The organism is Bacillus sp. RE35 (assembly GCF_052146655.1).
GTDB lineage: Bacteria > Bacillota > Bacilli > Bacillales > Bacillaceae_G > Bacillus_A > Bacillus_A cereus.
Genome location: NZ_CP197377.1, coordinates 1,610,470 through 1,666,892, shown reverse-complemented (window position 1 = coordinate 1,666,892; position 56,423 = coordinate 1,610,470). Strand labels below are relative to the sequence as shown.

Here is a 56,423-nt window from a genome sequence, read left to right as displayed (position 1 = left end):
AATATAAATATAAATTTGCTATATTTAATCACCATACAAACAAACCACTTACAGCAATCAATTATGCAAATCAAGCTAAAGAGATTTTCTCAAAATATCCACGTTATGAAATTAAAATAGCTCTATGCGAAAACATTTTAGGCTCATGTTCTGTTTATTTAAAACAATTCGAACAAGCCGAAGAGAACTATAATTCAGCAATCAATATTTTACAAAAGCTGAAAGACGATACACTAATCTTAAAAGTTCGAAATAACTTAGGTTGGCTCTACTCTTCTCAAAATCTATCAACCCTTGCTATTAGACATCTTACAATAGTTACAAACAAATTACCTAAACACCTAAAAGCCAATTTTCTACAAGCCAAAGAACATTTTAGTTTAAATGAAAAAGAACTTGCAAACGATTGGGTTCAAAAAGGCTTAGAAATTTGTAATGAATTAAATAATCAAGAATATAAACACCATTTCACTATCTTAAAAACACAACACACTGGTATTCTAGACGACTTAGAAAACGCAATCATTGCAGGCACTACATATTTTAACAGTAAAGAATTATACGATTATGTACAAGAATATTACGAATTATTAGCAGTAGAATTTCATAAAGTGAATAAAATAGAGAAATCTCAAAAATATTTTTTCAAAACTTACGAAGCAAAACAAAAATTATTAACTAAGGAGGCACTAAGATAATGAAAAAGATTAGTTTAGCTATTTTAACCTTTACATGCATACTTGCTTTTGGATTTAATAATTTTACTGAAAGTCAACAAGCAAAACAACTTCCAAAATGGGATACAGATAAACAAGAAACACATGCAGACCTATAGAAACCTAAAAACCCCTAATAAAGGGGTTTTTAGATTTCTACAATATAATGATTTAGCATATGATGAAGAAATATGCTTATAAAAGATAGCCATACAGATACTCTCTGTACATGGCTATCTTTTATTTTTTCGGCACCAACAAAATCCCTAAACTAATAATACAAAAGCTCATTATTTGCTCTGCTGATAGACCAAACAGAACCGAATTTTGTTCACTAACAAGCGAAATAATAATATGAGCAAACCCCTCAACAATTAGAAAAATACTTATATTCTTTCCATTTCCGAGCCTTTCATTTTTCATCCATAACAAGCCCATTATACAAAGAGCAAGGCTGATCTCATATACGAAAATAGGGTGATATAAAAGTTTAGATTCATATATTTTCATTCCCCATGGTAGTGTCGTTTGTGCACCTACTTCATGATGGAATAGAAAATAAAAGATAATACTCACACACAGACCAAAAGGCAATGCATCAAGTAAAATACGAAGCGAAAATTGCTCCTTTTTACTTTTCCAAACAATGTATACACTCGCAATTACGCATCCTACTACAATATGTTGCATACTTCCAATAGCTAATATTGCTTGCACTGGTGCCCCAAAAGCCCATACAGGATTTAAAATTGCTGGTGCAAACTTCCATACAAATACGATGATAAGAAAAGCATTCGTTACGGCATCCATCATTTTTTCATATGATACATTTTGATACTTCATCTTTCGTTTCATCAACATAAAACCAAATAGACTTCCAATTATAAGAGATATGGGTTGTAACCTCACAATCCACTCCATCGTCACCAAATCTCCTTTTAATTCTCAATCAATTTCTTAAATTTCTTTTCTAATTGATCTGGTGGTAATACACCTCGTACATGATCTACTATAATTCCATCTTTATTAACAAAAAATGTCGTCGGTAAAGAGAATACTTTATAATCTAGTCCAGCTATTCCGTCCATATCTAGTAGAACAGGAAACTCAAAACCATAACGATTAGCAAATGCGCTTGCTTCTTGTACTGGGTCACTAACAGTTGCATTCACCGCAAAAATTTCAACATCCTTTTTATATTTATCATACATATGAACTAAGTCAGGTGCCTCCATTTCACACGGCCCACACCATGATGCCCAAAAATTAATAATATACGGTTTTCCCTTTGCATCATTTAACGACTGTAACTTTCCGTCTAATCCTTTTAATGTGATGCTAGGTGCTTTAAAACCGACTTGTGGTAATACTTCTTTCTCCTGTAACTCTGCTTGCTTTGCTTTTCTTTCCTTTTCTTCTTTCTTTGAATTATAAAAGTTAACCCCCGCCCAAGCGAGAGCACCTACTAGTATAATAGCAATTAGTTTCTTCACTTTTCTTCCTCCTCATTTTTAAAAACCTGTAAATCCACCGAATAGACGAATAAAGAATGCTGTAATTTTCGTCATTTGATTTGTATACAATAAAATACCTGTTACAATCATCATTCCACCGCCAATTTTCATCATGACATTGGCATATGTAACAATCCATTTTACCTTCCCAATAAAGAATGCCATCACGAAAAATGGAACCGCAAACCCAAGAGTATACGCTGTAATATAAAGAAGCGCCCCTTCAGGATTCGTCGCGCCAAGCATGAGTACAGCTGAAAATATCGGTCCAACACATGGCGTCCAACCTGCTGCATATGTCATACCGACTAAAATCGAGCGAATATATCCAGTCGATTTACTTCTATACTGCACCTTTTTCTCTGCCATAAGCCACTTAGGCTGAAACAAGCCCGTCATAAATAGCCCCATTAAAACAATAAAAATCCCACCAATTTGTTGAATCAATTTTTGGTTAGATGAAAATGTTATTCCAATCCAGCTTACCGATAAACCTAACGCGTAAAATATAACCGAAAATCCGATCATAAAAAATACTGTATGTATAATCGCTGATTTTTGCATAATCCCACGATTTTCTTTTAAATCTTGGATAGACACACCTGTAATATAAGATAAATAAGATGGATATAGCGGTAAAGAGCACGGTGATATAAATGACAATACTCCCGCCCCAGCCACAAGCCAAATTGTTAAATCTGCTGCATTCATTTTATTCCCCCTTAAACACTACGATGAGTAGTGTTTATTCTTAAAAAAAGAGGCTATATGCACTCTCCGACAATAAGTACAACCGACATACAGAATAAACCTACTGTTACATATACCGAATTCGTATGTAACGGAATAGTAAGCTTAACAACCTTTTCATTTAACACTTGCTCGATTCGTAAATTTATTGCTGTTTTTGCAAATGAAGCTGTAACACATCGATTTTCCATTGTCTTTATTTTAATTAATTTTAATAACGCGCTACCTAACTCAAATGAAGATTCCATTTTTTGCATCGCATATTTATCAGCAGCTAGCTCCTGATACGTATGATATCGCTGTAACAACCCTTTTAATATCGGTATGTACATCATTCCTTCTGCTAATAGCGTAAAACAAAATAATTTTAGCGGATCCCAATTCTTTTGATGATATTCTTCATGGAAAATAATCGCATCAATTTCTTCATCTGAAAATGTTTGAAGCAACCCTTCCGACATGACAACTTTCGGACGAAATAGCCCAATTGTAAATGCCGCAACTTCCGTAGTCGGCAATATATATATTTGTTTTCTTTTTCGGACGAAAGGGATAAGTACTTTTTGTAATTTTTTACTATAGAAAAATTGTCGCCAAATTCTTTTGCACACGATTAATACAGTAAGTAGTAATAATCCAGCGATTATAATACGAATCAGCGATAATTCTTTCATATGTTTTTCTAACTGGAACAAACAAAAATTTGAAAGAAGGAACATCTTATTTTGAAACAGAAATGGATATGTAACGTAATACACTAACATACTGAAAAAGAGGATACTAACAATTACTGCTAACAATACGATTTTACGCATTTGCCATTTCATTTCATTAATCCTCTCTTTTTAACTGACTCAATTTGTCTTCTAACTTTTTTATTAAAGTCGGATCAGCCTGCTCTAACTCATCTAACATATGATTTACAACTAAATCTCCAAATTCCCCCATCAATTCCTGTGTCATTTTCTTCGTTTGATTGGATAAGAATTCTTCTTTTGTTTGTACAGCACGATATATACCACTTCTTTTCACAGTCTGTTTTTCTAAGTGTAATTTCTCTACTAACCTGTTCATAACTGTCATAACAGTGTTAAAATTCACAGGTGATTCTTCACTTAATTTCTGCTGCACTTCTTTAATAGTAATACCATCGCTAGACCAAACAATCTCCATAATTTTCGCTTCAAGCGGTCCAAAGAAATGATTTAACCCGTGCTCATTTAACTTATAGTTTTGAGTAAACATTGTACAACTCCTTTCACACTACGAATTGTAGTATAAATTAAATGAAAGGTCAAACGTAAATGATATATGAAAATTAACTACCCATAAATACATAGGCTATTCCATTCATTTTAAACCTAATTTTTCTCCAAATGTATCAAAAAGATACTGCTCTAATATTTGTACACTAAACTTCTCATTACGTCCAAGTGCAAATAATTCCCGATCTTTCGCTACGATAGTATCTAACGGAATAGCTACATTATCCACTATTTTTGTAATTTCAATTATATTACTTTTTACATTTACTTCTGTTTTAAATTCAACGTTTTCTAACACTATATGTGAACGTCTTCCTGATGCAAAAAAAGTAAAATTAGGATTTTTAACAACGCCAATTTCAGTCTCTAACGCATATAAATAGTGAAAAATTACATCTCTGTGTCCATCTTTTATTATTTTTTCATCCTTCTCATCGTCTAAGTATTCTTTCAGCTTCGTTGTAAATTCAAATCGAAAATCCACTTTTTTCACTCTCCTTCTTTGTATTTCATATTAAATAAATATATTGAAATAATTTTAACATATTGTAATACAACTTCCTATTAAAAGTAAAAACTGTTTTAAAAAATCGCTATTATTTCCGATACCCTTTTAAAATATAAGTATAAATTCAATATGAATCAATGCGTCATTATATCTATTTAAACATATTTTTTCCATATTTTGAAACATTAGTATGAAATATTATATATCAATGTATGGTTTCTAATGCATTGGTATATATAGTCAGTAGTTTCTTTACTATTCCGATATACTTAAGCTACATTTTCTAATTATTGATTACATTACGGAAGGAATGTAACTCTCTTCTATCGAATTTTTATATAACAAAAATAATTAGGTGGTGCTTTACTATGAAATTAGCTGTCATTGGTGGCGGTGATTTACAAGATTCAAATCACTTGCCTATTAATGAACGCCTTATAGAATTAACAAATAAACAGTACCCAAAAATATTGTTTATTCCAACGGCTAGTCATGATGATGAAAGCTATATAAAATTATTTTTAGACACTTTTGAAAAACAATTACATTGTGAAGTACAAATTTTACGTACTACAACAGATTCACCTTCAAAGTATGAAATAGACGAGATGATTCATTCAGCCGATTTAATTTATTTAGGTGGCGGGAACTATATTCACATGCTTACGCAATGGAAAGAACATAGACTCGATGAAAAATTATTATTGGCTCTGCAGCAAGGAACACTTATTGCTGGTTATAGCGCTGGTGCTATGTGTTGGTTCACGTCTAGTATCCGATCAGATTATGAAGGTTCTGGTTATATAGAGAGTAACGGATGGGGTATTGTTAATAAAAGATTTTGTCCACATTATAATCAATTAAACAGAATGAACGCCTTCCATTCCTTTTTACAAAATCATCAAGGGAATATAGAAGGAATTGCACTGGAGGATAATTGCGCTTTATATATTACAGAGGAATCCTTTGAGATTATCGGTGAACCGGAAAGAGCGTGGGAGTTTTATATGAGTGATAAAACACTCATTAGACAACATTTTGATATAACTTTAAAAAGCTATTTATAAACCTGAACTTACGAAAAAATGTCCCTAAGTCTAATAACTTAGGGACATTTTTCTATTTAACTAACTAATCGTGTAATTCGTTTCTTTTGCCATGAAAGCTTATAATATGCATACTGTAATATTAAGCTGACAATAAATGCTGCTGGATACCCGATCCAAATGCCTTCTATTCCAAGACTTGTATGGTAAGAAAGATAATATGCTACGGGTACTTCTACAAGCCAAATTGAAACAACTCCAATAACAGTTGGCCAAAGTACTGTACCGCTCGCTCGCATTGTCGCACTAATAATTTGTGCATGACCGAAAATTAAATAACTCCATAATGTAATCATAACTAAGCTATGAGCAATTTCAATTGTAGTTTGACTCGTTAAAAATAGTGATAAAATGTCTCTTGAGAATACGTAAATAAGAGATATTAACACACCACCGATGACGTAGTTCATAATAATTCCGGCCTTCACAACTTTCTGTAATCGATCAAATTGATTCGCACCAATCGATTGTGCCGCAAAAATGGAAACTGTAATACCAAGGCTAACTGCTGGCATTTGTACATAACTTGCAACTTGATTCACAACGCCGTAAGCAGCTGTTGCATCCGAACCGTAACGATTTACAAATGCGATTACGGCAATTTCAGATAATGAAACTAATATCATATTAATACTCGCTGGAATACCGAGCCTTAGTAATAGCTTTAATAACTCCCCATCCATTCGAAGGTATTTTCTAACCGTTCCATCTAGTTGTAATGGGTGATTTTTCTTCTTTAAATACACAAGCATGACAATAAACGTAATAACTGTAGATATAACAGATGCATAGGCCGCTCCATACACATCTAATTTCGGAGCTCCTAACCATCCAAAAATAAGAATCGGTAATAAGATCATATTTAGCGCTGTACTTACAATTAAAAAGTAAAATGGCGTTTTAGAATCTCCTGTACCTCTCATAAATGTTGTATATGCGAAATATAAAAATAATACTGGCATCGATATAAATAAAATCCGTGCATAATGTACACTTATTTCAATAATATTTTCTGGCGTTCCCATTAGACGCATAATATCCATCGCAAAAATACTGCCTATTATCGCCAATACAACTCCAATAATAAAGGTAAACGTCAACGTCGTACCAACGATAGCTTTTAAACGATCTTCGTTTTTAGCACCAAACGCCTGACCAATTAAAATAGAGCTTCCTGAACCGATACCAATTACAAATGAAACGAGCAAGAAAAATAATGGGAAGAATGCTGATATAGCCGCTAAATCATTAACTCCAAGCCATCTTCCTACTACTACCATACCAAATAATTGTCCAACTGATTGTAGTACATTACTTAATAATAACGGTACTAAAAACATCGACATCGATTTCCAAATCGGTTTACTCTCACTTTCCAACTTATGTGACTCCGCACCTTCTTTATTGTTATCTGCAGGTGGTTTCAAATTTCATTTCTCCTTTTATTAAACATCTATTTTCAATCTCTATCTCTTTGTATAGTTGTTATAATACTGTGCTTCTATTCATTTTCTTTTCGTATGATTATAACTTCACCCAATATTGACTTCCATCGGCTGTTCGATCTAAAAATCCATATTCGATTAAATATCTTCTTAAAGTTACAAAATCAGGGTATACATTTTCTATCACTGTATTTACTTCTTTTTCAGTATACTTTTTATTACTATCAAACTTCTTCACTAAATGGCGCAATATAATTAATTTACGCTTTTGTTTCTTCGGAAATTTAGAGAGAGGTCCATCTAATCCTTCTGTAAAATGAGCTTTTAATACTTCATCATTTTCTTCTTCCGTAATATTGTATCGATCATCCACCATCGTTGCTGTTCTATGAATTGGCACAAATTTCGTTTGTACTTTTGATTTTTCTTCTGATAATTCCATTAGCGCTAAAAATACTTTTGCTTGCTTCATTTTCTCTCGCAGTGTAAATCGATGATTACGAATTGTTGATGTACTTCCGCCATCCATCTCTTTTACAATTTCTTTATCATTCAGTCCCATATGGAAAAACTGAACCATTTTCTTTTGTAAATCCGTTAAACCAGTAAATTTCTTATCCATATTTAACAAATAATCAAACATAGACGTATGCTCATTTTGAATATGCAATTGGACGAACTTCTCTGCTTCATACAAAATTTGGTTATCTTGATAAATAACACCTTTAATAAATGTTTCACCACAAGCTAAGCAAATGTACTCCTCTTTTTCTTCATCAAACACATACCCTTTCTTTAATTCCTCTATTGACGCATCCCAAAACTTCTCTGAAATATCGCCCATACTAAACACTCCTTCAAAATGTTTATTTAAAACCAAACAAATCAATATATCGTTTATTATCACTTCATCATCTTATCACAACACAAACAAATATTTCAACGTTTCGTTTGCCCATTTTATAAACTTTTATAAAAACATCTAACAAAAGGGTTTAATACAACGAAAAGCGAATATGTTTATACAAATTCATTTTATAGGATGTGAAATAGAACATAAATATTCTTTAAGACCCTTAGTTTACCGTTAAACAAATTGCACAGAATACATATGCGATTAGTGAATATGGAACTGGTATTCACTCATTCCAAAACTTCAGTATTCAATTTTAACTACAAAAAAGATGTTTTCGTATAAGAAAACATCCTTTACTTTTTATATATTCTATTTACAGTCTCTACTAAAACCTTACTTGCTTGTACAAATGTATGCTTTCGATTTCTATCTTCAACAAATTTATTAGCACAACTACTCATAATGATCATACAACTAATTATGACTAACGCTATCTTTCTATTCTTGTAAGTCACTTTATGCCACTCCACTATTACAAAACTTCTTTTGAATTTATCCCATCAAGAAATTTTACATGAATAATAAAACGCGCGAATATGCAATTCTGCATATTCACACGTTTTATCACAATGTTATGATTTAATTTAGTTAAAGAACAAGTATACCGAGGTGACTAACTTGAAATTTAAAGCGAAAAAAAATCCATTCCACGTCATTTTCATTACATTATTTATAATTATTTTTTTCGTTTCGTTATTCTTCCAAAATGAAAATTCTATTTTTTTCACTCTCATGATGCTATTAAATATCGTGAATCTTTCTTCATTCTATTTCTCTCACTACAACATAACGGAATCATCTCTTGTTGTAAAACACGGTTTCATTTTTCATACTGAAATTCCATTTGAAGATATTCGTCACGTTAAATACTCTGGTAAAAAACTTCATTCAAAAAAATGGACTAGACAACAATTAGAAATCCATTACAATTTATTTGACTCAGTGACCACTTTCGTACCACTAGAAGAAGAAAAATTCATTTCACTCTTAAAAGAGAACTGCCCACAGATGAAAGTAATGAATACGCCTGCTAACAAATAATATATTTTGAAGCTTGTAGTATTGCAAGTAGATGAAACATAAAAATGAACATCAAAAAAGCCAAGATTCTATACTAAGAACCTTGGCTTTCTCTATTACTCTTTTGGAGCAATCATTTTCTTTGGATCTACAATTTCATCAAATTGCTCTTCTGTTAGTAGCCCAGATTGCAATGCTGCTTCTTTTAAAGTTAACCCTTCTTTATGAGCATGCTTCGCAATTTTCGCTGCATTTTCATATCCGATATGTGGGTTTAGCGCTGTTACAAGCATTAGTGAACGATTCACATTTTCATTAATTACTTCTTCATCTGCTTCAATACCAACTGCACAATTGTCATTAAACGAAACAATTGCATCCGCTAATAAGTGAGCTGATTGTAAGAAGTTATAAGCAATAACAGGTTTAAATACATTTAACTCAAAGTTACCTTGGCTCGCAGCAAATCCGATTGTTGCATCATTCCCCATCACTTGCGCTACAACCATCGTTAATGCTTCACTTTGCGTTGGATTTACTTTCCCTGGCATAATAGAGCTTCCCGGTTCATTTGCTGGAATAATAATTTCTCCAAGACCACTACGTGGACCACTTGCAAGCCAACGTACATCGTTAGCGATTTTCATTAAATCCGCAGCTAATGCTTTTAATGCACCGTGAGTATATACAACTTCATCATGGCTCGTTAATGCATGGAACTTATTTGGTGCAGAAACAAATTGTTTACCTGTAAATTGACTAATTTCCTCTGATACCATCTCACCAAATTTAGGATGAGCATTGATACCTGTTCCAACCGCAGTTCCACCAATTGCTAACTCTTTCATATATGTATTGCTCTCTGCAATCATACGCTCTGTTTTTTCAAGCATACGGTGCCATCCGCTAATTTCTTGCCCTAAAGTTAACGGCGTTGCATCTTGTAAATGTGTACGACCAATTTTTATAATATGTTCAAATGCAGTTACTTTTTCTGCTAAAGTTTCTTTTAATTTCGTAATTGCTGGTAATACGTGATTTTCTACTGCGATTACACAAGCTACATGAAGCGCCGTTGGAAATGTATCATTTGAACTTTGTGACATGTTCACATCATCATTCGGATGAATATGTACGTCAGATCCCTTCTCTTTCAAAATTTGATTCCCACGATTTGCAATTACTTCATTCACATTCATGTTTGACTGTGTACCACTACCTGTTTGCCATACGACAAGCGGAAAATGTTCATTCCATTTCCCTGCAATCACTTCATCCGCAGCTTCTACAATTGCTTCTGCTTTTTCTTCTGATAGCTTTCCTAATTTTTGATTGCTAAGCGCTGCACTCTTCTTTAAAATTGCAAATGCTTTTACAATTTCAAGTGGCATTTGCTCTGTTCCAATTGGAAAGTTTTCTTTACTACGTTGTGTTTGTGCTGCCCATAATTTATCAGCTGGAACTTTTATTTCTCCTAATGTATCTCTTTCAATTCTGTACTCCATGTTTTCATCCCCTTGAAAATATAATACCTACATCTCTTATAATAACAGACTTTCTCTTAAATGATAAGAATTCTCACTCTTATATATAGATATTCTATATTTATTTTAAAAAATTCCTCTTGACCTAAACTTAAGTTTAGGCTGTATCCTTTCCATTGTAACCTACTATAACACTACTGGAGGAATTCAATATGAAAAAATATGCTTTTATAACAGGTGCAAATAAAGGAATTGGATATGAACTTGTTCGTCAATTAGCAGAAAAAGATTATCACGTATTTTTAGGTGCTCGTAATGAACAACTTGGACAACAAGCCGTAGAATCTTTAAATGTTTCAAACGTTTCCTATATTCAAGTAGATATTTCAAATTCACAATCCATTCAAGAAGCAATAAAGAAAATTTACGAAATGACTGACCACTTACATTTATTAATTAATAACGCAGGCATAGCGCTAGACTTCAATACACTACCTAGTGAATTAAATATTGAAACTTTACGCCAAGGATTTGAAGTTAATTTTTTTGGAACTTTCCAAATGATGCAAGCCTTTTTACCATTATTAAAGAATTCAAGCAACAGTAAAATCATAAATGTAACAACTGACATGGCCTCACTAACAATGTTTGCTAATGGTGAAACACATCCAATTAATACACTAGGATATAATTCTTCCAAAACAGCTATTAATGCTTTAACATTAGCTTTTAGTAAAGAATTTGCCACTAACGGTCCAGAAGTATTTGGGGTAACTCCTGGTTTTACAACTACGGATCTTAATGGAAATTCCCCTGGTGGCCATACAACCACTGAAAGTGCTAAAATTATTATTAAATATGCATTAAGTGAAACAAACTATAATGGTAAAATACTTAACAAAGATGGCATTATACCTTGGTAATAAAAGGATGAATGATATGTATTATACAATTGGGCAAGTCGCCAAAATGCAACATTTAACTATTTCTCAAATACGTTATTACGATAAACAAGGACTGTTTCCTTTTCTGCAAAGAAACGAAAAAGGAGATCGAGTTTTTGATGAAGAAGCACTGAAATATTTAGAAATGATTTTGTGTTTAAAAAACACCAGTATGCCAATTCAAAAAATAAAACAATTTATCGACTGGTCTATGGAAGGAGAATCTACCATCCTTCAAAGGTTAGCATTAATGAAACAACAGGAGACCAATGTCTTACAGCTCATGCAAGACACTGAAAAAAACTTAAAAAAGATACAACAAAAAATTGCTAAATATGAGAATGAAATAACTTCAGCAAATGCTATTAAAAAATAAAAAAATCACCTTCTACATATTGTAGAAGGTGATTTTTATTTTATGATGCTTGCTTTCCTTTATCTGCATCATCTACATACCAGATGAATTTGCCTGTATATCCGTAAATAACTGCTAAAATTAACGATACGAAGCTTAACCACATAAACGGAACGTATGAGAACGTTGCTACACCTAAAATACCCGCCATAAAAATACCATTATCAGACCATGGAACCATACCTGAAGTTAACGTTCCACCTACTTCTGAGTTACGCGCTAATACACGACGGTCTATTTTTAATTTATCATAGCTATCTTCCATAATTTTTGGTGTTAAAATTAGTGATACATACATCGCACAACCAAATATATTAGCTAAGAATGCCACGATTAATGTAGACAATGTTACATTACCTGCAGAATTTAATTTCTTCTCAAATTTTGATACGATTACTTTTAAAACACCTAGTTTTTCAAGTAATCCACCAAATCCTAAACCGAAAATAATAACGGCTACTGAGCCAAGCATGCCGTTAATTCCACCACGGTTTAATAACTTGTCAACAAACTCAACACCAGATTGAATTGAGAATCCGTTATAAGCTGTTCCAATCGCCTCTCCAAAGTTCATCCCTTGGAAAAGAGTTGCCCAAATTGCACCAATTAAAGCTCCCATTGCAATTGTTGGCATAGACGGTTTCTTCATCGCTAATAGAACGATAACAATGACCGCCGGAACAAGCATCCATATTTTAATATCAAATTGCTTTAATAAAGCTTCTTTTAAAAATTCTACTCGATTCAAATCTACATTATCGCCGCCATACATCCAACCAGCTACAGTAAACATAATACTAGTAATAATATAAGCCGGAACATCTAATACGAGCATAGCTCGAACGTGAGCAATAACATCTACTTTCGCCATAGAAGCTGCAAGAACTGTGCTATCAGAAAGTGGTGATAATTTGTCGCCGAAATAAGCTCCTGAAAGAACTGCACCAGCAACAAGCGGAAGTGGTAAACCAAGTCCTTCACCAATCGCCATCATAGCAATACCTGCTGTTCCCACTGTTCCCCAAGACGTTCCTGTTGCGATAGAAGTTATAGAACAAATAATTAATGTTGCTAATAGGAATATGCTAGGGTGAATAAATTCTAATCCATAATAGATTAATGTTGGTACTACCCCACCAGCAATCCACGTTCCAATTAAAGCACCTACTGCAACTAAAATCAGTATTGCTTCTAATCCGTTAGAAATCCCTTTCGTAATTGCATCTTGCAATTCTTGATAACGAAATCCTAATCTTAATCCAAGCGCAATTACTAAAAACCATGAAATAAATAGCGCTAATTGAATTGGGAGATCAAAAATCGTTTGGAAGGAAAAGACAACAGCAAGAAATAGTAATAAAAGAACTATGATTTCTAGCATCGATGGTAATCTTACACTTTTCATTTTTTTCTCTCCTTACAAGTCGATAACATGACGTATGTCGTCTTACATGTATGTAATATACAATTAGCGAAGACAAAACAAAATTTTCATATTATTTCGATTTATTTTTCCAGTATAATATATTCACAACCCTTTCTATTGTAAAAGTAGATTACGTTTTTCGCAATGAAAAATATAAAAAATGTTGTATTTTTATTTATCCCGATATTTTCGGCCAATAAGACCTCCGCCTTAAAATTCAGTAAGTGCAAAGCACTTAGGTAAGAAATTAACTACTGTAAAATTCCGAATCGATATGAACATATTAAAGCTTCACTTTATTTACAAGGAACAATCCCATACTAACTTTTTTAATATTTGCTGCAACAAAACTTTTTACAACTATCTTAACTTTTTAATTCACACCATTATTTTCTACGCAAAAAATAGGGCACACATCCTTAAAATGATGTATGCCCTATCTTTATTTATACATATTTTGTATTTCTTCTTTATTTTTAAGTATTTCCTCAAACTTATCACTACAACCCTTCGGAAATAACACTCCCAGTCCATATGAATGCGCAAATTGAAAATGAGGGCACTTCGCTTTTACCTCATCCCAAAACTTATACACGCCGAAATCACCACTTCTAACTTCAATATCATGAAATAATACAATACCGTTTTTCGCGACTTTCGGTAGCCATGTATTATAATCGTGAGAAACAGCTTCATACGTATGATAGCCATCAATATGCAAAAGATTTATCGTTTCATCTTGAAACCGGTCTACAGCATCATCAAAAGTAGATCGAATTAAATTTCCTATATTAAGGTAGTTATCGCTCACTACTTTTTCTACTATTTGAAAAACCCCTTCTCCATATGGACCTGTATGCCCATCTCCAGCCCAAGTATCTACTGCAAAGCATTTAGTCGATAACCCTCCATCTTTTACTCCTTGACAAAAACTGAAGAAAGAAGCACCTAGATGTGTACCTAACTCAACTAAAGTTTCCGGTTTTTCAAATCGTACTAAGTCATATGCAAAATCTAAATGTCCACTCCACGCAGATTGTGACCGAATAATAGGACTAAATGTTTCAAATTCAAATGATGGTTTATGAGTAACCCAGTTCATCGCATAACTCCTTCTGCACATATTTTTAACAAACCAAATTACTCTTATCTTTATTTTTTTATTGCCATGATTATGATTCTATTTCATGAAAATATGAAGAATTTATTCTTTTCTATTGAGGTAAAGCATCATATACATATGGGTCAGTTGGCTTATTAATTTTCTCGATTTTGTTTACTTTTACAAGTGGAAAGACTGTTCCTTTATATGTCGTTTCATCTAATAATCCTGTTATTTTCACCCATGTTTCTTCTGGAATTTTTTCAATATTTTTCCCGGTAACAATCATCCCCCAGACTGATGCATCCGCAATACAACAAGTTATACCATATCGAGCCACTACTGCTTTATTACCCGTCACATCTTTATCCTTATATATAAACCCTAAGAATGTAATTTCTTTCCCTTTAAACCAATTGACATTTTGACCAATTACATTCATTGTTTGAACATAATCCTTATCCTTTACTTGTAGTTTACGCTGTCCTAACATACTTTTTACTACTTGCTCTTCCGTTTTATAAGTCGTTGCTAAATTTGATGTTTCTTCTGGATCAACTGATACTTCTCGCCCATCAAACTTAACCTGTTTCCCCTCTTTTTCGTTCCTTTCTAGACTTCTCGACTGTACACTTTGATTCATACCCCTTTTTCCTGCTAAACTTCCATCAATTGTTACACTTCCAAAGAGAAAAGCACTAACTATCGGAACGACAAATAAAACATATACAAAGAAACTTTTTATCCCTGATTTTGATGTTGTATGATGTTTACAACAATTACAATCATGCTGTTTTTCTCTTCCATCTCTCCAAACTTGTACAATACCAAAAATTAAAATTACTACAAAAGCTATATACGTAAATTTGATCATTTTTGGAGCGATAAAATTATAAATATTCCCTGTTACAAGTAGTTTAAATAAGAGCATTGCTAAACCAATTAAAATAATGCCACGAATATAGCAATGATATGCTTTCTGCTCCTCTTTCCCCATTCTTTCTCACCTCCTATAACATTATGATTTGCAGGATGGTATACACAGATATAATGACAATTCCTATCAAAAAGAATACAAATCTCTTTTGAAAATATGCAAATAGCATTAACGTATTTTTCATATCAAGCATAGGCCCAAACACAAGAAATGCGAGAAGTGCCTTTACCGAGAAAACATGTCCAAAAGATGCCGCTATAAAAGCATCGGCTGCAGAGCAAATTGATAAAACATAACCAAATCCCATCATAATAAAGGGGGCAATTACTTCGTTATGTGCTACTGCATCCAGTACATTCCGATCAAAAAACGTTTGAAATACACTTGCTAAAAAAGCACCAATCAATAAATACTTACCAGTATCAAAAAACTCATCTACAATGTGATTCATAACATCTTTCCAACTCTTTTTATTGCTTGTTTGAACTGAAACCTCTACATCTTTTAAAACATTTCTTTCGCGATAGCAATAATACACAATTAGACCTATGAATAGAGCAACTAAAATTGTTATCCCAAAGCGTGCATATACAACGTAATCATTTTTTGGAAACGCATATACAGTAGATAAAAGAACAACTGGATTCATAATGGGTGCACTCAGTAAAATAACAATGCCTACATGAAGTGGTAACCCCTTTTGAATGAGCCTTCTTACAATTGGTATAATGACACATTCACACATTGGAAAAAGAACTCCCACAAATACTGCCGGAATCATTGCAACAATCGGAGATTTCGGCAGTACTTTTTGAATCATATCTTCCGTCACAAACACTTGAATACATGAAGAAACAATTACCCCTAATAAAATAAAGGGTATTGCTTCAAAAATGATACTTAAAAATACTGTATTCACATTCAACCATTCCTGTGGCATATTTTTGTGCAAATTTGCTAGACTTGTAAAATCTACAAAAAATAATAAAAAGAGAAACATAGCGATAAGAGCTATGCCTACTAATTCTTTTGAAACTCTATTAAAGACCAAGCTTCTCGCCTCCATTTTATTTATATGTAAACATGTGCTTGTCCAAATGCTCCATACTACAGCACAAATTTTATAGTCTATTTCTATTCTTAAATCGTAATCATTATGATTTATTCTTGCTTTTTCTTTTCCTATCGTTTAACATAAAACGTAATCATTACGATTTAAAGGAGAGATCATTTCATGAAAAAAGTACCTATCACTGTATTAAGTGGTTTTTTAGGATCTGGAAAAACTACCTTACTACATCACATTTTGACTAATAAGAATAACTTAAAAGTAGCTGTTATCGTTAATGATATGAGCGAAGTAAACATTGATGCATCTCTTATAAAAAAGGGTGGTTTTTCACGTACGGAGGAAAAACTAGTAAAAATTCAAAATGGCTGTATTTGTTGTACACTACGAGAAGATTTAATGATAGAAGTGAATCGTCTTGTGGAAAATGGTGATATTGACTATATTATTATTGAATCTTCTGGTATAAGTGAGCCTATTCCAGTTGCTCAAACGTTTACTTATACAGACGAAGTTCTTAACATTGATTTAACGAAAAATTGTCGCCTCGATACGATGGTTACAGTTGTAGATGCAAACAGATTTTGGGATGATTTTGCAGATGGAGAAAGTTTATTAGACCGAAAACAAGCAATCGATGAGAATGATACCCGGGAAGTTATTGATTTATTAATAGATCAAATTGAGTTTGCAAACGTAATTATTCTTAATAAGATAGATTTGCTAGAAAAAGAAGATGTGATAGAGCTTCATCATTTACTAAAAAAATTAAATCCTAATGCAAAAGTTCTTGAATCTTCGTTTAGCAAAGTACCATTACAAGAAATTTTAAACACAAATCTATTTAATTATGAAGAAGCCAGTCAATCGGCCGGCTGGATACAAGAATTAAATAGTGACTATCATACACCGGAAACGGAAGAATACAGTATCAATTCCTTTGTTTACCGCCGCAAATATCCTTTCCATCCCGAGCGCCTTATGAATTGGCTAGAAAAATGGCCTTTAGATGTTGTAAGAGCGAAAGGATTCTTCTGGCTGGCATCTCGTAATAATATGATAGGGCTTCTATCTCAAGCAGGTTCCTCTATTACAATTCAAGGAGCCGGTGAATGGATAGCCGCATTACCTGAAACTGAAAGAAATCAAATGATTGCAGAAGAACCAGAAGTATTAAAAAACTGGGACGAGCGATATGGAGATCGAATAACTGAGCTCGTATTTATCGGTATTGATATGAATCGTTCTGTGATTGAACAATCATTAGATGATTGTCTATTAACAGAAAAGGAAATGGGACAAAAGTGGAATACATTTATTGATCCTATTCCGGCTTTTACTTATACTTCATAATAATTAATAAAAGGCTTCAGTAGAATGAAGCCTTTTTACTTTATAGCACTCTTATTTAATAGGTTTGCTTTAATTATGAATACAATTGTACCTAAAACAATTAATATAGCATATACGATACCAACTACATTACCTATTTTTTCTAAGCCAAGCGGTAATATTATAGTAGCAACTCCAACTATATAAGAAAATGCTCCTGAAAGCTTCGCTAATTTATTTTTATCTCCAACAAACGTTTCTTCTTGATATCCTGCTAACAAAAACAACCTCTTTTTCACATGTATTTGATACCCTAAAAAAATGATAAGTAACCCAACAAATAAACAAACTAAAAATCCAGCTAACATATACTCCCCCTCCTCTACAATATTTTACTATACATAAAAAAAATAAAATTAGAAATTTCAGTTTATTAACGAGTTATTCTGTGATATATTGCATATTGTATTCAATTTATATTTTTAGAAAGGAGAATTTTAAATCATATGGATTCAAATCGATTAAAAGGAATTATAATGGTCATAATCGGTGCTTGTTTATGGGGCTTGTCTGGTACAGCTGCACAACAGCTTTTTCAATATGACAATGTTTCAACCGAATGGTTAGTTACGATCCGCTTACTTATATCTGGAATTATTTTGCTCATTATTTCCTCATTCGGAACGAGAAAAAAAGAGATATTTGGCATTTGGAAACAAAAATCTGATGCTATTAAAATGATTTTGTTTGGTCTATTCGGTATGCTTGCTGTACAGTATACGTATTTCGCTTCAATTAAAGAGGGAAATGCTGCCGTGGCAACATTATTACAATATTTAGCTCCTATATTCATCACTGTATACTTACTTTTCAAATGGAACGTTCGTCCATCAAAAATTGATTTCATTTCAATTACCCTTTCATTAGTAGGCACTTTTCTCTTACTAACAAACGGGTCTGTTCATAACTTGGCTGTTTCTACACCAGCTATTATTTGGGGTATTTTATCTGGATTATCTCTCGCTTTTTATAGTTTATATTCAAAGGAATTGTTAGAAAAATGGTCTTCCTCCGTTATCGTTGGATGGGGCATGATTATTGGGGGTATTGGTGTAACGATTGTACACTTTATTTCTACAAACGAATTCATTTTATTATCAACTATGAAATATGTAAAACTAAGTACCCTACCGCTCATCATATTTGTCGTCATTTTCGGGACACTTATTGCCTTTTATTTATACTTAGACAGCATACGATACCTGACTCCGAAAGAAACAACATTATTTGGTTGCACAGAACCACTCGCAGCTATTATTTCTTCTGTACTTATATTGCACGTGCCATTTCAATCTTTTCAGTTATTAGGCGCTTTTTGTGTCATTGTAATGGTGCTCATCTTAAGCCAAAAACCGGATGAAGGGAAACAAAAATTAAAGCTTGTTCATGCAAAAAAGGAAAATATACAATGAAAGGATTGAATTCACTATGCCTGTCCCTCAAAATTATAAAAAACCAGGAAGAATTTCAGCAAAATCACTCGTTTTAAATCAACTACAAAATTGGATTATTGAAGGTGTACTGAAGCCCAATGAAAAAATTAATGATGGGGAATTGGCTGAGGCACTAGGAGTAAGCAGAACACCTGTAAGGGAAGCACTTCAAATATTAGAGCTTTCTGGATTAGTGGAAATGGTACCAGGGCAAAAAACGAAAATTGCTCCTATTAAGTTAGACGACGTATCTATCATTTATGAAACGATGGCTGGTCTTCACTCTATTATAGGAAAGCAAGCTCTTCAAAACATTACAGACGCTGATATTCAAATACTTTCTGAAATAAATGATCATTTTCAGCACTCTATAGAGAAAAAAAACGCAAAACAAGCTTTAAAATTAGATATACAATTCCACAATACAATTTCTTCTATTGCTAAAAACCAATATATTGAACCCTTTCTAGAAAATATGCAACTTCACGTTTTACGTCTTGAATATTTGTTTTTCCAAAACTTTGTTCCAGCAAGTCAATCTATTGAAGAACATCACTCTATCATTCAAGCATTACAGAAGCAGGACGAAAAACAAATGGAACAAATAATGACCCAAAACTGGCTCCGTCCCATGAAAGAAATACAAAAAATAATTTCTACGAAATAAAAAGAGAGCTGGTTACACAAAATCGTAACCAGCTCTCCTTTTACTAATCTATATAGCTACGCCTGAATATTTGCATAATCTTCCATATCTTCGTACTCTTTTTCCAATTCCTCTAAAGACAGCTCGTATAATTGTCGGTCGCGAATCTTAAACACACCTGCTCCAATTAACTCATCAATTAAATGCCTCTTACGATTTTCAACAGCAAAACGGAGTTGACTACTCATCTTTTAAAAAACTCCTTTCTACGATCATTGAAAATGATAATCTTTATCAATTACCACTTTTGATTATAAAAGATGACTCTTTATAAGTAAAGTAATTTCATGAAATATTTACCTTGCAAAGTATTTGTGGCCACATTATATATATGTATGCCGTGCGAAAAATGTTATGACACTTTTTCTTATCCTTTTTCTTTCATACTTTGCAAGTTGTCTCATCGTGATGAAATTCACCATCTATTTCTACTTGAATGGTGACATGTTCTACATGAAACTTCTCCTTTAATACATACGTAGCCTCTTTTAATACACTTTGCGTTTCATTCCCTTTAATAATCAAGTGGCAAGTTAATACTTGAAAATCCGATGTGACAGACCATATGTGCAAATCATGAACTTCTTTGACAATCGGAATATTTAATAATGTACTTTTTACCTCTTCAACATTTATGTGCTGTGGTGCACCTTCCATTAATATATGAACCGTATCACGTGTTACACGCCATCCACTAATAATGACTAAAATAGACACAAGAATACTAGCAATCGCATCTGCAGCAGTCCATCCGAAAAATTTAATAAGTAACGCAGCAATAATCGCTCCGACGGAACCCAATAGATCGCCTAGTACGTGCAGGAAAGCACTTCTTAAATTCAAATTACCTTTCACATCTCCGCCTCTCATTAATATCCAAGCTGATAAAATATTAATAAGCAGACCAAGGACTGCAATAATGAGCATCCCATTACTAGCAATCTCAACTGGTTCTTTAAAACGACGGATTGCTTCAATAAAAATGTATACCGAAATGACAATAAGAACGACACCGTTACATAATGCTGCTAACATTTCGACTCGCTTATACCCGTATGTTTTCGCAGTTGTTGCTGTTTTTTCTCCGAGTTTAAACGCAAGTAAACTTAAAGCTAAAGATACTGCATCACTTAGCATATGCCCCGCGTCAGATAGTAGTGCTAAGCTATTTGTTACAAATCCCCCAACAACTTCTGCAATCATAAAACTTGTTGTTAGTAGGAAGGCAATTAGTAACGCCTTTTTATTTTTTGAATGACCATGATCATGCGAATGTCCCATACTTATACTCCTTTAAGTACAATATCTGTATGTTAGTATGAAACAAACTCCCCGTGTTTATCCCGAATCGACTGATTGTAAACGCCCGCTTCCTCTGTATACACACTTCGCTATTTTTTAAACAATCCCTTTTTCTCAAATAAAACAAGACTACTTCTTTTTTATTTTCATATTGTTTACTAATGAAAGAATTTTTAAGGAGGTTACTTAAATGAAACGTTTATTTCTCTGTATGGAACGTGAACTTGTTGTAGTGAAAGAACACAATGATAACTATGAAACGACTTATCACTTACAAAATATGCAACCTACCTGTATCGCTGTTGATCCATTTCAAAAGAATCGTGTATATTGCGGAACATTTGGACGAGGTCTATGGTTAAGTGACGATAGTGGGGATTCATGGAGACCAATTGGAGATTCTTATCGTTACTTTGATTTCCCTAAAGAAGATGGTATTTTGCACTCCTCTATCACTTCCATAACAATAAGCTCAAATGAACAAGTTAACGGATATGGGGTCGTTTATGTCGGCACAGAACCGAGCGCTTTATTTCGCTCTGAAAATGGTGGTGAAACGTGGACTGAACTTAAAAATATGAAATCATTATTATCTTCTTATACATGGGCTTTCCCGCCTAGACCTTTTACCCATCACGTACGCTGGATTACAGTTGATCCAAACAACCCTAATACAATACACGTTTCAATCGAAGCTGGTGCTGTTATTCAAAGTAATGATAAAGGGCATACATGGATTGATAAAAAATTCGGTGCTCCTATCGATGCTCATCAATTACTTATGCACCCTGAAGCACCAAATCGCCTTTATGCATCATGTGGTGACGGATTTATGGGCGGACCTGATCGTGCTTATCTTGAGAGTTATAACAATGGAAACAGCTGGATCTCATGTAGTGCAGGACTTGAACATCATTATTTATACAGCATGGCTATTGATCCAGCTGATTGTGATACGATTCTCGTTTCTGCCGCGCCAAGTGCTGATCTCGCTCATCATCGTATCCCTTATGAGTCTTATATTTATCGAAAAACGAAAGATACTCCTTTCCAGCAAGTACAACAAGGACTACCATCTGCAATCGGTACAGTCATTTCGATGTTTGCTACAAACGAAGCCGAACCACATACGTTTTACACGTTAAATAACAATGGCGTCTTTCAATCCAATGATAGCGGCGAATCGTGGGAACAACTAAACATTCCGTGGAAAGATGAGTATAAAACGCAGCATCCGCATGCACTATTCGTCACTAGTTCTTAACGAAAAAAGACTGCCTAAATGATTTTAGGCAGTCTCTCTTTTATTTCTTTAAATCAATGACAATATCATCTAACACAATATCTTTGCTCTTCGCTTCTTTTTTCGGCACTTCTATTTTCTTCTCTTTCCCATTCACATACTCTACTCCACCATGATTTTCAGGTGTATGTACTCGCAAGTGCACGCGAGGTGTAACGATAAGCTTTGTTGCATTTTCGTTTAGTTTTTGGAAGGTGGCACTCCAATGGATATTGTAAGGATCGTTGCCACTTCCCCCATTTCCTTCACCCGAATAAATATTCCCTAAATCATCCTTAACCGTCAATTCAACATCTACACTATCCCATTCTTTCCTCGCGCCCTTAGAAACCTCTTGATTGTAATAAAGAATAAATGAAACTGGCGATATTGCGACCTTTTCCATATTTGCTTTTATACCTTCTTTTTCCGAACTCCCACCAATTGTTCTCTCTTTACTATCCACTGATTTTACAGTTAACGCGAAATTCCAATTACCTTGTATTGATTTTTTCCTATCTGGCATCTCTATTCTCTCTATATTCCATCTAAAGTTTACTTTGTCCTTTTTATTGCTATCATGATGCGTCGTTGTTACCATACCTACATACTTTTTTTCAGTAACTTTAGTCATTTTACCACTGCCTGAACTACCATGAGCGTCCATTATATCCAATCCACCTAATATGATAGGATCCTCCCCTAAGTCCTGCTCACTTTCCAGTGAATACGTTATAGATAATGTTCTGCCATCAGAAATTACATCATTAATTGTAACCTTAACCCCATTACTCTCTTTTGTCATATTCAACTCAGTCGAAAATTCCTTATAATTTTCATATAACCCCGTTCTACCATTATCTAAAAATCGGAATATGTCACCTACAATTGGCAATCCCCCGGCATATGTAGGAAAACCGATACCAAGAGTTGCAACCGATAACCCTACTAAAATTGATGCAGCAGCGACACCCTTCTTCCAACTTTTCATCTTTTTCTTCGTACGTATCGATTGTTTTACATTTCGTTTTACTTTTTCCTTTTCAATTTCAGAAGCCTCAATTTCTTCTAGTTCTTTTTCATCTATATCAATATCATTTAATAGTTCATAAATGTCTTTCATATTGCACTACCTCCAAAACTAATATTCGTAGCATTTTGTTGTAGTTTCTTTTTCCCCCGGTACACTCGATTATCAATTGCTGCCCGAGTTAATCCTAACTTGTCACCTATTTCCTCTGTCTTCATACCAAGTAAATATTTCATAATGAACACCTTTTGATCTAGCGGTTCTAATTGATTAATGAGCTTCAATAATTCTTCCCTATCTTCCATAACGATTAATTCGTCTTCTGCTGATTTTTCTGTACTGATATGAAACTCATCTGAAATGATTTCTACTGTTTTAGTCGATTTCCGGTAATAATCAATTGCTTTAAACTTCGCAATCGCTGCAATCCACTTTTTAAAATCACTCGGCTCTCCATGGAATTTATTTGCGTTATTCCAAATGGAAAGAAATATATCGTTTATACATTCCTCTATGAGTCCATCATTTTGAATGGGAAGTAGAACTTTATGTGTGATCCCCTTTATGAGTGGTAAGTATGTATCGACAACGAATTCTAACGCGTCTTCTTTTTGCCGCTGTAATCTTTTTATAAACTTTTTCTCATTTGATTTCATGTAGCGATTCCCCTTATTGTTTTGTAAAAGCTTTTACACCCTATATAACGTCTGAGAAATTTTTTTCTCTCATCTTTTTTATTTTTTGGAATACTTTCCCTTAACCATTGTCTCACATAACTATGCGTTCAAAGAAAATTTTCTCAAGTCTGTAATTTAATTCATGTAGTACACTATTTATATAGTCACTTTTTAACTTGGTGTACATTTTATTTCATTAATCTACTATTTTAATTTAGGAGATGAGATGTGTATGTGTGGAATTACAGGTTGGGTAGATTGGAAAGAAGACCTTTCAAATCAACATGTTATTTTAAAAAAGATGGCAAATAGTATTCAGCATCGTGGTCCGGATGCTGAAGGATTTTGGTTTTCACCTCATGCGGCCTTTGCACACCGGCGTTTAATTGTAATTGATCCAGAAGGCGGGACACAGCCTAAGACATTTCGTGCTGGTGATTATACGTATGCTCTTACTTATAATGGAGAAATTTATAATTTCCGTGAACTGAGAGAGCAGCTTCAAAAATGTGGGCATGCATTTGAAACCCATTCAGATACAGAAGTATTACTACATGCTTATTTAGAATGGAAAGAAGACTGCGTACGACATTTAAACGGAATTTTCGCTTTTGCCTTATGGGATGATCAGAAGCAACAATTGTTTTTAGCACGAGATCATTTAGGTGTAAAACCACTCTTTTTTACAGAAAGAAATGGCAGTATTATTTTCGGCTCTGAAATTAAAGCATTATTAGCGCATCCATCTGTCCCTGCTGAAATTGATGCGAATGGAATAAATGAAATATTTGGATTAGGCTTATTTCGCACTCCAGGATGTGGCGTCTTTAAACATATTCAAGAAGTACGTGCTGGACATTCTATAACATTTACACGTCATAAAAAAGTAGTTACGAAGTATTGGAATTTAGAAAGTAAGTTCCATACAGACTCTATAGAAGATACATCTTCGCATATTTTATCTATTTTACAAGATACAGTAAAAAGACAATTAATTGCCGATGTTCCTCTCGTTTGTATGTTATCAGGCGGATTAGACTCTAGCGGTATTACTGCACTTGCGGGTAAAGAATTTGCTGCTGAAAATAAAACACTTCATACGTATTCTGTTGACTTTGTAAATAGCGCAAAAGATTTCGAACTGACATTTGCTCGCACTGGTTTAGACGCTCCTTGGGTAAAACGCGTTTCTGAACATGTCGGGACAGCGCATCATGATATTATTGTGAATGCTGAAGAATTAGCAAATCACTTATTCGTTCCCCTTCATGCAAAAGATTTACCGAGTGCTGGTGAAATGGAAACTTCACTATATTTACTATTTTGCGAAATGAAAAAAGATGCGACCGTAGCTTTATCCGGCGAATCGGCTGATGAAGTATTCGGTGGATATCCTTGGTTTCATCAAGAAGAACTACTATATGTAGATAAGTTTCCTTGGCTAACAAATTGGAAAAATACATCTCCTCTTCTACTAAATGAAGTAAGCAACCAATGTAATTTAGAAGACTATATTGATACACGATTCCAAGAGGCGATACTTGAAGTACCTACCCTTGAAGGCGAAAGTAAAAAATTCGCGAAACAACGTCAAATGTTTTATTTATTTTTAACAAGATTCCTTCCTTTCTTACTTGACCGTAAAGATCGCATGAGTATGGCTGTTGGATTTGAAGTTCGTGTACCGTTTTGTGATTATAGATTAGTTGAATATTTATGGAATGTTCCTTTCAACATAAAAAGTATTGATAATATTGAAAAAGGCATTTTACGTAGAGCACTACAACCAGCTTTACCTGACGATGTACGCAATAGAAGAAAAAGCGCTTATCCAACTTCACAAGATCCACTCTACTTACAAACAATCCGTAATTTAACACTTGATATGTGTAACAATAAAAACAATCCTATTTTCTCACTTATTAACCATTCCATCTTACTTTCAATTGCTGATCAAAGTAATAAAGAGATTAACAATTTTGAGGCAAGAAGTGCCATGGAGTATATGCTACAAGTAAATGAATGGTTAAAAACATATCACATCCATATTGCTTAACAAAAAGGAGTTCAAGGATAAAAACCTTGAACTCCTTTTATATTAATTAGCACATTGTTTATTATCAGTATCAATAGACCATCCAATAATCGTGGCACAGTCTCTACCTTTCCACTGCAGTACATTTGTTAATACGGGCTCAATCTGCAAGCTATTTCCGTCGTGCAATATTTCTACTAAAGATTGATCATCATCAAATCTTCGTTTGTCACACTCTAAAATACCGTCCGTTGCCATTACAATGTGATTCATTCCTTTTTCTAATCCTCTTACACCTGACGTAAAGCAAGGTGTATTTGCTGCAAAAATATTTTTCCTGCCAATATATTCGTAATTCTTCCGTTTATTTAATCGTCCTTTTCCATTTTTCGTTTTCTCAGAATGGAATAAATACGCGAAACAATCACCAACTGATAACCAATATAAAAATTCGCCTTTTCGTAAACAAATTAAGCAAGCGAGTTCCTCATCATCTTGATCACACTTTTTAATAAATAACTCATCTGTAAATAACGCTAATAAGTACATATGTGTATGATGGAAAGCTAAATGTATTGGATATGAGAATAACTCTTTTAGTTTTTCTTTTCTTTCCGAAATCGCTTCTATTATATAATCTATATTTTTTGTTTTGTGATGTGTATCAAAAATCATAACAAATTCAAATTGTAATTCAGGATCCCACCAAGCCAGCACCGCATCTCCTCGTTCATATGCATCACTCTCTTGATTTCCCCCATATACGCCGACTGAAAGAGGACCACATTTTTCAACATGTATTTCATCTACATACATCTGTTCATGACTAATCCATTTGAATGTATTCACAGCTATCATCCTCTCTCTTGCTAAATGTATACCTTTACACATAGATTACCTTATATTTCAATAAAAATAAACTTTTTCAACATTTTTTATCCAAATAAAAGGGTTTTATTTCTAAAATGACGAATATATCTTACTATACGATATAAAAAGGAGATTTATTATTATGAACAACATTAATCAACATTGGGAGAGCATTTATTATCACTTACGATACGAATACGAGGACAACCTTTCCCACCAAGCAATTCGTATTTTACAAATCGTTTCTCGTGAGAAAGATATAACAATTGGAAAAGTCGCTACTGAGCTTAGTCTTTCTCATAACACAGCGTCTGAACACATAAAGCGCCTTATTCAAAAGGGTTTCATCGTTAAAGAGAGAAATAAAAAAGATGAAAGAGTGGTAAACCTTACATTAACAATTGAAGGAATTGAAGGATTAGAAAAACATACTTTACTAGATAAAGAAAAGATAAAAATATTAGAATCACAGTTATCAAAAGAAGAACAACAATTAATTGAAAAAGCATTTTCGTTATTAGCGAAGGAGGCAAAATATGCATTTCCTCGTTAAAGTAATCGTTTCGGCACTTATTATTGGCATTATCACTGAAGTCGCTAAACATTACAGTACGATAGGTGGCTTTATTGCTGCCCTTCCTCTCGTGAGTTTACTTAGTTTATTTTGGATTTCATTCGAAGGCGGAAATAAACAAGAATTGAGTCAATTTGCTTTAGGGGTATTATATGGATTCCCCGCATCAGCACTACTATTATTTATTGTCTATATTGGTTTAAAAAATTCATTTACACTTAGTACATCTGTCCTACTTGGTATAGGTGTTTGGTGTATCGTTTTTGCTTGTCAAAAATTATTTCAAGCTTAGGAGGAATTAACATTCATAAATTTGTAGAAATAATGGGGCAAAATATAGAAGTACATATAAAAGGAGATGGTAAACAAACTGTAGTCATTCAAACCGGAATGACTTGCTCATTTTATGATTGGTTTCCTATTATAGAAAAGCTTTCAGAGCACTTTACAGTTGTTTCATACCATCGCCCAGGTTACGGAAAAAGTGATTTAGGCAATCAGCCGCGTACAATAAGGCACGTTACAAAAGAGCTACATATGTTACTAAACAAACTAGCTATTCAAGAACCATTTATTCTAATCGGTCATTCCTATGGAGGATTATGTGCACAACATTTTGCGATGTTACATGAAGATAAGCTGCAAGCACTTATTTTAGTTGATTCTACTTCGATGAACTTACACCGTTTAGATGAACTTCATTTACCAATTTCTGATCAAACTGATTCTGATGATGTTTGGTTTCAAAAATATAATATATATTCCAAAATGGATGTAGACACACTTTATAATGAACTAAAACCTATTCTCACCGATCAATCAAAACAGCAAATTGAATTCTCTACCTCGCCTTCATTATATAAAGCGACAGCTTCTGAACTATCGGAGTGGAAAAACTGTGCTCTCTTACTAAAAGAGCTATGTAAAACATTAGAAATACCATTAATCGTTATCGGTAGAGATCCTCAATATTCTATTACTCAATTGACTAATGGTGGCATGCCAAAAGAGGAAGCAACACAACTTGAAGCAATGTGGCAAGAACTAATTCACGAACAATTACACCTCTCAACTAACAGCCAATATATTCTTGCCGAACATGCTAGTCACGGTATAGAAAATGATCGACCAGATATTATTATTGAGGCGATTCATTTCTTACAAATAAAAAAAGGAAGCAACTAAAGCTGCTTCCTTACTTATCTATTCATAATCTTCTTCATCATCGATTTCTTCGTAATATGAACTTCCATTACTTACATATATAGGGCCATTCGCAACATCAATACGTAGTACCCACGCCCATGGCACAGCTAAACGTTTATGTATCGCTCGCCAAAAGCTCATTGATTTTCTTTCGTACTCCTGGAACTCCTGAAGTAACTCTTTGTAGGAGGAACCGTCTAACTGAATATTTGCTTCTAACAAACGAGAATGGGCATAGTACTGTAACTCTAGTTCAGCAGCAATTTCCATTTCTTCTTCCGTTGCCATACCAATGATTGTTCCATCTTCTGGTGCAATTTCATATACGTTTTGAACTTCAATAAGCCCTTCTTTCTCTTTCTCAAACATGTAAACAGCCTCCTTTAACATATATTTTTTATGTTACAAAGTCATACTTCTACAATAACTTCTCTCTTTCCTCTTTTTTTGATAAACTTTTACAAAATATTTAACCGATGACCTGTTTTCTCTATTCTTTCAGCAGAAATGAAACGATTTTTATCAAAATTTAATTTATACACATCAGGCATATGAAGTGTTTTCCAAAACTCAAAATCATATTTCGAATTAAAATAATTCATGAGTAATACCATAATATTTCCATGCGTACCTATTACAATATTCTTACCTTCATATTGTTTTAATATATTTTGCATACATATTACAGCGCGCCTTTGTGCGATATCATTCGATTCTCCGCCTTCGTATGCAAAACTCCAATCTTCCCACACATTCTGCATAGCATCATTAAAATTTGATACTGGCTCTGTGCTCAATAATCTTTCACGCAAATCTTCTTCTGTTTGTATTGATAATTTATATGTATTCGCAATTCCTTGTACAGTTTGGATTGCTCTTTTGTACGGACTAGAAATAACAACATCAATATGTTTATCTTTTAATAAATGTGTTACATTCTCTGCATCACAGTGCCCTTTTTCAGATAAAGGTCGTTCCCGTTCTTCTTTTGTATATGTAGAATGGGCATGGCGAACGAAATATATTGTTGTCATTTTTCAACCTCCTTTCTTATTTTCAATTTATATTCAATAATAAGATTGGAAAATCCTGTATTACAAAAGAGCACTTTTCATAAGTGCCCCTTTGTTTACATAATAAAATTATTTCATTGTAATTTATTTCTGAATTCCTCACTTATGACAATATCTCGAATAAAGTAATCCATATTACTTAGAAGCTTTTCAAATGCTTTTTCACTCAAATTGTTCATCATAAAGACAATCTCAATCTTATTCCCTTTTTTATCAGTACCATAGAAACTATTTGTTAATACAAATGCAGTAGAACCACCTTTCTGTCCAGCAAATTCGAACATACCCTCTCCTACGGTTCCTTTAAATATATTCTCAATCTCACCTTGCATTTGTGGTGTAAAATAATTTCTGCTATTTATCTTTTCCAGTAAACTCATGTAATCCTTCGCATTTGCACCTATAAACCGATCTGACCAAATACGCTGAAAGTCCATATCGGCTTTTAAAGATATCTCGCGTTTTGTCCATTCTTTCTCGTCTTTCATCCATTCATGTATTTGCCATACATGCTTAACATATTCATCATTAGACATATTACGTAGCTTGTCCAATGCTTTATTTTGAGGAATATGCAGTTCTTTTTCAACATAGCCCCTCATATATAATGCCCCTGTATACGTTGGATAAAATTCATCGTGACTATTTAAGCCTAACTCTTTCAAACTTTCATTTATCCGCGCTGCTCCAAGCTTGTCTAATAAATATGATGCATTCGCATTCGAACTATAATGGATCATTCCTTTCACTACTTCTTCTAAAGAAGTTTGACCACCCTTCACTAACTCTTTAACTTTTACATCATCTAGCCATGCAGGGTGTGCACCACCATCAGTATTTTTCACATAGTATTTTTCTAATTCTTTCAATGAAATTTGCTCGTCTTTTCTTATTTTCCCTTCAGCTACTTGCTTAGCATATTCAATTGCTATAATGATTTTCGACATACTTGCTAGCGGTAGTTTTTCTTTTTCATTTATTGATGTCAATGTTTCACCATTTCTTTTAACAATTAAAGAAGTTGTTTTATCATCCTTATGTTCTTTTATGTAATTTAGCACATAATTAGAGTCTTCTTTGGAATTGACATATTCCTTCACTGAAAAGAAAGCTATACAGCCTACTATAGTAATTCCAGCTATAATTCCAACAACTTTTAATCCCCTCATGATACTCCCCCTAAAATAAACATATTATATATTATACTAAATAATTTTCCCTTTTTAAGTAATAATTAGATTATTTATACAAAAATACATCTTTTCTTAAACAACAAAAAAACATGCCTTCATTAGGAAAGCATGCTTTGTGATATCCTTCACATTTTTTGGTTAAAAAATAAATGTTTACTTACCATGATGTAACATTAAATCACTAAGTTCTTCTTCAATGTGATTTAATTTCGCAACGCCTTCTTTCCATTTATGAATATAACGTGAAACCCCAACAAAAAACAAAACAATAATTGTGGAAAGAATAATACCATATACGATTGCTACAGTACTCATAGTTACACTTCCTTATAATTAGTAATGTGGTTATTAGTTATATTTTTATTATAAACCTTTTTCTTTTAAAATACTTCGATTTCAACTTTTTGTAACAAAATTGATTTTTCTAACATTTCGTTCGTGAAAATGGCATATTTTTCACAAATTATACAAAATTTCACCATATGTACTATTACCATATGAGTTATATTATTAAATAGAATAAAGGGGATGATTACTATGACGACTTGGTTTATTGTAATGTTAGTTGTATTTGGAGCATTTAAAATTATCGTTTCTAGCCTTCCTAACACTGTTATTGAATCCATTATTAGCAAGTACGAAACACATCCAAAACTTGAAGAAGAGAATGTGACTATTACAATTCACGGAAATAACGTAGAAGGCGAACAGAAATCAAAAATTATTCATGATTTTAACGAAGGTTTATTTTTAGATCGCTATTATGCACCACCCCATAATGAAGGCACTCCTTTAATTATCCATACAAAACGTGGTAAAAAAGATTTCACATTTTATATTTACAGTCATGAAGAGCATGTTGATGTTGTAAAACAATATAAAAAGAAGGTAGTTGCTTATAGTTTACGCTCTAAAAATCTTCAAAATAGTGATATGTTCGTGTCAGCTGATTTAGCTTAATACTCATATATAAAAAGGAATCCATGGCATATGGATTCCTTTTTACTATTTACTGAAAAATAAGCTCTGTCTTCAAACTATCTTTCGGTAACAACCAGCCTTTTTTCTCTAAACTCGCCATTAATAATTCCCTTTGTTTTGTCGCAATACTTTCTTCATTTGTTTTAAATGACACTTCTATTACGAAGTCATCTTCTAATTTTCCTGTATTACTTAATGGCCAAATTTCAATATTTGCTTTTATGTTTTCAAACTCTCCTGTATATCGTTTCATTAATACAGGACCGTAAATACGGGAATTCTTTAACATCTCTTCTCCCCAATTTGTATACAACCATTTGTTCATTTTCCCTGGTAATTTTTCTATTAACATGTTTTGAGCAGCTTGTTTATTTGGTAAATCAAGTATTCCATATCCTTTAGCACTGTAACTTTTCTTATTTGAAATGCTTAATGTTTTCTTCTCAAATCCCCAATCTATTTCCGCCTCATAACTATCCGTATTACTATCGAATCCTTCTTTTTTAGCTACTTCTAGTGCATCTTGAATTACACCATTTGGAATAGGATATCTTTTTTTATATGTTAGTTCAAAATCTTTACTAAATTCTTTCTTTCGAATTCTAGCAAACCAACCTTCCTCGCTTAAACTTTTATTCGCAGTATCTAAAAATTGCACTTGTATTCTTTCATATTTTGTACCAGCCTGGAAATGTTCTAACACCTCTTGCTTCATCTCTTTGTTATCACCTAATACTTGTTCTGGCTTCAATAATAACTTTACTTCAAAGCTAGGTTTCATTGGACTAGCAGCAAACCCTTCCTTAACGTTATAAAGGAAACAACAAAAGAAAATGCTTACGAATACAAATACTTTTTTCATATACCTATCCCCTTTGCATTTTAAATGACTTCTATACGTTCCATTGCAAGTGAATATACATTTTCATATCCTGCTGTACTTAGCTTTTGTTGTAATCGATCTGTATCCTCTTTCAAAGCGTGCACTAGCACCGTATGTTCTGGTAATAATGTATTTAACATCTCTTTAACGTCTCTTATACTTTGATGAACTTTATACGCAACTCGATTCACCCTACATGTATTCCTTACATGCTCTTTCATAACTTTTTCTGCAAAACTCCCTTTCGCAATATGCCCAGTAAAAATAACGGCATTCCGTTTTTCATTCCGAAGTTGTTCATAATATAACTGCGCTCGTTTCGTTTGCATATTCGCATCACTCATTACAACTATTCCGTAACTATTTTGCATACTAATATCATTATCCATCACTATTATGTTTCTTTTTAAACTCTCCATAACCCATTTAAGTTCTTCATTATTTTTTATCCAATCTTTATATACGAACATCTCTTCAAACCCAGCCAAAATTTCTTTATCTACTATAAGCGGAAATTCTTTATATCGTTCATATAAATACAATACTATATCTTGTGCCCTACCAAGTTGTGGCAGCGGTAATAATGCTATTCCTTTATTTTGCATAACTCGTTCAATTTCTGCACATAGATCGTCTAATCTTTCATTTTGCGAAACATCCTCTGTGTGATAAGCGGCATCTACAATTGCAACTTTTATATTGTGGCCCAATTTCTCAGGTAAATTAGCTCGTAGTATATTAGACTCTGCTGAATAGTCGCCTGAATAAAATACGTATGTATTACACATATCAACTAAAAACCAAACAGCTCCTAATACATGCCCACTATATCCCCATTGAAACCGCAATGTAGGAGTAATTTGTACCCATTCATTTGGATTGCTAATCTCATCAATACATACATAATTTAAATCTTTTATATGTTGGTCGCTATAAGGTAAATTCCACCCTTGCAGCACATTATAGTTTCTCCATTTTTCATAATATAACGGCAGTTGCTCCTTCGTATAACGAGTCGTCCAAATTTTTTTCTTATAGCCATACTTCGCTAATAAAGGTAAACCCATCGTATGATCCTCATGAATATGTGATAAAAATACCGCATCTAAAAATGGAACAGCTTCTCTCTCTATTTTTGGATAACTATCCTCATAAGATCGATTAATACCACAATCAAATAATATTTTCGTCTCTTTATTTTTTACAAAATAGCAGGAGCGACCGTATTCTCCTGCTCCTCCCCATACTTCCACTCTCATCATGCTACCCCTTTTCGTTTTTGCTCCATATGTTGTAGCAGTAATAAGCATATTGTTGTAAGCCCAACAGAAACAACGGCCATCGCCATGCCTATAGATACTTCACCCTGTTCAAATTGAGCAAAAATAAACGTTGCTGACGTTTCTACTGATGGAGGTAATACGAGAAGCGATGCTACTAACTCTCTTATCGAAATTGTAAATGTCATCGCCCATCCAGCAAGAATGCCTGGGATAATAAGAGGCAATATTATTTTTCTAAAAATATAAATATAATTTCCAGAAAAAACACTTCCTGCCTGCATGAGAGAATCATCAATTTGTCCGAGTGATGATTTTACATATTGCACCGTGTAAGGTAAAAACAGCACAACATACGTTACGATAACCATGACTGGTGTATTGTAAATTGACATAGGCATATATGGTGAATTCCAAAATAGAATAAGACCTACAACCATAACGATTCCTGGTACCATATTCGGTAACATACCGCACATATCAAGCCATTTTTCAGAGGTTTTTTTCCCCTTTCGAATCATAAGTGCCAAAAAGACTCCAATCATTACCGCTATAATCGCTGTTACGAGTGAAAAAAGAAAACTATTCCATAAAGCCTCTAATCCCGGAGATCCCATTGTAAACAATGCCTCATAATGGCTTGTTGTAAAGTTATTTACATGTAAACCGCCGCCTCTTAATTTTGACAAAGAAGCAATAAGTATAGAAAAGTATGGAATTCCAATTGATACGATTAATAAACCAATTACATACATCCATGCTACAACGCGCGTAAATATAGACAAAGTATATCTTTTAGATTTCACACCTTTTCCACTAACTATTGCATATGAATACTTTCGATTCAATACATTTTGCATATACCAAATAAGCATACAAGCACTAAGTAATAAAGAAGATAATGCTGTTGCACTACTAAAATCAATTGGCCAACTCGAAATAAATTTATGGATTTCTGATGTTAACACGTGGAATCCTATTCTACGTCCGAATGTAGCCGGTGTTCCAAATTCAGCAATCGTCTTTACGAAAATGAGTAAAGCACCCATTACATAACTTGATACTAATAACGGCAATATTATTTTTCTTAAACGATAGAAAAAACTTCCGCCATGAACTGCTGCAGCTTCTTCTTTACTACTCCCAATCTGAAGTAACGTGTTTTTCAGCATGAAATAAAGAAATGGGAATAAATGCAGACTCATAATTAAGACCATACCTCCTAAACTAAAAAACGATGATGAAACTGTCTTTAGCATAGGAAAAAATTGTTCAAAATAGCCGTTAGGTTGCATGAACAAAATCCAGCCCATCGATCCAATATACGGCGGTGTCATAAATGGAATCATAAAAACAATATCTAACTTACTATACTTTCCTACATCTGTTTTGCTCATAATAAATGCCAATGGAAATGCAAATATTGTAGCTCCTATTACAACGAGTACACCTAGAAGCATCGAATTTAGAAAAATCCCAGCTAATCCACCACTCTGTATCACTTCAAAAGGCTTTAAAAAATTCCAACTGCTATTTTCATATACACTAGAAAATAAAATAAGAAAAAGTGGAATGACGATTAACATCGCCACAAGTAATAATGCTACCGTCATTCCAACTTGTCTTACTGATACGAATCGATTTACCATGGAATCACCATCTTATTGAAATACTTTCTTAAATTGTTTTCCTATTTCATCTTGCTCTTTCTCAACTGTTTTCCAATCAATATTTAATACTGGAATCTCTTCTACATTTGGTCTATTTTCAGCTTTTATATCTGTTCTACCAGGCAATAAATACGCTTTAGAAACTTGTTTTTGTACATCATCGGATAATAAATAATCAATAAACTCTTTTGCACCTTCAACATTTTTACTATCCTTCATAATCCCAGCTGCACGTGGGCTAATAACTGTTCCGCTTTTTGGATATACAATATCAACAGGTTCACCCTTTGCTTTTGCGCTATACGTCATATAATCAACACCCGCAATGACCATATCTTTCGCACCTGTTACAACTGGGTCTAACGCTTCCTGATTTGCTCCTGCTACTGTAACTTCATTTTTCTTAAGCTGCTCAAATAAATTCCATCCATCTTGTCCATTCTTTTTCACGTATCCTGTTACAAAGTCTAAAGCTGAACCTGAAAGTGCTGGATCTGGAAGATTCACTTTCCCTTTCCATTCTCCTTTCGTTATATCGCTCCAATCTTCAGGCGCTGTCTTCACATTTTTTGTATTGTACACAATCCCTAATGCTGAAGCACTATACCCGAAATAATGTCCTTTATCATCTGACCATTCAGAACGCAGCTTATCAGCTTGTTTCGCTTCTTTATAAGCTAACGTTTGACCCTCTTTCTTTAATCCTTCCATCGCTGGTAATGATGCAAGTACGACTACATCAACGACTGGATTTTTCTTTTCAGCTTCCATTCTCGCTAAAATTTTACCAGTTGTCCCTTGAAACATTTCCACCTTTATACCAGTTTTCTTTTGAAAGTCTTTTTGAATTTTTTCTGCTAACCCTTTTGGCCCTGCACTATATACAACAATTTTCTTTTCAGTCGTATTTTTACTTTTCGCATCTGCATTGCCTGTCTTTGAACTACACCCTGTTACTACAGCCGAAAATAATAAAGTACATACAAATAAAGACTTAAGCGAACTGAATTTCTTCATACGATTCTCCCCCTATATGATGAATACATTTTTTTGGCACATATAACGATACTGGTTTACCGATGCTTAGCTTACTATTGTGATAGGCTGTCCAGATGCCTAAAGTCCCCATATTTACTTTCACTTCATAACGTTCTCCTACATATGTAACGTGCTGAATTTCACCTGTATACATTTCGCACACATCATTTTTTGTCCAACTCACATGCTCTGGACGAATCATTTTTTCACCCTCTACAAGCCAATTCGCCTTACCAACAAATTTGGCAACAAATTCATGAGACGGTTTCACATAAATATCTTCCGGTGTTCCTTTTTGTAATACTTCTCCTTGTTTCATGACAATAATTTGATCTGACATTGACATTGCTTCTGTTTGGTCGTGAGTGACATACAGTGCAGTTAAACCAATGGAATGAACGATATCCATAAGCTCTATTCTCATTTCTTCTCGCAAAATTGCATCGAGTGCACTTAGCGGTTCATCAAACAAAATAAAATGAGGTTTTGTTACAATTGCTCTAGCGAATGCGACACGTTGTTGCTGTCCACCAGAAAGTTCGTGTGGATACCGTTTCTCCATACCTTGCAGGCGAACTCGCTTTATCGCATCTTCTACTTTTTCTCGTAAATGATTCGTTTGCTTTGTAGCCCTTAAACCAAATGCAACATTTTCAAAAACAGTCATGTGCGGCCATAAAGCAAAATCTTGAAATACCATACCGATATTCCGTTCATGAGGAGATGTCTTTATCTTTTTTGCAGCAGAATACATGCACTGGTCTCCAAAATATATTTCTCCCTTATCCGGTTCCTCAAGCCCTGCTATCATTCTAAGTAAAGTCGTTTTCCCACACCCCGAAGGCCCTAAAAGTGTAGTAAATTCCCCTTGTTTCATTACAATCTGCAACGGCTTTAACGCCTGTGTTTTTCCAAATGTCTTTTCTAATCCACTAATTTTAATATCCATTGCTTCACCTCTCTCCCCTCATTCTTAACCTGCTTTCATTCTATATGGAAGATTTATACTGAATGTTAATGTACTGTAAAGATTAAATTAAAAAACTTCTAATAAACTATTTATTTCTATAGATTTTTTCTATATTTAAAATAAAAAAGGCGGCAATTCATAATGAATCTCTTAAAATTAGAAATTGTAGTACTTATTAAGAAATACAAAAAGCTTACAATCGTTGCAGAAAAACTTGGCGTTAAACAACCAACTATTACATTTCATATAAAAAGCTTAGAAGAAGAACTCGGTGTGTCTTTATTTGAATTACGTTCTGGAAGGTATTTCTTAACAGAGGCTGGTGAGGCTTTGCACCATTATGCTTGTAAAATAGATGCGCTTATGAAAGAAGCTAGACGTGTCACGCAAGAGTTTAAAGATTTTCATAAAGGTGCTATAACAATCGGCGCTAGTTATGTACCAGCGACTTATCTTTTGCCAGAAGTCGTTCATCAATTTCAATGCGAATTTCCCAATATAAAAATAACGCTACTAGTGAAAACAGCCCCTGAAATTCGAATGATGCTACAAAATCACGAAATCGATCTTGGGATAATTTCCGCTGCTCCATTTGATGAACCACTTTTAAAACAAACGAATATAATGCCCGATACACTTGTTCTTGCCTTTTCCAAAGAACATCATTTTTCAAAGAAAGACAATGTATCGTTACAAAATATCGAAAAGGAACGCATACTATTGCATCGTAATCCATCTACAACGAGAGATTTACTTACACAATGGACGTTGGCGCACAACATTACATTCCAATCTGAAATTGAATTAGACTCATTAGAAACGATGAAACAAATTTTAAAATATGGTAATGGAATTGCCTTTATTTCTAAACTTGCTATCGAGCAAGAAATACAACGAAATGAGCTATGCTATATACCAATCCCTGAATTTGAATTTCAGCGTAATATTTATACGATTCATCATGAGGACAGATGGAATTCTAAAATCATTTCTTTTTTACTACAAAGCATCACTTCATTTACAACAAAAAATTAAAAGGCTGTCGTTATGCACGACAGCCTTTTAAACTATAAATCTATTTATTTTTCTTTGCCTCAATTTTTGCTTGCGCCTCTTCAGCCTTATCTAATGCTTCTGATACTTTCTTCTCTTTTTCTTTCACTTCATCTATACTATCGACAGCTTTAATAAGTTTATCGATTCCTTCTTCTTCTACCTTTCTACGCTTTGCCACTCTTTCATTTACTTTCTCTTCCACATCTTTTGCTTTTTGAAGCATATTCTCTGCATTTGATGTTACAGCTTTTTCAAGTTCATCATCTTTTTTCTTTTGTAACACTTCATTTGCAATGTCTTTCGCTTCTAAATACTTACCGTCTTTTAATGCTGTTGCTCCATGATCCATTTTCTCAGCAACTTCTTTATATGATTTCGCTTCGTTTCCTGATTTTTCTTTTTCTGCTTTTTCGAACCACATTGTTGCATCACTATACTTTTCATCTTTCAATGATTGCATACCTGTTTCAATATATGTGTCATAATTGCTACATCCAGCCATTACGACTAATAGAAAAAGCATAACAAAACTTAATTTTTTCATGCTGTTGTCTCCTTTTCTTTGCAAGCTCACTTTACTTTAACATACATGAAAAAGAGTTTCAAAAACTAAAATACTAATTTAGTCATTTTTATAATGATAAGTCAAATTTTTATTATTTTCTTATTTTTAAGCGGACACATCTACTTGTTTTTTCGCCATATGTTGCTTTACTCCAACTAATACAACTAACAATAACCCTCCACCTATTGTCATCATAACAATGCTAGTTGGCAACATATCTAATAGTAGTCCATATACAATCATACCAAGCGGTGCGATTGCAGTTGCAATTGTTTCAAGTAGGCCAAACACACGCCCTAGGTAGCTCGGATCTGTCGTTTTTTGCATATGTACTTGCATTGGAATGTTTACAATCATAATTGCTATACCAGTTAACATCATAAAAGCAATATAGTAAATAAAACTTGCTACTTTTGGAATGATAACTAACAACGGAAAGGCTGTACATAAACTTAAACCTGCAAACAAAAACAGTCCAGTATAAATAGAACGAAACGGATTATTCACTTCTTTACGCACTGATAAAGCAATCGCTCCCATTAGCATCCCGACTGCTAACATTCCCTCTACAGTACCGAGTTGCTTTGAAGATAAATGCAATGTATGGACGATAATGTACGGAAGTGCAACTGTTAGACCACACGCAAAAAAGTTTACCCACAATGCTATTTTCATTAGACCATATATTTCACGTTGTCTTTTTACATATAAAAAACCTTCTTTTATACTCGTCAAGAAATGCTCTGTACTTTCAGCCACTTCTTTTTTATATAAATCAAATACGATAAATAATTGCAAAATAACCGCTAAAAAGAACGTAATGCTATTTAATAGGAAAAACGATTTAATTGAAAAGAAACCATATACAACTCCGCCAATAATCGGGCCTAAAATATTTGATAAAGAAGCCGCCGTTTGATTTAAAGCACTCGCTTTTTGAATACGTCCTTCATCTACTAAACTCGGAATAGACGAAGTTAATGCAACAGAATAAAAACTTGCACAAATTGATAATAATGCTGCTGAAATATAAATAAAAAGAAGTGATGGCCCAAATATAGTAGCAAGAATAAACATACTAAGCATCGTTAAACTACTTAATAAATCAGTACCAATGACAAGCCATTTTCGATTCACACGGTCTGCTACAGCACCAGCAATTGGGCCACAGATCATCCTTGGAAGTGATCCGCAAACGAGCGTAATTGCAAAACCCATCCCTGAACCAGTAGTCTTTAATACATATAATCCCATTACGAACGTATAAATACCTGCACCTAATAAAGACGTCATTTTTCCAATCATCATTAAAATGATATTTCTAGTTGCAATCTTCATTCTTGAATCATGTTTTCCTATACTTATATCTCCCATTTTTGACTCTCTCCCCTTAAAAGTTAAATTGTGTTAAACTTATTATATAATCAACTTTCTAATTTTCACAACAAAAAGTTAAATACAATTAAACTTTTTAAATATAAAGGAGCAATAATATGGCAACTCTCGGTGAAAAAATTAAAGCATTACGAAAAGAAAAAAAGCTTACGCAAACAGCACTGGCAGGTTCGGAACTGACAAAAAGTATGCTTAGTCAAATTGAAAATGGAAAAGCTACACCTTCTATGAAAACATTACAATATATTGCGGAAAAACTTGAATGTGAAACGAGCTTTTTATTAGAAGAAGATGAAGAAGAAATTGTGGAACTCATTCAAAAAATGGAGCCATTAATAAAATCAAATAAATGCGATGAAGTATACAAGACTTTACTACCTATCGTTCAAAAAGAACTACCCCTTACTTTAAACACAGCACGTTTATATAAACAGTTCATAACTGGAGCGGCCATTATGAACGATTACAATATTGAATATTACGTTGAAACAGCTGTTTCTATATTTGAAAAATATACTTTGTATCGTGAAAGTACTGAAACGAAACTACTGTTTTACTATATGCTCTACAAACGGAAAAAATATAAAGAATGTTTACAGTTGATTACCAAAATTCGCGATGAATATAAAACGAAGAATTTAGAAATGGATCTTATTACACATATACAATTATATTTAAAAGAAGCAATTATTTTACTCGCATACGGTAATTATGAAAAATGTGAAAAAATCATTTTAGATGCACTTGCATTTTCAAAAAAACATCAAGTGTATTATAAAACAGATGAATTTTACCGTATTTTATCTTATCAAAAAATCATTACAACCGATAAAGAACGATATTTATATTACATAAAAAAATCGGAGCAATTTGCCATTTTTACAGAAGATACTCTATCCGCTGCAAATATAGATATATTAAAAGCTTATTACTACAATACCGTTACAAATGAATATACAATTGCATTAGAACATTTAGAACAATTCCGAGAAAAACTAAAAGATGTACCGATTTTTCAAGAAGATGGATTGTATTATCTTGAAAAAGGAAAATCTCTGTATGGTTTAAAACGTTACGAGGAAGCTTTGGAAACATTAAAACGTGCTAATATTCCAGATTATATGAGTCATCCACTTGATCAGTCATGGTTATTAACAGCTGGCTCTTATCGTGCCCTGTGTCATATAAAACTTCAAGATAAACCAGCTGCTCTGAAAGAAGCAAAAGAAGCAGTTCAAACGATAGATGGTTATCCTGATTCCATCTTTTCTTCATTTATTAAAGAAACATTACAAATAATACAAAAACTTTAAGAATGTCTCTAAATGGTATATTATTCCTCTTTTTTAGCAAAGATAATAATGATGGGAGGAATATAAATGAATATACAACGTGCAAAAGAGCTTTCTGTGTCAGCAGAGCAAGCTAATGTTAGTTTTCAAGGCATGCCTGTTATGATTCAACACGTCGATGAAAGCAATGAAACCGCCCGCATATATGAAGTAAAAAACCCAGGACGCGAATTAACTGTTCCAGTTAATAGCTTAGAGGAAATATAAGAAATGCCACTTCTCTTTTGAAGTGGCATTTTTCTTCTTTCAGATTACTTACTATAAATTTCTTCAACCCTTTATTTTACATGAGCTGAAAAAATAAGAATTTTCTACTTCTTTTCTTTTTGTGACCTGCTAAAATACAAACTATGGATTAATTATTCGTACTATACATTAAGGAGGAAAAATAATGGCATCTACTTTAGAAAAAAACAAGCCTTATTATGCAGTTATATTCACTTCTAATTTATCAAATGATACAACAGACTATAATACCGTTGCCGAAGAAATGGAGAAACTTGCAAAGCAACAACCTGGATTTTTAGGTGTAGAAAGTGCAAGAGGTAATTCTGGACTCGGAATAACAATTTCTTATTGGGAATCACTTGATGCGATTGAAAATTGGAAGAAGAACACCTTACATAAAGAAGCGAAAAAAAGAGGTCGTGAGCAATGGTATGAAAACTTCCATCTGCGTATTTGCCTTGTTGAGAAAGAATTTAAGTTTCATAGAGGTACTTTATAACTATGAAGGAAAAATTAGCTCTCGTTATTGTTCATGAAATATATGGTGTGAACGACCATATGCATCACGTTACCCAGCACTTTACTTCATCTCATATAGATGTATTCTGTCCTAATCTTCTACAATCACAACACGCATTTCATTATCGTGATGAAGAAAAAGCATATGAACATTTTGTAAATCATATTGGATTTGATGATGGAAAAAAGCAAATTGAAGAATTCATTTCTCATCTTTCTAGTAGTTATACACATATTGGACTTATCGGCTTTAGTGTTGGAGCTACCATCTCATGGCTATGTAGTAACAATCCGAAAATAGATTTTATTATCGGATGTTACGGTTCTCGTATACGCGACTATGTTCACATAAAGCCTACATGCGCTACATTACTTATATTCCCAGAAAAAGAATCTAGTTTTTCAGTATCCTCTTTCATTCACACATTGCAGCAACAAAAGAATCCTTTATTAGAAATCAAACAACTACACGGTGAACATGGATTTCTAAATCCGTACACTGAAAAATATAACGGGCACTCTACAAAACAAGCATATAATGTAATAGATTCATTTCTTGTAAAAAACACTCTTATAAAGGAGATGTAAATGACACTTACATTACTCTTACTTATTTTCATATTCATTGCCTTTTTCTCAGTGCTAACTATTATTTTCGTAACCGTAAAAAAGGGGGAGTTTTCCAAACGGCCCTACTTACAATCTATTATCGTTTGCATTTTATTTTTTACAAATTGGATTTTATATTTATCAACTTTTTATGCGTTACTTCCCGAAAAGATTAGTGAGTTCCTATTCCTACCCATTTGGTTTTTCCTTTGTATATTAGGTTTTATCACTTTCTGGCGCGAATGGAGAAACAATCGTGTGTTCTCCATATGTATCGGTTTTCTTTCCTTTATTAGTTTTTTATTTGGGCTGTTTTTGTTAGTTCTTTCGGGGATGTAATAGAAGAAGGAAGAAAAGCCAACTTTCAACTTTTCTTCCTTCTATGTTTACCTTTAGTTTTCACTGTCACTGATTCACAAGGTGTATAATATATTTGAGGTGTCGCCTTATCAACAAACATCATAAACGTAACGAAACCGATAGTAAAGAAAATAAACAACGTTAACAAAATTGCTCCTATCGTTAAAAGTATCATAACACCACCCCTATATTTTTCATGTTATTACACTTTTCGCTATTATATGAGCGTAATCCTTTTTAGAAAAAGAAACGTAACAAAATAATCACAACCACTCCCGTTAATACTGTACCTAATAAACTACGAGTATATATCGCTACAAGAAATGTTGGAATTGCTGCAATAAGATAATCCCACTGCATCGTCTCGTGCATAAATAAAACTTGTGCTAAAAGTGCTGCTAATATTGCAATTGGTATGTAATTTAACCATTTTAAACCCCAGTCTGGAATTTGTAGTTTGCTAAATACGAGTAGAGGTAAAATACGTGGCACGAGTGTAACAGCTCCTGCTGCTAGTAAAAGTAATAATACATCTAATCTCATTTCCATTTTTCAATCACCACTCCAATCGTCGCAGCTAGTAATGTTGCGATAATAACCGCTATACTATCTGGCATAATTAAGTGTGAAACGTATGCAAGTATAATCGCTACAATTGCAACACTTAAATGAATTGCTAGCTTTGGTTTACTACTTATGAGCTGAAGTACAAATAATCCGATAAACATCGCTGGTAATGCATAATCCATCCCGTATGTATGTGGATCTGGTATCCACTCACCAAATAGCCCGCCAATGATAGTAGCAAGAATCCAGTTTAAATAAGCCGTTACATTTAGCCCAATCATCCATCTTTCGCCTAAATATCCTTTTTGCGCTGCATGCTGCACTGCGACGCCGAACGTTTCATCTGTAATTTGCGAACCAATAATGACGTTTTTTAATAGAGGTAGTTTCGTAAAGTACGGCGCGAGGGCAGCACTCATTAATAAATGGCGTAAATTAACAAAAAACACAGTAAAAATAATTGCGGAAGCAGGAGCACCGGCTGCATACATACCAGCTAATATAAATTGGGCAGAACCTGCATAAATTAAAGTCGACATAAATGCAATTTCAATGATAGAAAAACCTGCTGTTTTTGCAATTACACCAGCTGCTATACCGATGCTCAAATAACCAAATACAGTTGGTAAACAATCTTTTACTCCTTGCTGAAATGTATCATCGCTCTGCAAAGCTACATGTGCCTGAGCTTTACTCATCTCTATCATCCTCCATTCCTTCTAAAGTTCGTTTTCCTGTTACGACATGAACTAAATCTATATTTTCACGCCATAACGTATCTAACTTATCAGCTCCAAATTCCTTTGTGATTTCTTCAACCATAATATCGTGCCGCACATACTCTGTAGCAACGAGAACTAGCGCTGGGTCATACGTTGTAACGGCCCATGAAGTGCTATCATTTGAGAAGTTCGCAATTAATACTTCCTCTCCATCACGAGCAATAACAGTTAAATGACCCCCCATTCTCTTTTCAACAACGTGGGGCGTCATATAATTATGGTGAAATGTCGCTCCTATTTTTGTTTCTGGAGCTCCAAATAAGATTGAAAATATATGTACGCCTTCCTCTTCCTTTTGATGAATGTATGGTTCAATTTCATGCACTTGTTCTTCCCATACAGAAACCCATAACTCTTCCTTAGCTCTACTAATTATATTGCATATTTCTTTCAAAACACGATCATTTGAACGAATATGCGAAATTACATCTATTTGTCGCTCTTGTTCTAAACAATTTAATTTCTCATCTAAAAATTCAAAGGACTTTTCAAAGTCTTTTCGCATTCGATTCATTAATTCGGTAGCTGGTACTGGTACATATTTAACTGGTTCAGAAGGTACAATATGCACTGCTCCTTTATCCATTAACTTACCGAGTACCTCGTAAATCATAGAACGAGGTACTCCTGTTTGTTTACTCACTTCATAGCCTGTTACTGGGGAATGTTTTAGTAGTCCAATATACGCTTTACATTCATACTGGGAAAATCCTAACTTTTGTAATTCCTTTATAATTTTATCCATCGGTAACCCCTCACAATCTAAATCGCCCTTACTTCAAAACGACGATTTTGCTTCCCTTTACTTTTTACTTTATCAATAACAAGTGTTCCTATTTCACTCGTATTTTTCACATGTGTGCCTCCACAAGCTTGTTCGTCTAAATTTTCAATTGTAACAATGCGGATTTCTTGGATGGTAGTTGGTAGGAGATTTATTGCTGTTTTAATCATTCCTACAGCATTTTCTGCTTCTTCGCGGCTCATATAACGAGTGGAAATTTCTTTATTTTGCTTAATAAGTTTATTCACTTCCTCAACAATTTCTTCTACTTCCACGCTCGATAACTCTTGTAACTCATTAAAATCGATACGTGCTTTATCAGGATAAATTTGATTTCCAGTGCATAGAGCTCCATACTTTTCATAAACAACAGCTCCGATAAGATGCAGTAAAGAGTGATGACGCATTAAATTATGACGTCTTTCCCAATTTATCTCTAATTTAACTGGACCTAACTTTACTTGTGCTTCGTCTTTTATATAGTGAACTATTTCTCCTTGCTCCTTCTTTACTTTTTCAACTTCAAATACAGACCCATCTTGTACAATGACACCCGTATCACATTCTTGCCCTCCACCAGTTGGATAAAAAACTGTTTCCTTTACAAATACTTTATTCCCTTCTACTTTTATCACTTCTGTTTCGCAACTCGTTTTGTATGCATCTTCTAAATATAATGCCGTTGTCATACTCTCACCTCTTTAGTAGTTATAGTTATACCTACTAATATAAAAAAGAAGCTCCTTAAAGTCAAATGATAATTCTGAAATTTACAATTAATAAAAGACTCCTTTATTAGGAGTCCACTATCTCAATATTTCATTCGCTTCTTTTTCATAAATTTTATCAAATGAAGTCATAACGCGCTGTGATGCTTGAATCATCTTTTGATCTGTCATAAGATCCGCCATCTCTTTCGTCATATCTACATTTGAATTTTCTAGCATATGATTTTTTACTATTCCTGTTCCGTTCGGTAAATTAGCAATGTTTCCTTCTGCTAGTGTAAAGCTTTTGTTTTCACGTTGCACGAGACGTGCATTCGTTTCTGCATCTACTGTTTTTGTTTGCAAACGAGCAATATTATTTTGTGTTACTTCATCATATAATGTACCGTCTGCTTGTACAGCAACCTTTGCTCCTTCTGGAATACGAATACGCTCATTATTCTCTCCCATTACGAAAGCACCTGAAGATGTTTGTAAATATCGATCACTATTTAATGTGAAACTACCATCTCTCGTTAAAAACGTTTCATCATTTTTAGAAGTAACAAAAAATGATGTTGTACCGGCCGCGCCGTCATCTAAAAAGAAATCTGTAGCGCTATTTGTCATTTGTATATTTCCTTGTACTAAATTCACATGCGTTGCAGCTGGTACTACAGCGTAATCGACCGAACCGATATTTGTTACCGCCCCATCTCCGCGGCGATATGTGTCTTGTACATCAAATACTTTAGACGTCATATTTTCTGCTTTAAATCCTGTCGTTTGAGCATTTGCAACGTTATTCGAATGAACATTAATGCGCTGCATGTAATTCATCATGCCCATAGAACCTATATAAAGACCGTTCATATTCGTTTGAATAAGGCAAGCGCCTTATTCTTCACCTCTTTTCTACGATGTTTGTAACATTTGTTTTGCTAAATGTTCAGCTGTAGCGATATGTATATTTTTCTTTATGTCTTGGCCATCTGTCATTAATACAATAGGAGCTGATGATACTGCTGGAATTTTCAACAATTCGCCACTACTTGCTGTTTCATCAAATTTCGTAAACACAATACCATCTATATGAATATCTTTAAAGTTTGTAATGATTTCAATCATATCTTTACTTTTCATAGAAGCTGATAACGTTAAACAAATATAATCTGGTTCTACTTGTCCCATCGTTTCAATCATTTCTTCCACTGTTTCTGACGTACGATAATTTTTCCCTGCTGTATCAATTAAAATATAATCGACGCGTGCTTCTTCTTTAAAATACGTAAGCGCTCTTGTCATTGCAGCTTCATCACGCACAGCAATTACTTCAGATCCAATTGTCTTTACGTTATCTTGCAATTGCTGCACTGTCCCTATGCGCGAATGATCGGTCGTTATAAAACCAACTGTTTTTTTCTTACCGTGAAATTGCCATGCCATTTTCGCCAGTGTCGTCGTTTTACCAACGCCAGTTGGACCGATTAATGCAATTGTTTGTACTTCTTTTTCAAAGACGTTTTCCGTATTAAAATGAGATTTCATATCTTCCAATATGTACCTGATAACTTCTTCTTCCGTAATCATCGTTGCATTTTCAAACTTTATTTTTAACTTTTCAGCATATGCATGAATGAAATATTGTTCCACATCGTTTTGTTCTAGCATCCGAATTACTTTTTGAATAATAAACGGTACAGATTCTTGATTTTCTTTCTTTGGAGCTACTTCTTCTTTCTTTACTGGAACGACTTGTTTCACAACTTTTTTCTTTTTCGTTACTTTCGTTACTTCCGTTTCTTTCATCGGTTTCACAACGACGATTCCTTTTTCAAACAGCTTTAATAGTTTCTCTTTTTTTCTTGCCCATTCTTCACTATTTCCTGTTTGCATCGCCGCGTATGACATAGAAGTCGTTACGTTTTCTAAATTGTGCAGTACTGATTGAATTCCATTCGCCTTCACAATTTGTTCTGAAGGATCATTCACAACATCCATTAATTGTTCATGAAATTGAGCTGTACCTTCATTCACTTCTTCCTGTTTTTCTTCTGGAAATGCAACTAACATTTCATAATCCTTTTTCCAAAAAAACGGTATATTTCGTTTTACACTTTCATCGACAACGTAATAATAATCTGTACCATATTGGTCAAATAACTTTCGATACAATTCATTTTTCGAAGCTGCTTTTATTCGCATTAACGCTTCTTTCTTTTCTGTACTTTCCATTACTTCACCCCCTACTATTCAATATAGGCAATTTGATCCACAACAATTTCTGGTGCTAATTCGCTAATACAAAGTACTTGTGCTTCCACTTGATAACGTTCTAGCAGTCTTACAATCGCAAATCTAAAATCTTTTCTACGTGTTAATAACACTGGTTCTCTTCCCATTAAACGTGCTTGTTTAAAGACACGCTGCACTTGCTCAACGACACGTGTTTCTAAATCTAAATCCCAGTTTAATAAGTAACCTTGATATGAATTATTCACAACATCTGCATCTAACTCAATTGAATCAGAGAAGAGCGCTGCATATATTTTTCCGTCCGGATTTTTCGCATTTTCACAAATAACTTTTGAAATACATTCACGAACAAATGATGTCACACCATCAACGTGGTTTTGATAAATTTCTTTGCCGTCAATAATACCTTCAATAATGGTTGGTAAATCACGAATAGAAATACCTTCTTTTAGAAGTTGTTTAATAACATTTTGAACGAGTGATAAATCAATTTCTTTCTTCTTAATCTCTTCTAATAGAACGCCATTATCATTTTCAAGTGAGTTAATTAAGTCTTTTACATGTTGGCGCTGAATTAATTCGTGAAGATTACGTCTAACGACAACATCTAAATGTGTAATTAATATGCTAAGTGGCTCTAACACTTGATAGCCTTTCATTTGTGCATCTTGCACCATATGCTCTAAAATCCAATACCCATCTTCACCGAAAATTGGATCTTTCGCTGGCTCTGCATCTAAATCAGCCATTACGTTTGGTGTTTTCAGTGCTAATAAATAACCTGATTTTAAAACACCTTCAGCCGCCTTCGCACCTTTAATTCGAATAATGTAACGTCCGCGTGGTCTAAAACTCGTATTATCTTTAAAGTTAATTCCAGGAACATTAATACCGAGGTCAGTAATAATTGACTTCCTCATAAGAACAACTTTATCACGAGCTGTTTCTCCGTTAATTTTCTGCTTTACAAGTGCTGCTAAATCTAAACCGAGTTCTACTATAATTGGATATTTATCTGTAAATACTCCAAATGAATCTTCTACTTGTTGCAGTTGCTCATCTTCGCCTTGGATCATTTCTATTTCTTTTTGAAGCTCGTCTTCTTTTTCTTTCTTTATTCGATTTTTATTACGAATGCCTAAGAGGATAATTGTTCCGCCAACGAGTGCGAATGGTAGAAACGGTAGCGGAGTAAAAATACCCATTGCGATAAATAAACCACCGAGCGCATATACAACGACTTCATGCGCTAATAACTCTTTAAAGATACCTTCTGTTACTGTATCCGGTGAGCCGTCAAATACACGCGTTACGATAATACCTGTTGAAATTGCAAGCATTAATGAACCGATTTGGTTTACGATTCCGTCACCGACAGTTAACTGTGTATAATGAAGAGCTGCATCTGCAAAGCTCATTCCTTGCTGCATCATTCCGACAATTAAACCGAAAATAATGTTTACAAATAAAATGACAATCCCGAAAATAACGTCCCCTTTAATGAACTTCCCGGCACCATCCATCGCTCCGTAAAACTCTGTTTCCATATTTAATTTTTTACGTTTTGCTTGTGCATCTTTTTCTGAAATAATACGCTGGTTTAAATCAGCATCGATAGACATTTGTTTCCCTGGTAAAGAATCAAGTGTAAAACGAGCTGCTACTTCAGCTGTACGAGATGCACCGTTTGCAACGATAAACTGGAATATGATTAATACTGTAAAAATAACGATACCAATTAATAAGTTTCCGCCAATTACGAACTGGCCGAACTCTTCAATAACATGACCGGCATTTCCATCTGTCAAAATCGCTCGCGTCGTCGAAACGTTAATCGATACGCGGAAAATCCCGATTAATAACAACATCGTTGGAAATGACTTTAATTCATCCCACTCGTTAATACTTGTCGCTCGCATATAAATAAGCACTGACATACTTAGTAGAAAAACGATAATAATATCAAGTATAAATGGTGGAAGTGGAATTAAGAGCGCCACTACGAATGACGCTGCTAAAAAGATAGAAAAATAGGTTCTTGCAGAATCTATCTTAAACAAAGAGATCTCCTCCAAACGCGCTATTATACTTCAAGTTCATTCGTCTGAATTAAATAGCGCATAACTTCAATTACAGCTACATATAAATCTTCTGGAATCGCCTCATCTTCCTCGACTTGATAATATAAAGAACGAGCAAGCGGACGGTTTTCCACCATTGGTATTTCTTGTTCACGGGCAAGCGTTCGTATATATAATGCGAGCTCATCTTCCCCTTTTGCAACGACAATTGGTGCTGCATCAACGTGTTTATTGTAACGAAGTACGACCGAAATATGAGTCGGGTTATTTACAATAAATGTTGCGCCATCCATCTTCTTCGCAATTGTTCCTTGCAAGATTGCATGCATAAAGTTTTTTCGTTTCCCTTTTACTTGCGGGTCCCCTTCATTATCTTTATGCTCTTGTTTCACTTCTTCTTTTTTCATCTTAATATCTTGTTCGTACTCCCATTTTTGATAAATAAAATCAATAATAGAAAGAACGATTAAAATAATTAAAATTGCTAAGAAAATAAATTTAATTTCCCTAATAATTTCAGTAAGTGATGCAGTCCAGTTAAATCCAATCATACTGACGATTTTCTCTAAATTCTTTTTAAAAAGAACATAAGCGACGTAACCGATTAATCCCATATAAAATAGTGATTTCAAAATATCAACTAAACTTTTACGACTAAACAGTCTCGTAAAATAGTTTTTCGGATTAATACGTGACGCCTTCGGTTTAATGACTTTAGAAGAAAATAGGAAACCGACTTGAATCATATAATTGAATAAATGAAAAGCGTATACGAGTATTAATATCGGAGCCGATACTTTCAGTAATAAAATCCCCATTAAATAAAAATACTCGGTTGAATCTGTATTTTTTCCAATTTGATCAAACAGCACCGCTACGGAATTCGCAATCTCATACCCTAGCCAATCTCCGAAGAAATAAACGACAACTGCTAATACGAGAATGGAAAATAAATTATTTAAATCTTTACTCCGGGCAATATTCCCTTCTTCACGCGATTTTTTACGCTTCTGCGGGGTGGCCTTTTCTGTTTTATTATCCTTTGCCATGCGCGTCCCCCTACTTCGTTAAGAAAAAGTTAAATAGTTTCGTATATTCTTCAAGTAATACATCCGTCATATTTTTAAACACATAACCGAGCATCGGTACACTCATCGCAATAAACAAAATACCACATGTAATTTTAATTACGTATGCATTCATAAAAACGTTTAATTGCGGAGCGTTTTTTGCAATTAAAATTAGAACAAAGTTAATGATGAATAAACTTCCCATCAGCGGCAGAGCAATTTCAACCGCTGATGTGATCGCAAATAATAGCGTTGCGAGTAGACTATCTAAAAAACTAGTCGTCAGCAATTTTGAAATCGCCTCTGTATATTGAAACGACTTTAAAATAGTGGCAACGAAATAATTAATGCCGCCAAGTGAAATAAAAATAATGAGGAAGAACATATCAAAAAGTGTTGAAAGTAAAGTAGACTGTGATCCTGCATTCACATCAAACAAACTTGCCTGTGATAAACCGATATCAAAGTCTAAAATATGTCCAGCCATTTTCGGAATGTTCCACAGCATTTCTACAATTTTTGAAAGAGATAATCCAATTACAATTTGCGTCGCTGCATAAGCAGCTACATCCCAAACCGTCTTTATGTGAGAAACATCAACTTGATCGGCAACTGTAATCGACAGACCGAGCCCAAATGTAACCTTCGCCATAGCTGGAATGGATCGTCCTGAGAAAAACGGTAAAAAATATAAAAATGAAGTAATGCGGCAAAACGCAAAAAACGTCGCCGCCCATAATTCCATATTCATTTCAGTTCACCTATCTTAGTACGAACGCAATAGCGATGGGATTTTATCAAATAAATCTAAAATAAGCGTCGTTAACTCTTGGAACATCCACGGACCTAAAATGATAATAACGAGGACGATACTCGCCATTTTCGGTAAAAACGTCAGCGTTTGCTCTTGAATTTGCATCATCGCCATAATGACAGCGATGATAATAACGACAATCATACTTACGCCGGCAACCGGCATTAAAATCATAACCCCTTTATAAAAAAAGGTTTGAAAAATATCTATAATTGGTGACGTATTCATTTATATGACTCCTATCACATAGCATCAAACGCTTCAGGCGACCGTTTTAAACATAATGTCGACGATTTTTGTATATCCACCTAAATATACGAAAACGAGTATTTTAAACGGTAAACTTAAAATCATCGGCGGTACCATCATCATCCCGAGGTACATTAAAAGTGTACTAATAATCAAATCTATAAATACAAACGCTAAATAAATGAACATCCCTGTTAGTAAACCTTTTTGAATTTGCGTTAACGTAAAGGATGGTACGAGCGTAAATAGTGAAAGATCCTTTAAATCTTTCGGCAACTCTTCTCCGCGTACTTTCAACATCATTTTTAAATCATGCTTATACGTATGCTTTGACATATATTCTTTCATAATAGGAGCTGTCGTTTCCGCAGCTTGACTTACTGTTATTTTCTCTTTCGTCATCGGATCCCACACATCACTCTTCAGTTGCCCAAGTACAGGCTGCATCGTAAAGAGTGATAAAAATAATGCAAGTCCAACAAGCACTTGGTTTGGTGGTAAATTCATTACCCCAAGTCCTTGACGTGTAATCCCTAGAACGATCATAAAATAAGTAAAATGTGTAAATAATAGAACGATAGAAGATGATAATGATAAAAGGGTAACGAGCGCAAATAGTTGTACACTTGAATTACTCGTAAACTCTTTTCCATTTTCGAAATTAATAAAACCGTTCGGGGCTGCATACGCTGGATTTACAAAAATAATTGAAAAAACGATAGAAAATACGAAAATAACGGCTAATAATGATAACTGTTTCTTTATTCTCATGATGGATCCTCTACTTTTTTCGTTTCACTCTTCACCGCGTCTTCTAGTGCTTGTTGAAACTGATTTCCTGTTCCGGTTAATTGCACAGACTGTACACCGTTATTACTAATAACAGTGAACACTTGCTTGCCGTCCACTTCAAATAAAAAGGCACTCGTTTGATGATTTAAATAAACGCCGTCTTTTACTTGTATATGGCCATTTTCACCCTGCTTAAAAAACTGCTGTTTGCGCGTCTTTTTCGTCATATAATATGCACCGTAACCGAGCGCACCAAACAGTAAAACGACTTGAAATAAGGTCGTCATATACGACATATGACTCCTCCTCTACTCTTTATCTTGCATTTGACTTTGCGCTTTCATAAGCGCCGCTTGTTTCTTATCAGCTTCAATTTCAGAAATGATAATACCGAATTTCTCGTCCATTACGATTGCTTCACCGATGCCGACTTTCATATTACTTAAATACACATCTACTTTATGTCCTAAGTTTTTCTCTACTTCAAGAACATCGCCAACTTTTAACTGCTTCACATCACCAAGCGTAATAGATGACTTTCCAAGCTTTACACCAAGTTCAATCGAAATATCTGAAACAGTATCAATATGTGCTTTACCTGCTTCATTTCGCTTTCCTGCAAAATCTTCTAATCCCATTAATGACACAGGAGATACTTCATGCTTCATATGGATCCTCCTACTCTACAAAACTTTTAAATAGGAGCGCCTTACGCGTTCCATCTTTTCCAATAAAACAATTAAATTTATGCTTTCCATCTACATAACCAAGTAATTCATCCGAAACTTTCGTATGAAGCGGAATAATATCGCCTTCTTCAATTTGTTCAATTTCACTCATTGTCATTTTCTGCTCACCAATTGCAACGTGAACAGGTTTGTACACTTGATTTACTTTCACTTCCACTTCAGACGTATACTTTTTGCGCTTGTCTGAAGAATGTTCGACAATATTTTCAGACGTTAACTTATCCATAATTTCTTCAACAGATAAGAATGGAATCCCGATACGCACCGTCGTATTCCAAAAATCTGTCTTCATATTTACGTTAAGTAATGAAATGATATCGCTCGCTGTCGTAATCTTTAGTGCATTCGGATCTGTTTCTGTCGTTACAAATTTCGGTTCAATCGCAACAACACTTTCAAATGATTGCTCTAAATTTTTACAAAGAAGCAAGAATATATTATCAAGCGTTAAAAACTCAAACGCTGTTAACGGTCTGCGCATCGTAAAGTTACGCTTACTATCTCCGCCAAGCCAACATTCATGAATATAAATAACGAATGCTAAATCAATCTCAATAACAATTTCTCCAAGCTCTGGTAAACCGAGATCAATTACGCAATATAAATAATAATCTTTCGGCATCTTCTCCACATACTCACTCGTAAATGGAACTTGCTCAACTGTTGAAGGCTCTAGTTCAATCGGAATACGCATACGCGCTGATAACGTCTGTGACGTCTGCTTTCCAAACGTAGAAGCAATCGCTTGCAAACTACGTAAATGCTCAACACCGAACTTCTCTGGTCTATTAAAATCATACTCTTGAAATTTCTCTTGCTTTCCTGCTTCTTGTGCGAAAGCTGGCATTTCCTCGCCTTCATTTACCGCCTTCAGCAGGGCATCAATTTGCTCTTGGCTTAATTTTTCGCCACTCATGACAATCCCCTTCCCTACCTTTTCAATTCAACGATTTCAACGTACATTTTTCCATTCTTCGTTAAAATCTTTCCGGTTCCAATCTCTTCATTCTCAAGCATAAGACGCACCGTATTTTTCGTTGAATTTTCAAGACGATACAATGTACCTTTCGTAATATGAAGCAGATCTTCAATTTTCTTTTTCGTATTTCCGATTTCAAAATAAATTGTTAACGGAATATCATCTTGTAATTTCAAATCTAGCCAACTCCCATATCATGTTCACGAAAATTTCATGTTCTCTCTATATATGAAACTTCTTATTTTGAAACGTCGATATTTAATATTTTTTTAATATATCCTTGCGTTTCTTTAAATG

69 protein-coding genes (2 of these 69 only partly in view) are annotated in these 56,423 nt (G+C 34.0%); 21 read left to right on the top strand and 48 right to left on the bottom strand.

Going from position 1 to position 56,423, the window contains the following annotated elements:
- A protein-coding gene (locus tag ACTL4X_RS08795; protein WP_000114849.1) for a response regulator aspartate phosphatase crosses the window boundary here: on the top strand, positions 1–698 show its 3' portion. It extends 397 nt beyond the left edge of the window; only the last 698 of its 1,095 coding nucleotides appear in the window; its start codon lies beyond the left edge, outside the window; the stop codon is at positions 696–698.
- Positions 698–835, top strand: a complete 138-nt coding sequence (locus ACTL4X_RS08790; protein WP_000724012.1) for a hypothetical protein — start codon at positions 698–700, stop codon at positions 833–835. The genes ACTL4X_RS08795 and ACTL4X_RS08790 overlap by 1 nt, the downstream gene beginning before the upstream one ends.
- Positions 836–956: 121 nt before the next feature.
- Here the strand turns inward: ACTL4X_RS08790 and ACTL4X_RS08785 are convergent, their stop codons facing one another.
- The 6 genes from ACTL4X_RS08785 to ACTL4X_RS08760 all read right to left on the bottom strand — a co-directional run bounded on the left by ACTL4X_RS08785 (position 957) and on the right by ACTL4X_RS08760 (position 4,729).
- Positions 957–1,637, bottom strand: coding sequence for a prolipoprotein diacylglyceryl transferase family protein (locus ACTL4X_RS08785; protein WP_086692837.1), 681 nt, complete (start codon positions 1,635–1,637; stop codon positions 957–959).
- A 17-nt stretch (positions 1,638–1,654) separates the two neighbouring features.
- On the bottom strand, positions 1,655–2,209 hold the full coding sequence (locus ACTL4X_RS08780) for a TlpA family protein disulfide reductase (RefSeq protein ID WP_017657423.1): 555 nt from the start codon (positions 2,207–2,209) through the stop codon (positions 1,655–1,657).
- A gap of 18 nt (positions 2,210–2,227) precedes the next feature.
- Entirely contained in the window at positions 2,228–2,941 is a 714-nt protein-coding gene (gene ccdA / locus ACTL4X_RS08775; RefSeq protein ID WP_000990443.1) for a cytochrome c-type biogenesis protein CcdA, read from the bottom strand.
- Between the two features lie 53 nt (positions 2,942–2,994).
- Complete coding sequence (locus tag ACTL4X_RS08770; protein WP_000871939.1) at positions 2,995–3,807, bottom strand: M56 family metallopeptidase; 813 nt, start codon at positions 3,805–3,807, stop codon at positions 2,995–2,997.
- Between the two features lie 4 nt (positions 3,808–3,811).
- Positions 3,812–4,225 (bottom strand): BlaI/MecI/CopY family transcriptional regulator, encoded by a 414-nt coding sequence (locus ACTL4X_RS08765; RefSeq protein ID WP_000495053.1) that lies wholly within the window; start codon positions 4,223–4,225, stop codon positions 3,812–3,814.
- Between the two features lie 105 nt (positions 4,226–4,330).
- Positions 4,331–4,729, bottom strand: a complete 399-nt coding sequence (locus ACTL4X_RS08760; RefSeq protein WP_000347525.1) for a DUF3942 family protein — start codon at positions 4,727–4,729, stop codon at positions 4,331–4,333.
- 392 nt (positions 4,730–5,121) lie between these two features.
- On the opposite strand from ACTL4X_RS08760, the gene ACTL4X_RS08755 reads away from it, so the two are divergent.
- Positions 5,122–5,820 (top strand): peptidase E, encoded by a 699-nt coding sequence (locus ACTL4X_RS08755; RefSeq protein WP_000762118.1) that lies wholly within the window; start codon positions 5,122–5,124, stop codon positions 5,818–5,820.
- A gap of 56 nt (positions 5,821–5,876) precedes the next feature.
- Here ACTL4X_RS08755 and ACTL4X_RS08750 read toward each other — a convergent pair whose 3' ends face one another.
- Positions 5,877–7,286 carry an MATE family efflux transporter gene (locus tag ACTL4X_RS08750; RefSeq protein WP_000804124.1) on the bottom strand — a complete coding sequence of 470 codons (1,410 nt, stop codon included), beginning with the start codon at positions 7,284–7,286 and terminating at the stop codon, positions 5,877–5,879.
- Between the two features lie 97 nt (positions 7,287–7,383).
- Positions 7,384–8,148 (bottom strand): DUF2087 domain-containing protein, encoded by a 765-nt coding sequence (locus ACTL4X_RS08745; protein WP_441395014.1) that lies wholly within the window; start codon positions 8,146–8,148, stop codon positions 7,384–7,386.
- 690 nt (positions 8,149–8,838) lie between these two features.
- Here ACTL4X_RS08745 and ACTL4X_RS08740 point away from each other — a divergent pair.
- A complete protein-coding gene (locus ACTL4X_RS08740) occupies positions 8,839–9,261 on the top strand; it encodes a PH domain-containing protein (protein WP_000669069.1) in 423 nt (140 codons plus the stop codon).
- A 95-nt stretch (positions 9,262–9,356) separates the two neighbouring features.
- On the opposite strand, the gene fumC is transcribed toward ACTL4X_RS08740, so the two are convergent.
- Positions 9,357–10,745 (bottom strand): class II fumarate hydratase, encoded by a 1,389-nt coding sequence (gene fumC, locus ACTL4X_RS08735; protein WP_000456608.1) that lies wholly within the window; start codon positions 10,743–10,745, stop codon positions 9,357–9,359.
- A 191-nt stretch (positions 10,746–10,936) separates the two neighbouring features.
- Between fumC and ACTL4X_RS08730 the strand changes: the two genes are divergently transcribed.
- Together ACTL4X_RS08730 and ACTL4X_RS08725 are read left to right on the top strand one after the other, a co-directional pair.
- Entirely contained in the window at positions 10,937–11,647 is a 711-nt protein-coding gene (locus tag ACTL4X_RS08730; protein WP_000759544.1) for an SDR family NAD(P)-dependent oxidoreductase, read from the top strand.
- Positions 11,648–11,663: 16 nt separating this feature from the next.
- The gene (locus ACTL4X_RS08725) at positions 11,664–12,044 is read left to right on the top strand and encodes a MerR family transcriptional regulator (protein ID WP_000291863.1); all 381 of its coding nucleotides are present in this window, start codon (positions 11,664–11,666) and stop codon (positions 12,042–12,044) included.
- A 40-nt stretch (positions 12,045–12,084) separates the two neighbouring features.
- Here ACTL4X_RS08725 and nhaC read toward each other — a convergent pair whose 3' ends face one another.
- The 4 genes from nhaC to ACTL4X_RS08705 form a co-directional block, all read right to left on the bottom strand.
- Positions 12,085–13,488: a Na+/H+ antiporter NhaC gene (gene nhaC / locus ACTL4X_RS08720; RefSeq protein ID WP_000843992.1), complete on the bottom strand. Its 1,404-nt coding sequence runs from the start codon at positions 13,486–13,488 to the stop codon at positions 12,085–12,087.
- Between the two features lie 463 nt (positions 13,489–13,951).
- Positions 13,952–14,611 (bottom strand): class I SAM-dependent methyltransferase, encoded by a 660-nt coding sequence (locus ACTL4X_RS08715; protein WP_001104669.1) that lies wholly within the window; start codon positions 14,609–14,611, stop codon positions 13,952–13,954.
- 112 nt (positions 14,612–14,723) lie between these two features.
- Positions 14,724–15,608, bottom strand: coding sequence for a TIGR03943 family putative permease subunit (locus tag ACTL4X_RS08710; protein WP_000513979.1), 885 nt, complete (start codon positions 15,606–15,608; stop codon positions 14,724–14,726).
- A gap of 13 nt (positions 15,609–15,621) precedes the next feature.
- Entirely contained in the window at positions 15,622–16,614 is a 993-nt protein-coding gene (locus ACTL4X_RS08705; RefSeq protein WP_171287437.1) for a permease, read from the bottom strand.
- Positions 16,615–16,782: 168 nt separating this feature from the next.
- Between ACTL4X_RS08705 and ACTL4X_RS08700 the strand changes: the two genes are divergently transcribed.
- Entirely contained in the window at positions 16,783–17,970 is a 1,188-nt protein-coding gene (locus tag ACTL4X_RS08700) for a GTP-binding protein (RefSeq protein WP_149287505.1), read from the top strand.
- A gap of 35 nt (positions 17,971–18,005) precedes the next feature.
- Here the strand turns inward: ACTL4X_RS08700 and ACTL4X_RS08695 are convergent, their stop codons facing one another.
- The gene (locus ACTL4X_RS08695) at positions 18,006–18,317 is read right to left on the bottom strand and encodes a DUF3784 domain-containing protein (protein ID WP_000879375.1); all 312 of its coding nucleotides are present in this window, start codon (positions 18,315–18,317) and stop codon (positions 18,006–18,008) included.
- Between the two features lie 138 nt (positions 18,318–18,455).
- On the opposite strand from ACTL4X_RS08695, the gene ACTL4X_RS08690 reads away from it, so the two are divergent.
- Positions 18,456–19,421 carry a DMT family transporter gene (locus tag ACTL4X_RS08690; RefSeq protein WP_000378077.1) on the top strand — a complete coding sequence of 322 codons (966 nt, stop codon included), beginning with the start codon at positions 18,456–18,458 and terminating at the stop codon, positions 19,419–19,421.
- A gap of 16 nt (positions 19,422–19,437) precedes the next feature.
- Positions 19,438–20,109, top strand: coding sequence for a GntR family transcriptional regulator (locus ACTL4X_RS08685; protein ID WP_002040907.1), 672 nt, complete (start codon positions 19,438–19,440; stop codon positions 20,107–20,109).
- A gap of 56 nt (positions 20,110–20,165) precedes the next feature.
- On the opposite strand, the gene fbpA is transcribed toward ACTL4X_RS08685, so the two are convergent.
- Together fbpA and ACTL4X_RS08675 are read right to left on the bottom strand one after the other, a co-directional pair.
- Complete coding sequence (gene fbpA / locus ACTL4X_RS08680) at positions 20,166–20,336, bottom strand: Fur-regulated basic protein FbpA (protein ID WP_000098302.1); 171 nt, start codon at positions 20,334–20,336, stop codon at positions 20,166–20,168.
- 193 nt (positions 20,337–20,529) lie between these two features.
- On the bottom strand, positions 20,530–21,429 hold the full coding sequence (locus ACTL4X_RS08675) for a cation diffusion facilitator family transporter (protein ID WP_000510034.1): 900 nt from the start codon (positions 21,427–21,429) through the stop codon (positions 20,530–20,532).
- Between the two features lie 211 nt (positions 21,430–21,640).
- Here ACTL4X_RS08675 and ACTL4X_RS08670 point away from each other — a divergent pair, with 211 nt between their 5' ends.
- On the top strand, positions 21,641–22,714 hold the full coding sequence (locus ACTL4X_RS08670; RefSeq protein ID WP_000825299.1) for a WD40/YVTN/BNR-like repeat-containing protein: 1,074 nt from the start codon (positions 21,641–21,643) through the stop codon (positions 22,712–22,714).
- Between the two features lie 40 nt (positions 22,715–22,754).
- Here the strand turns inward: ACTL4X_RS08670 and ACTL4X_RS08665 are convergent, their stop codons facing one another.
- Together ACTL4X_RS08665 and ACTL4X_RS08660 are read right to left on the bottom strand one after the other, a co-directional pair.
- The gene (locus tag ACTL4X_RS08665; RefSeq protein ID WP_003312848.1) at positions 22,755–23,855 is read right to left on the bottom strand and encodes a DUF4179 domain-containing protein; all 1,101 of its coding nucleotides are present in this window, start codon (positions 23,853–23,855) and stop codon (positions 22,755–22,757) included.
- Positions 23,852–24,418, bottom strand: coding sequence for a sigma-70 family RNA polymerase sigma factor (locus ACTL4X_RS08660; RefSeq protein ID WP_086692841.1), 567 nt, complete (start codon positions 24,416–24,418; stop codon positions 23,852–23,854). The genes ACTL4X_RS08665 and ACTL4X_RS08660 overlap by 4 nt, the downstream gene beginning before the upstream one ends.
- Before the next feature lie 253 nt (positions 24,419–24,671).
- On the opposite strand from ACTL4X_RS08660, the gene asnB reads away from it, so the two are divergent.
- Positions 24,672–26,495, top strand: a complete 1,824-nt coding sequence (asnB, locus tag ACTL4X_RS08655; RefSeq protein WP_086692843.1) for an asparagine synthase (glutamine-hydrolyzing) — start codon at positions 24,672–24,674, stop codon at positions 26,493–26,495.
- A gap of 42 nt (positions 26,496–26,537) precedes the next feature.
- Here the strand turns inward: asnB and ACTL4X_RS08650 are convergent, their stop codons facing one another.
- The gene (locus tag ACTL4X_RS08650) at positions 26,538–27,365 is read right to left on the bottom strand and encodes a protein phosphatase 2C domain-containing protein (RefSeq protein WP_002040904.1); all 828 of its coding nucleotides are present in this window, start codon (positions 27,363–27,365) and stop codon (positions 26,538–26,540) included.
- 121 nt (positions 27,366–27,486) lie between these two features.
- On the opposite strand from ACTL4X_RS08650, the gene ACTL4X_RS08645 reads away from it, so the two are divergent.
- Genes ACTL4X_RS08645 through ACTL4X_RS08635 form a run of 3 tightly spaced genes read left to right on the top strand, consistent with a single transcriptional unit; the run spans position 27,487 to position 29,103 of the window.
- Positions 27,487–27,897 (top strand): MarR family winged helix-turn-helix transcriptional regulator, encoded by a 411-nt coding sequence (locus ACTL4X_RS08645; RefSeq protein ID WP_001059782.1) that lies wholly within the window; start codon positions 27,487–27,489, stop codon positions 27,895–27,897.
- Positions 27,881–28,210 carry a DUF3147 family protein gene (locus tag ACTL4X_RS08640; RefSeq protein ID WP_000545616.1) on the top strand — a complete coding sequence of 110 codons (330 nt, stop codon included), beginning with the start codon at positions 27,881–27,883 and terminating at the stop codon, positions 28,208–28,210. The genes ACTL4X_RS08645 and ACTL4X_RS08640 overlap by 17 nt, the downstream gene beginning before the upstream one ends.
- Positions 28,171–29,103: an alpha/beta fold hydrolase gene (locus tag ACTL4X_RS08635; protein ID WP_063225442.1), complete on the top strand. Its 933-nt coding sequence runs from the start codon at positions 28,171–28,173 to the stop codon at positions 29,101–29,103. The genes ACTL4X_RS08640 and ACTL4X_RS08635 overlap by 40 nt, the downstream gene beginning before the upstream one ends.
- Positions 29,104–29,121: 18 nt before the next feature.
- Here the strand turns inward: ACTL4X_RS08635 and ACTL4X_RS08630 are convergent, their stop codons facing one another.
- The 5 genes from ACTL4X_RS08630 to ACTL4X_RS08610 form a co-directional block, all read right to left on the bottom strand.
- Entirely contained in the window at positions 29,122–29,493 is a 372-nt protein-coding gene (locus ACTL4X_RS08630) for a hypothetical protein (RefSeq protein ID WP_000461779.1), read from the bottom strand.
- An 89-nt stretch (positions 29,494–29,582) separates the two neighbouring features.
- Positions 29,583–30,158, bottom strand: a complete 576-nt coding sequence (locus ACTL4X_RS08625; protein ID WP_000208265.1) for a histidine phosphatase family protein — start codon at positions 30,156–30,158, stop codon at positions 29,583–29,585.
- A gap of 113 nt (positions 30,159–30,271) precedes the next feature.
- Positions 30,272–31,366, bottom strand: a complete 1,095-nt coding sequence (locus ACTL4X_RS08620) for a serine hydrolase (RefSeq protein ID WP_001214666.1) — start codon at positions 31,364–31,366, stop codon at positions 30,272–30,274.
- 177 nt (positions 31,367–31,543) lie between these two features.
- Positions 31,544–31,705, bottom strand: a complete 162-nt coding sequence (locus tag ACTL4X_RS08615; RefSeq protein ID WP_000108701.1) for a hypothetical protein — start codon at positions 31,703–31,705, stop codon at positions 31,544–31,546.
- A 65-nt stretch (positions 31,706–31,770) separates the two neighbouring features.
- Positions 31,771–31,887, bottom strand: coding sequence for a hypothetical protein (locus ACTL4X_RS08610; RefSeq protein ID WP_001987133.1), 117 nt, complete (start codon positions 31,885–31,887; stop codon positions 31,771–31,773).
- 40 nt (positions 31,888–31,927) lie between these two features.
- Here ACTL4X_RS08610 and ACTL4X_RS08605 point away from each other — a divergent pair, with 40 nt between their 5' ends.
- Positions 31,928–32,350 carry a YfmQ family protein gene (locus ACTL4X_RS08605; protein ID WP_086404340.1) on the top strand — a complete coding sequence of 141 codons (423 nt, stop codon included), beginning with the start codon at positions 31,928–31,930 and terminating at the stop codon, positions 32,348–32,350.
- A 49-nt stretch (positions 32,351–32,399) separates the two neighbouring features.
- Here the strand turns inward: ACTL4X_RS08605 and ACTL4X_RS08600 are convergent, their stop codons facing one another.
- From ACTL4X_RS08600 to ACTL4X_RS08580, 5 genes are read right to left on the bottom strand one after another with little or no spacing between them, the layout of a single operon-like run.
- The gene (locus ACTL4X_RS08600; RefSeq protein WP_000755315.1) at positions 32,400–33,233 is read right to left on the bottom strand and encodes a hypothetical protein; all 834 of its coding nucleotides are present in this window, start codon (positions 33,231–33,233) and stop codon (positions 32,400–32,402) included.
- Between the two features lie 20 nt (positions 33,234–33,253).
- Positions 33,254–34,516 (bottom strand): MBL fold metallo-hydrolase, encoded by a 1,263-nt coding sequence (locus tag ACTL4X_RS08595; protein ID WP_063246156.1) that lies wholly within the window; start codon positions 34,514–34,516, stop codon positions 33,254–33,256.
- Positions 34,513–36,183, bottom strand: a complete 1,671-nt coding sequence (locus ACTL4X_RS08590; RefSeq protein ID WP_063246155.1) for an ABC transporter permease — start codon at positions 36,181–36,183, stop codon at positions 34,513–34,515. Before ACTL4X_RS08590 ends, ACTL4X_RS08595 begins: the two co-directional genes overlap by 4 nt.
- Positions 36,184–36,195: 12 nt before the next feature.
- The gene (locus tag ACTL4X_RS08585; RefSeq protein ID WP_063246154.1) at positions 36,196–37,221 is read right to left on the bottom strand and encodes an ABC transporter substrate-binding protein; all 1,026 of its coding nucleotides are present in this window, start codon (positions 37,219–37,221) and stop codon (positions 36,196–36,198) included.
- Positions 37,199–38,191: an ABC transporter ATP-binding protein gene (locus ACTL4X_RS08580; RefSeq protein ID WP_000351829.1), complete on the bottom strand. Its 993-nt coding sequence runs from the start codon at positions 38,189–38,191 to the stop codon at positions 37,199–37,201. The genes ACTL4X_RS08585 and ACTL4X_RS08580 overlap by 23 nt, the downstream gene beginning before the upstream one ends.
- Before the next feature lie 162 nt (positions 38,192–38,353).
- On the opposite strand from ACTL4X_RS08580, the gene ACTL4X_RS08575 reads away from it, so the two are divergent.
- Positions 38,354–39,247: a LysR family transcriptional regulator gene (locus tag ACTL4X_RS08575; protein ID WP_001050612.1), complete on the top strand. Its 894-nt coding sequence runs from the start codon at positions 38,354–38,356 to the stop codon at positions 39,245–39,247.
- A gap of 40 nt (positions 39,248–39,287) precedes the next feature.
- On the opposite strand, the gene ACTL4X_RS08570 is transcribed toward ACTL4X_RS08575, so the two are convergent.
- Both ACTL4X_RS08570 and ACTL4X_RS08565 read right to left on the bottom strand, forming a co-directional pair.
- Complete coding sequence (locus ACTL4X_RS08570; RefSeq protein ID WP_000736438.1) at positions 39,288–39,812, bottom strand: DUF4398 domain-containing protein; 525 nt, start codon at positions 39,810–39,812, stop codon at positions 39,288–39,290.
- Between the two features lie 126 nt (positions 39,813–39,938).
- A complete protein-coding gene (locus ACTL4X_RS08565; RefSeq protein ID WP_086692846.1) occupies positions 39,939–41,207 on the bottom strand; it encodes an MFS transporter in 1,269 nt (422 codons plus the stop codon).
- A gap of 119 nt (positions 41,208–41,326) precedes the next feature.
- On the opposite strand from ACTL4X_RS08565, the gene ACTL4X_RS08560 reads away from it, so the two are divergent.
- The 5 genes from ACTL4X_RS08560 (at position 41,327) to ACTL4X_RS08540 (ending at position 44,275) form a co-directional block, all read left to right on the top strand.
- Positions 41,327–42,541, top strand: coding sequence for a helix-turn-helix domain-containing protein (locus tag ACTL4X_RS08560; protein ID WP_000212348.1), 1,215 nt, complete (start codon positions 41,327–41,329; stop codon positions 42,539–42,541).
- A 66-nt stretch (positions 42,542–42,607) separates the two neighbouring features.
- Positions 42,608–42,787 carry an H-type small acid-soluble spore protein gene (locus ACTL4X_RS08555; RefSeq protein WP_001025740.1) on the top strand — a complete coding sequence of 60 codons (180 nt, stop codon included), beginning with the start codon at positions 42,608–42,610 and terminating at the stop codon, positions 42,785–42,787.
- A gap of 184 nt (positions 42,788–42,971) precedes the next feature.
- Positions 42,972–43,307: an antibiotic biosynthesis monooxygenase family protein gene (locus tag ACTL4X_RS08550; protein ID WP_000168851.1), complete on the top strand. Its 336-nt coding sequence runs from the start codon at positions 42,972–42,974 to the stop codon at positions 43,305–43,307.
- A gap of 2 nt (positions 43,308–43,309) precedes the next feature.
- Positions 43,310–43,915, top strand: coding sequence for a dienelactone hydrolase family protein (locus ACTL4X_RS08545; RefSeq protein WP_063246151.1), 606 nt, complete (start codon positions 43,310–43,312; stop codon positions 43,913–43,915).
- Complete coding sequence (locus ACTL4X_RS08540; RefSeq protein WP_002164581.1) at positions 43,916–44,275, top strand: hypothetical protein; 360 nt, start codon at positions 43,916–43,918, stop codon at positions 44,273–44,275. It begins immediately after the preceding gene.
- Positions 44,276–44,300: 25 nt separating this feature from the next.
- Here the strand turns inward: ACTL4X_RS08540 and ACTL4X_RS08535 are convergent, their stop codons facing one another.
- The 17 genes from ACTL4X_RS08535 to ACTL4X_RS08455 form a co-directional block, all read right to left on the bottom strand.
- Positions 44,301–44,471 carry a DUF3951 domain-containing protein gene (locus ACTL4X_RS08535; RefSeq protein ID WP_000602246.1) on the bottom strand — a complete coding sequence of 57 codons (171 nt, stop codon included), beginning with the start codon at positions 44,469–44,471 and terminating at the stop codon, positions 44,301–44,303.
- A 62-nt stretch (positions 44,472–44,533) separates the two neighbouring features.
- Positions 44,534–44,845: an AzlD domain-containing protein gene (locus ACTL4X_RS08530; protein WP_000425944.1), complete on the bottom strand. Its 312-nt coding sequence runs from the start codon at positions 44,843–44,845 to the stop codon at positions 44,534–44,536.
- Positions 44,836–45,561: an AzlC family ABC transporter permease gene (locus ACTL4X_RS08525; protein WP_000030490.1), complete on the bottom strand. Its 726-nt coding sequence runs from the start codon at positions 45,559–45,561 to the stop codon at positions 44,836–44,838. The genes ACTL4X_RS08530 and ACTL4X_RS08525 overlap by 10 nt, the downstream gene beginning before the upstream one ends.
- Positions 45,554–46,390, bottom strand: a complete 837-nt coding sequence (locus ACTL4X_RS08520; RefSeq protein WP_000357819.1) for a TrmB family transcriptional regulator — start codon at positions 46,388–46,390, stop codon at positions 45,554–45,556. The genes ACTL4X_RS08525 and ACTL4X_RS08520 overlap by 8 nt, the downstream gene beginning before the upstream one ends.
- A 17-nt stretch (positions 46,391–46,407) precedes the next feature.
- Positions 46,408–47,118 (bottom strand): alanyl-tRNA editing protein, encoded by a 711-nt coding sequence (locus ACTL4X_RS08515; RefSeq protein WP_000205380.1) that lies wholly within the window; start codon positions 47,116–47,118, stop codon positions 46,408–46,410.
- A 117-nt stretch (positions 47,119–47,235) separates the two neighbouring features.
- The gene (locus ACTL4X_RS08510; RefSeq protein WP_001013934.1) at positions 47,236–48,009 is read right to left on the bottom strand and encodes a flagellar basal-body rod protein FlgG; all 774 of its coding nucleotides are present in this window, start codon (positions 48,007–48,009) and stop codon (positions 47,236–47,238) included.
- Positions 48,010–48,051: 42 nt separating this feature from the next.
- The gene (gene flhF / locus ACTL4X_RS08505) at positions 48,052–49,371 is read right to left on the bottom strand and encodes a flagellar biosynthesis protein FlhF (RefSeq protein WP_000446171.1); all 1,320 of its coding nucleotides are present in this window, start codon (positions 49,369–49,371) and stop codon (positions 48,052–48,054) included.
- A gap of 14 nt (positions 49,372–49,385) precedes the next feature.
- Positions 49,386–51,452, bottom strand: coding sequence for a flagellar biosynthesis protein FlhA (gene flhA, locus ACTL4X_RS08500; protein WP_000472537.1), 2,067 nt, complete (start codon positions 51,450–51,452; stop codon positions 49,386–49,388).
- Between the two features lie 23 nt (positions 51,453–51,475).
- On the bottom strand, positions 51,476–52,522 hold the full coding sequence (gene flhB / locus ACTL4X_RS08495; protein ID WP_001030110.1) for a flagellar type III secretion system protein FlhB: 1,047 nt from the start codon (positions 52,520–52,522) through the stop codon (positions 51,476–51,478).
- Between the two features lie 10 nt (positions 52,523–52,532).
- Positions 52,533–53,294, bottom strand: coding sequence for a flagellar biosynthetic protein FliR (locus tag ACTL4X_RS08490; RefSeq protein ID WP_001055706.1), 762 nt, complete (start codon positions 53,292–53,294; stop codon positions 52,533–52,535).
- 15 nt (positions 53,295–53,309) lie between these two features.
- Positions 53,310–53,585 (bottom strand): flagellar biosynthetic protein FliQ, encoded by a 276-nt coding sequence (locus ACTL4X_RS08485; protein ID WP_001098085.1) that lies wholly within the window; start codon positions 53,583–53,585, stop codon positions 53,310–53,312.
- Between the two features lie 33 nt (positions 53,586–53,618).
- Positions 53,619–54,377 carry a flagellar type III secretion system pore protein FliP gene (locus tag ACTL4X_RS08480; RefSeq protein ID WP_001220582.1) on the bottom strand — a complete coding sequence of 253 codons (759 nt, stop codon included), beginning with the start codon at positions 54,375–54,377 and terminating at the stop codon, positions 53,619–53,621.
- Positions 54,374–54,694, bottom strand: coding sequence for a hypothetical protein (locus ACTL4X_RS08475; protein WP_000121176.1), 321 nt, complete (start codon positions 54,692–54,694; stop codon positions 54,374–54,376). The genes ACTL4X_RS08480 and ACTL4X_RS08475 overlap by 4 nt, the downstream gene beginning before the upstream one ends.
- A 12-nt stretch (positions 54,695–54,706) precedes the next feature.
- Positions 54,707–55,066 (bottom strand): flagellar motor switch protein FliN, encoded by a 360-nt coding sequence (gene fliN / locus ACTL4X_RS08470; RefSeq protein ID WP_000680010.1) that lies wholly within the window; start codon positions 55,064–55,066, stop codon positions 54,707–54,709.
- 10 nt (positions 55,067–55,076) lie between these two features.
- Positions 55,077–56,063 (bottom strand): flagellar motor switch protein FliM, encoded by a 987-nt coding sequence (gene fliM / locus ACTL4X_RS08465; protein WP_000012360.1) that lies wholly within the window; start codon positions 56,061–56,063, stop codon positions 55,077–55,079.
- A gap of 14 nt (positions 56,064–56,077) precedes the next feature.
- Positions 56,078–56,302 (bottom strand): flagellar motor switch protein FliN, encoded by a 225-nt coding sequence (locus tag ACTL4X_RS08460; protein ID WP_000775712.1) that lies wholly within the window; start codon positions 56,300–56,302, stop codon positions 56,078–56,080.
- A gap of 62 nt (positions 56,303–56,364) precedes the next feature.
- Positions 56,365–56,423: the end of a lytic transglycosylase domain-containing protein gene (locus tag ACTL4X_RS08455; protein WP_086692848.1), read on the bottom strand. 700 nt of this gene lie beyond the right edge of the window; 59 of the gene's 759 nt are visible here — the last part of the coding sequence; its start codon lies beyond the right edge, outside the window; it ends in the stop codon at positions 56,365–56,367.

Bases quoted from the DNA above. Each gene is read 5' to 3' on its own strand.
- nhaC (WP_000843992.1), bottom strand. From the start codon at position 13,488: ATGAAAAGTGTAAGATTACCATCGATGCTAGAAATCATAGTTCTTTTA.
- ACTL4X_RS08790 (WP_000724012.1), top strand. From the start codon at position 698: ATGAAAAAGATTAGTTTAGCTATTTTAACCTTTACATGCATACTTGCT.
- ACTL4X_RS08785 (WP_086692837.1), bottom strand. From the start codon at position 1,637: ATGGAGTGGATTGTGAGGTTACAACCCATATCTCTTATAATTGGAAGT.
- flhB (WP_001030110.1), bottom strand. From the start codon at position 52,522: ATGGCAAAGGATAATAAAACAGAAAAGGCCACCCCGCAGAAGCGTAAA.
- ACTL4X_RS08535 (WP_000602246.1), bottom strand. From the start codon at position 44,471: ATGATACTTTTAACGATAGGAGCAATTTTGTTAACGTTGTTTATTTTC.
- ACTL4X_RS08675 (WP_000510034.1), bottom strand. From the start codon at position 21,429: ATGGGACATTCGCATGATCATGGTCATTCAAAAAATAAAAAGGCGTTA.
- ACTL4X_RS08585 (WP_063246154.1), bottom strand. From the start codon at position 37,221: ATGAAGAAATTCAGTTCGCTTAAGTCTTTATTTGTATGTACTTTATTA.
- ACTL4X_RS08605 (WP_086404340.1), top strand. From the start codon at position 31,928: ATGACGACTTGGTTTATTGTAATGTTAGTTGTATTTGGAGCATTTAAA.
- ACTL4X_RS08520 (WP_000357819.1), bottom strand. From the start codon at position 46,390: ATGGATAAAATTATAAAGGAATTACAAAAGTTAGGATTTTCCCAGTAT.
- ACTL4X_RS08650 (WP_002040904.1), bottom strand. From the start codon at position 27,365: ATGTGTAAAGGTATACATTTAGCAAGAGAGAGGATGATAGCTGTGAAT.
- ACTL4X_RS08700 (WP_149287505.1), top strand. From the start codon at position 16,783: ATGAAAAAAGTACCTATCACTGTATTAAGTGGTTTTTTAGGATCTGGA.
- ACTL4X_RS08545 (WP_063246151.1), top strand. From the start codon at position 43,310: ATGAAGGAAAAATTAGCTCTCGTTATTGTTCATGAAATATATGGTGTG.
- ACTL4X_RS08550 (WP_000168851.1), top strand. From the start codon at position 42,972: ATGGCATCTACTTTAGAAAAAAACAAGCCTTATTATGCAGTTATATTC.
- ACTL4X_RS08575 (WP_001050612.1), top strand. From the start codon at position 38,354: ATGAATCTCTTAAAATTAGAAATTGTAGTACTTATTAAGAAATACAAA.
- asnB (WP_086692843.1), top strand. From the start codon at position 24,672: ATGTGTGGAATTACAGGTTGGGTAGATTGGAAAGAAGACCTTTCAAAT.
- fliN (WP_000680010.1), bottom strand. From the start codon at position 55,066: ATGAAGCATGAAGTATCTCCTGTGTCATTAATGGGATTAGAAGATTTT.
- ACTL4X_RS08555 (WP_001025740.1), top strand. From the start codon at position 42,608: ATGAATATACAACGTGCAAAAGAGCTTTCTGTGTCAGCAGAGCAAGCT.
- ACTL4X_RS08625 (WP_000208265.1), bottom strand. From the start codon at position 30,158: ATGACAACAATATATTTCGTTCGCCATGCCCATTCTACATATACAAAA.
- fbpA (WP_000098302.1), bottom strand. From the start codon at position 20,336: ATGAGTAGTCAACTCCGTTTTGCTGTTGAAAATCGTAAGAGGCATTTA.
- ACTL4X_RS08610 (WP_001987133.1), bottom strand. From the start codon at position 31,887: ATGGTAATAGTACATATGGTGAAATTTTGTATAATTTGTGAAAAATAT.
- ACTL4X_RS08770 (WP_000871939.1), bottom strand. From the start codon at position 3,807: ATGAAATGGCAAATGCGTAAAATCGTATTGTTAGCAGTAATTGTTAGT.
- ACTL4X_RS08565 (WP_086692846.1), bottom strand. From the start codon at position 41,207: ATGGGAGATATAAGTATAGGAAAACATGATTCAAGAATGAAGATTGCA.
- ACTL4X_RS08510 (WP_001013934.1), bottom strand. From the start codon at position 48,009: ATGAACGGTCTTTATATAGGTTCTATGGGCATGATGAATTACATGCAG.
- ACTL4X_RS08525 (WP_000030490.1), bottom strand. From the start codon at position 45,561: ATGAGTAAAGCTCAGGCACATGTAGCTTTGCAGAGCGATGATACATTT.
- ACTL4X_RS08630 (WP_000461779.1), bottom strand. From the start codon at position 29,493: ATGTTTGAGAAAGAGAAAGAAGGGCTTATTGAAGTTCAAAACGTATAT.
- ACTL4X_RS08715 (WP_001104669.1), bottom strand. From the start codon at position 14,611: ATGAACTGGGTTACTCATAAACCATCATTTGAATTTGAAACATTTAGT.
- ACTL4X_RS08745 (WP_441395014.1), bottom strand. From the start codon at position 8,148: ATGGGCGATATTTCAGAGAAGTTTTGGGATGCGTCAATAGAGGAATTA.
- ACTL4X_RS08475 (WP_000121176.1), bottom strand. From the start codon at position 54,694: ATGTCGTATATGACGACCTTATTTCAAGTCGTTTTACTGTTTGGTGCG.
- ACTL4X_RS08640 (WP_000545616.1), top strand. From the start codon at position 27,881: ATGCATTTCCTCGTTAAAGTAATCGTTTCGGCACTTATTATTGGCATT.
- ACTL4X_RS08490 (WP_001055706.1), bottom strand. From the start codon at position 53,294: ATGAATATGGAATTATGGGCGGCGACGTTTTTTGCGTTTTGCCGCATT.
- ACTL4X_RS08600 (WP_000755315.1), bottom strand. From the start codon at position 33,233: ATGAAAAAAGTATTTGTATTCGTAAGCATTTTCTTTTGTTGTTTCCTT.
- ACTL4X_RS08685 (WP_002040907.1), top strand. From the start codon at position 19,438: ATGCCTGTCCCTCAAAATTATAAAAAACCAGGAAGAATTTCAGCAAAA.
- ACTL4X_RS08515 (WP_000205380.1), bottom strand. From the start codon at position 47,118: ATGACAACGGCATTATATTTAGAAGATGCATACAAAACGAGTTGCGAA.
- ACTL4X_RS08670 (WP_000825299.1), top strand. From the start codon at position 21,641: ATGAAACGTTTATTTCTCTGTATGGAACGTGAACTTGTTGTAGTGAAA.
- ACTL4X_RS08730 (WP_000759544.1), top strand. From the start codon at position 10,937: ATGAAAAAATATGCTTTTATAACAGGTGCAAATAAAGGAATTGGATAT.
- ACTL4X_RS08645 (WP_001059782.1), top strand. From the start codon at position 27,487: ATGAACAACATTAATCAACATTGGGAGAGCATTTATTATCACTTACGA.
- ACTL4X_RS08595 (WP_063246156.1), bottom strand. From the start codon at position 34,516: ATGATGAGAGTGGAAGTATGGGGAGGAGCAGGAGAATACGGTCGCTCC.
- ACTL4X_RS08660 (WP_086692841.1), bottom strand. From the start codon at position 24,418: ATGAAATCAAATGAGAAAAAGTTTATAAAAAGATTACAGCGGCAAAAA.
- ACTL4X_RS08590 (WP_063246155.1), bottom strand. From the start codon at position 36,183: ATGGTAAATCGATTCGTATCAGTAAGACAAGTTGGAATGACGGTAGCA.
- ACTL4X_RS08705 (WP_171287437.1), bottom strand. From the start codon at position 16,614: ATGGAGGCGAGAAGCTTGGTCTTTAATAGAGTTTCAAAAGAATTAGTA.
- ACTL4X_RS08615 (WP_000108701.1), bottom strand. From the start codon at position 31,705: ATGAGTACTGTAGCAATCGTATATGGTATTATTCTTTCCACAATTATT.
- ACTL4X_RS08480 (WP_001220582.1), bottom strand. From the start codon at position 54,377: ATGAGAATAAAGAAACAGTTATCATTATTAGCCGTTATTTTCGTATTT.
- ACTL4X_RS08665 (WP_003312848.1), bottom strand. From the start codon at position 23,855: ATGAAAGACATTTATGAACTATTAAATGATATTGATATAGATGAAAAA.
- ACTL4X_RS08690 (WP_000378077.1), top strand. From the start codon at position 18,456: ATGGATTCAAATCGATTAAAAGGAATTATAATGGTCATAATCGGTGCT.
- ccdA (WP_000990443.1), bottom strand. From the start codon at position 2,941: ATGAATGCAGCAGATTTAACAATTTGGCTTGTGGCTGGGGCGGGAGTA.
- ACTL4X_RS08570 (WP_000736438.1), bottom strand. From the start codon at position 39,812: ATGAAAAAATTAAGTTTTGTTATGCTTTTTCTATTAGTCGTAATGGCT.
- ACTL4X_RS08540 (WP_002164581.1), top strand. From the start codon at position 43,916: ATGACACTTACATTACTCTTACTTATTTTCATATTCATTGCCTTTTTC.
- ACTL4X_RS08530 (WP_000425944.1), bottom strand. From the start codon at position 44,845: ATGGAAATGAGATTAGATGTATTATTACTTTTACTAGCAGCAGGAGCT.
- ACTL4X_RS08485 (WP_001098085.1), bottom strand. From the start codon at position 53,585: ATGAATACGTCACCAATTATAGATATTTTTCAAACCTTTTTTTATAAA.
- ACTL4X_RS08580 (WP_000351829.1), bottom strand. From the start codon at position 38,191: ATGGATATTAAAATTAGTGGATTAGAAAAGACATTTGGAAAAACACAG.
- ACTL4X_RS08755 (WP_000762118.1), top strand. From the start codon at position 5,122: ATGAAATTAGCTGTCATTGGTGGCGGTGATTTACAAGATTCAAATCAC.
- ACTL4X_RS08725 (WP_000291863.1), top strand. From the start codon at position 11,664: ATGTATTATACAATTGGGCAAGTCGCCAAAATGCAACATTTAACTATT.
- flhF (WP_000446171.1), bottom strand. From the start codon at position 49,371: ATGGAAAGTACAGAAAAGAAAGAAGCGTTAATGCGAATAAAAGCAGCT.
- ACTL4X_RS08695 (WP_000879375.1), bottom strand. From the start codon at position 18,317: ATGTTAGCTGGATTTTTAGTTTGTTTATTTGTTGGGTTACTTATCATT.
- ACTL4X_RS08765 (WP_000495053.1), bottom strand. From the start codon at position 4,225: ATGTTTACTCAAAACTATAAGTTAAATGAGCACGGGTTAAATCATTTC.
- fumC (WP_000456608.1), bottom strand. From the start codon at position 10,745: ATGGAGTACAGAATTGAAAGAGATACATTAGGAGAAATAAAAGTTCCA.
- fliM (WP_000012360.1), bottom strand. From the start codon at position 56,063: ATGAGTGGCGAAAAATTAAGCCAAGAGCAAATTGATGCCCTGCTGAAG.
- ACTL4X_RS08560 (WP_000212348.1), top strand. From the start codon at position 41,327: ATGGCAACTCTCGGTGAAAAAATTAAAGCATTACGAAAAGAAAAAAAG.
- ACTL4X_RS08620 (WP_001214666.1), bottom strand. From the start codon at position 31,366: ATGAGGGGATTAAAAGTTGTTGGAATTATAGCTGGAATTACTATAGTA.
- ACTL4X_RS08710 (WP_000513979.1), bottom strand. From the start codon at position 15,608: ATGGGGAAAGAGGAGCAGAAAGCATATCATTGCTATATTCGTGGCATT.